General features: G+C 37.4%; 43 protein-coding genes and 1 other annotated feature. Of the genes, 11 read left to right on the top strand and 32 right to left on the bottom strand.

The window, feature by feature from the left end; genetic code table 11:
- The first annotated feature begins 677 nt into the window (after positions 1-677).
- Together ACHUFV_RS25460 and ACHUFV_RS25455 are read left to right on the top strand one after the other, a co-directional pair.
- Positions 678-1,025, top strand: a complete 348-nt coding sequence (locus ACHUFV_RS25460; RefSeq protein WP_394239163.1) for an Asp23/Gls24 family envelope stress response protein — start codon at positions 678-680, stop codon at positions 1,023-1,025.
- A gap of 271 nt (positions 1,026-1,296) precedes the next feature.
- Entirely contained in the window at positions 1,297-1,521 is a 225-nt protein-coding gene (locus tag ACHUFV_RS25455; protein ID WP_394239161.1) for a hypothetical protein, read from the top strand.
- Between the two features lie 94 nt (positions 1,522-1,615).
- On the opposite strand, the gene ACHUFV_RS25450 is transcribed toward ACHUFV_RS25455, so the two are convergent.
- Both ACHUFV_RS25450 and ACHUFV_RS25445 read right to left on the bottom strand, forming a co-directional pair.
- Positions 1,616-2,095, bottom strand: a complete 480-nt coding sequence (locus ACHUFV_RS25450) for a KdsC family phosphatase (RefSeq protein WP_394239159.1) — start codon at positions 2,093-2,095, stop codon at positions 1,616-1,618.
- A gap of 43 nt (positions 2,096-2,138) precedes the next feature.
- Complete coding sequence (locus ACHUFV_RS25445) at positions 2,139-3,161, bottom strand: hypothetical protein (RefSeq protein ID WP_394239157.1); 1,023 nt, start codon at positions 3,159-3,161, stop codon at positions 2,139-2,141.
- Between the two features lie 133 nt (positions 3,162-3,294).
- Between ACHUFV_RS25445 and ACHUFV_RS25440 the strand changes: the two genes are divergently transcribed.
- On the top strand, positions 3,295-3,492 hold the full coding sequence (locus ACHUFV_RS25440; protein ID WP_394239155.1) for a hypothetical protein: 198 nt from the start codon (positions 3,295-3,297) through the stop codon (positions 3,490-3,492).
- Between the two features lie 255 nt (positions 3,493-3,747).
- Here ACHUFV_RS25440 and ACHUFV_RS25435 read toward each other — a convergent pair whose 3' ends face one another.
- Genes ACHUFV_RS25435 through ACHUFV_RS25420 form a run of 4 tightly spaced genes read right to left on the bottom strand, consistent with a single transcriptional unit; the run spans position 3,748 to position 11,797 of the window.
- Complete coding sequence (locus ACHUFV_RS25435) at positions 3,748-5,031, bottom strand: TIGR02679 family protein (protein WP_394239153.1); 1,284 nt, start codon at positions 5,029-5,031, stop codon at positions 3,748-3,750.
- Positions 5,021-9,136, bottom strand: a complete 4,116-nt coding sequence (locus tag ACHUFV_RS25430) for a TIGR02680 family protein (protein WP_394239151.1) — start codon at positions 9,134-9,136, stop codon at positions 5,021-5,023. The genes ACHUFV_RS25435 and ACHUFV_RS25430 overlap by 11 nt, the downstream gene beginning before the upstream one ends.
- Positions 9,126-10,298 carry a TIGR02678 family protein gene (locus ACHUFV_RS25425; RefSeq protein WP_394239149.1) on the bottom strand — a complete coding sequence of 391 codons (1,173 nt, stop codon included), beginning with the start codon at positions 10,296-10,298 and terminating at the stop codon, positions 9,126-9,128. Before ACHUFV_RS25425 ends, ACHUFV_RS25430 begins: the two co-directional genes overlap by 11 nt.
- On the bottom strand, positions 10,295-11,797 hold the full coding sequence (locus ACHUFV_RS25420) for a TIGR02677 family protein (RefSeq protein ID WP_394239147.1): 1,503 nt from the start codon (positions 11,795-11,797) through the stop codon (positions 10,295-10,297). Before ACHUFV_RS25420 ends, ACHUFV_RS25425 begins: the two co-directional genes overlap by 4 nt.
- Positions 11,798-12,014: 217 nt before the next feature.
- On the opposite strand from ACHUFV_RS25420, the gene ACHUFV_RS25415 reads away from it, so the two are divergent.
- Positions 12,015-12,326 carry a hypothetical protein gene (locus tag ACHUFV_RS25415; protein ID WP_394239145.1) on the top strand — a complete coding sequence of 104 codons (312 nt, stop codon included), beginning with the start codon at positions 12,015-12,017 and terminating at the stop codon, positions 12,324-12,326.
- Positions 12,327-12,624: 298 nt separating this feature from the next.
- On the opposite strand, the gene ACHUFV_RS25410 is transcribed toward ACHUFV_RS25415, so the two are convergent.
- From ACHUFV_RS25410 to ACHUFV_RS25395, 4 genes are all read right to left on the bottom strand, one after another.
- A complete protein-coding gene (locus ACHUFV_RS25410; protein WP_394239143.1) occupies positions 12,625-13,533 on the bottom strand; it encodes an acyl-ACP desaturase in 909 nt (302 codons plus the stop codon).
- Positions 13,534-13,817: 284 nt separating this feature from the next.
- Positions 13,818-14,486 carry a CAP domain-containing protein gene (locus ACHUFV_RS25405; RefSeq protein WP_394239141.1) on the bottom strand — a complete coding sequence of 223 codons (669 nt, stop codon included), beginning with the start codon at positions 14,484-14,486 and terminating at the stop codon, positions 13,818-13,820.
- Between the two features lie 342 nt (positions 14,487-14,828).
- A complete protein-coding gene (locus ACHUFV_RS25400) occupies positions 14,829-15,695 on the bottom strand; it encodes a Cof-type HAD-IIB family hydrolase (RefSeq protein WP_394239138.1) in 867 nt (288 codons plus the stop codon).
- Positions 15,688-16,464 carry a DeoR/GlpR family DNA-binding transcription regulator gene (locus ACHUFV_RS25395; RefSeq protein ID WP_394239136.1) on the bottom strand — a complete coding sequence of 259 codons (777 nt, stop codon included), beginning with the start codon at positions 16,462-16,464 and terminating at the stop codon, positions 15,688-15,690. Before ACHUFV_RS25395 ends, ACHUFV_RS25400 begins: the two co-directional genes overlap by 8 nt.
- Positions 16,465-16,795: 331 nt before the next feature.
- Here ACHUFV_RS25395 and ACHUFV_RS25390 point away from each other — a divergent pair, with 331 nt between their 5' ends.
- Complete coding sequence (locus ACHUFV_RS25390) at positions 16,796-17,038, top strand: hypothetical protein (protein WP_394239135.1); 243 nt, start codon at positions 16,796-16,798, stop codon at positions 17,036-17,038.
- A gap of 288 nt (positions 17,039-17,326) precedes the next feature.
- Here ACHUFV_RS25390 and galE (ACHUFV_RS25385) read toward each other — a convergent pair whose 3' ends face one another.
- The gene (galE, locus tag ACHUFV_RS25385; protein WP_394239133.1) at positions 17,327-18,319 is read right to left on the bottom strand and encodes a UDP-glucose 4-epimerase GalE; all 993 of its coding nucleotides are present in this window, start codon (positions 18,317-18,319) and stop codon (positions 17,327-17,329) included.
- 207 nt (positions 18,320-18,526) lie between these two features.
- Complete coding sequence (locus ACHUFV_RS25380) at positions 18,527-18,793, bottom strand: DUF5658 family protein (protein ID WP_394239204.1); 267 nt, start codon at positions 18,791-18,793, stop codon at positions 18,527-18,529.
- A 604-nt stretch (positions 18,794-19,397) separates the two neighbouring features.
- Here ACHUFV_RS25380 and ACHUFV_RS25375 point away from each other — a divergent pair.
- The 3 genes from ACHUFV_RS25375 (at position 19,398) to ACHUFV_RS25365 (ending at position 23,102) form a co-directional block, all read left to right on the top strand.
- Positions 19,398-20,930: a glycosyltransferase family 2 protein gene (locus ACHUFV_RS25375; RefSeq protein ID WP_394239131.1), complete on the top strand. Its 1,533-nt coding sequence runs from the start codon at positions 19,398-19,400 to the stop codon at positions 20,928-20,930.
- Positions 20,931-20,981: 51 nt separating this feature from the next.
- Positions 20,982-21,872, top strand: a complete 891-nt coding sequence (gene galU, locus ACHUFV_RS25370) for a UTP--glucose-1-phosphate uridylyltransferase GalU (RefSeq protein ID WP_394239129.1) — start codon at positions 20,982-20,984, stop codon at positions 21,870-21,872.
- A 351-nt stretch (positions 21,873-22,223) separates the two neighbouring features.
- Positions 22,224-23,102 (top strand): hypothetical protein, encoded by an 879-nt coding sequence (locus tag ACHUFV_RS25365; protein WP_394239128.1) that lies wholly within the window; start codon positions 22,224-22,226, stop codon positions 23,100-23,102.
- A 169-nt stretch (positions 23,103-23,271) separates the two neighbouring features.
- Here ACHUFV_RS25365 and ACHUFV_RS25360 read toward each other — a convergent pair whose 3' ends face one another.
- The 9 genes from ACHUFV_RS25360 to ACHUFV_RS25320 all read right to left on the bottom strand — a co-directional run bounded on the left by ACHUFV_RS25360 (position 23,272) and on the right by ACHUFV_RS25320 (position 32,803).
- Positions 23,272-24,039, bottom strand: a complete 768-nt coding sequence (locus tag ACHUFV_RS25360) for a glycosyltransferase family 2 protein (RefSeq protein ID WP_394239126.1) — start codon at positions 24,037-24,039, stop codon at positions 23,272-23,274.
- Positions 24,040-24,122: 83 nt separating this feature from the next.
- On the bottom strand, positions 24,123-25,238 hold the full coding sequence (locus ACHUFV_RS25355; RefSeq protein ID WP_394239124.1) for a glycosyltransferase family 4 protein: 1,116 nt from the start codon (positions 25,236-25,238) through the stop codon (positions 24,123-24,125).
- Complete coding sequence (locus tag ACHUFV_RS25350) at positions 25,213-26,490, bottom strand: O-antigen ligase family protein (RefSeq protein WP_394239122.1); 1,278 nt, start codon at positions 26,488-26,490, stop codon at positions 25,213-25,215. The genes ACHUFV_RS25355 and ACHUFV_RS25350 overlap by 26 nt, the downstream gene beginning before the upstream one ends.
- Entirely contained in the window at positions 26,490-27,950 is a 1,461-nt protein-coding gene (locus ACHUFV_RS25345; RefSeq protein WP_394239120.1) for an oligosaccharide flippase family protein, read from the bottom strand. The genes ACHUFV_RS25350 and ACHUFV_RS25345 overlap by 1 nt, the downstream gene beginning before the upstream one ends.
- 153 nt (positions 27,951-28,103) lie before the next feature.
- Positions 28,104-28,757 carry a YveK family protein gene (locus ACHUFV_RS25340; protein ID WP_394239118.1) on the bottom strand — a complete coding sequence of 218 codons (654 nt, stop codon included), beginning with the start codon at positions 28,755-28,757 and terminating at the stop codon, positions 28,104-28,106.
- Between the two features lie 62 nt (positions 28,758-28,819).
- Positions 28,820-29,809, bottom strand: coding sequence for a pectate lyase family protein (locus ACHUFV_RS25335; RefSeq protein ID WP_394239116.1), 990 nt, complete (start codon positions 29,807-29,809; stop codon positions 28,820-28,822).
- 182 nt (positions 29,810-29,991) lie between these two features.
- Positions 29,992-31,038 (bottom strand): UDP-glucose 4-epimerase GalE, encoded by a 1,047-nt coding sequence (gene galE / locus ACHUFV_RS25330; protein WP_394239114.1) that lies wholly within the window; start codon positions 31,036-31,038, stop codon positions 29,992-29,994.
- Positions 31,039-31,244: 206 nt separating this feature from the next.
- Positions 31,245-31,910: a sugar transferase gene (locus tag ACHUFV_RS25325; RefSeq protein ID WP_394239112.1), complete on the bottom strand. Its 666-nt coding sequence runs from the start codon at positions 31,908-31,910 to the stop codon at positions 31,245-31,247.
- Between the two features lie 644 nt (positions 31,911-32,554).
- Complete coding sequence (locus tag ACHUFV_RS25320) at positions 32,555-32,803, bottom strand: hypothetical protein (RefSeq protein WP_394239110.1); 249 nt, start codon at positions 32,801-32,803, stop codon at positions 32,555-32,557.
- A gap of 283 nt (positions 32,804-33,086) precedes the next feature.
- Here ACHUFV_RS25320 and ACHUFV_RS25315 point away from each other — a divergent pair, with 283 nt between their 5' ends.
- Positions 33,087-33,671 carry a hypothetical protein gene (locus ACHUFV_RS25315; protein WP_394239108.1) on the top strand — a complete coding sequence of 195 codons (585 nt, stop codon included), beginning with the start codon at positions 33,087-33,089 and terminating at the stop codon, positions 33,669-33,671.
- A gap of 43 nt (positions 33,672-33,714) precedes the next feature.
- Here ACHUFV_RS25315 and ACHUFV_RS25310 read toward each other — a convergent pair whose 3' ends face one another.
- From ACHUFV_RS25310 to ACHUFV_RS25270, 9 genes are all read right to left on the bottom strand, one after another.
- A complete protein-coding gene (locus ACHUFV_RS25310) occupies positions 33,715-33,987 on the bottom strand; it encodes a glycine zipper 2TM domain-containing protein (RefSeq protein WP_394239107.1) in 273 nt (90 codons plus the stop codon).
- A gap of 295 nt (positions 33,988-34,282) precedes the next feature.
- Positions 34,283-36,400, bottom strand: coding sequence for an ATP-dependent Clp protease ATP-binding subunit (locus tag ACHUFV_RS25305; protein WP_394239105.1), 2,118 nt, complete (start codon positions 36,398-36,400; stop codon positions 34,283-34,285).
- A gap of 244 nt (positions 36,401-36,644) precedes the next feature.
- Positions 36,645-36,998, bottom strand: a complete 354-nt coding sequence (locus ACHUFV_RS25300; protein WP_394239103.1) for a YerC/YecD family TrpR-related protein — start codon at positions 36,996-36,998, stop codon at positions 36,645-36,647.
- Between the two features lie 282 nt (positions 36,999-37,280).
- Positions 37,281-38,669, bottom strand: a complete 1,389-nt coding sequence (gene nhaC / locus ACHUFV_RS25295) for a Na+/H+ antiporter NhaC (protein ID WP_394239101.1) — start codon at positions 38,667-38,669, stop codon at positions 37,281-37,283.
- A gap of 418 nt (positions 38,670-39,087) precedes the next feature.
- Positions 39,088-40,986, bottom strand: a complete 1,899-nt coding sequence (gene tdc / locus ACHUFV_RS25290) for a tyrosine decarboxylase (protein ID WP_394239099.1) — start codon at positions 40,984-40,986, stop codon at positions 39,088-39,090.
- Positions 40,987-41,031: 45 nt separating this feature from the next.
- Positions 41,032-42,474: a tyrosine-tyramine antiporter gene (gene tyrP, locus ACHUFV_RS25285; RefSeq protein WP_394239097.1), complete on the bottom strand. Its 1,443-nt coding sequence runs from the start codon at positions 42,472-42,474 to the stop codon at positions 41,032-41,034.
- Positions 42,475-43,135: 661 nt separating this feature from the next.
- Positions 43,136-43,816 carry a protein rep gene (locus tag ACHUFV_RS25280; RefSeq protein ID WP_394239095.1) on the bottom strand — a complete coding sequence of 227 codons (681 nt, stop codon included), beginning with the start codon at positions 43,814-43,816 and terminating at the stop codon, positions 43,136-43,138.
- Between the two features lie 41 nt (positions 43,817-43,857).
- Positions 43,858-45,123: a tyrosine--tRNA ligase gene (gene tyrS, locus ACHUFV_RS25275; protein WP_394239093.1), complete on the bottom strand. Its 1,266-nt coding sequence runs from the start codon at positions 45,121-45,123 to the stop codon at positions 43,858-43,860.
- 66 nt (positions 45,124-45,189) lie between these two features.
- Positions 45,190-45,406, bottom strand: a binding site (T-box leader).
- 449 nt (positions 45,407-45,855) lie between these two features.
- Positions 45,856-46,077, bottom strand: coding sequence for a hypothetical protein (locus ACHUFV_RS25270; RefSeq protein ID WP_394239091.1), 222 nt, complete (start codon positions 46,075-46,077; stop codon positions 45,856-45,858).
- 303 nt (positions 46,078-46,380) lie between these two features.
- Between ACHUFV_RS25270 and ACHUFV_RS25265 the strand changes: the two genes are divergently transcribed.
- Positions 46,381-46,608 (top strand): hypothetical protein, encoded by a 228-nt coding sequence (locus tag ACHUFV_RS25265; RefSeq protein WP_394239090.1) that lies wholly within the window; start codon positions 46,381-46,383, stop codon positions 46,606-46,608.
- 66 nt (positions 46,609-46,674) lie between these two features.
- Here the strand turns inward: ACHUFV_RS25265 and ACHUFV_RS25260 are convergent, their stop codons facing one another.
- Positions 46,675-47,172 carry a DoxX family protein gene (locus tag ACHUFV_RS25260; protein ID WP_394239203.1) on the bottom strand — a complete coding sequence of 166 codons (498 nt, stop codon included), beginning with the start codon at positions 47,170-47,172 and terminating at the stop codon, positions 46,675-46,677.
- A gap of 269 nt (positions 47,173-47,441) precedes the next feature.
- On the opposite strand from ACHUFV_RS25260, the gene ACHUFV_RS25255 reads away from it, so the two are divergent.
- The gene (locus tag ACHUFV_RS25255; RefSeq protein WP_394239089.1) at positions 47,442-47,708 is read left to right on the top strand and encodes a hypothetical protein; all 267 of its coding nucleotides are present in this window, start codon (positions 47,442-47,444) and stop codon (positions 47,706-47,708) included.
- A 190-nt stretch (positions 47,709-47,898) separates the two neighbouring features.
- On the opposite strand, the gene ACHUFV_RS25250 is transcribed toward ACHUFV_RS25255, so the two are convergent.
- Positions 47,899-48,027, bottom strand: a complete 129-nt coding sequence (locus tag ACHUFV_RS25250; protein ID WP_394239087.1) for a hypothetical protein — start codon at positions 48,025-48,027, stop codon at positions 47,899-47,901.
- Positions 48,028-48,151: the final 124 nt, after the last annotated feature.

Raw genomic sequence — 48,151 nt, 5'->3', positions numbered from 1 at the left:
ATGGGCCGCTTGATTCCCTTTTGCCTTTTGAATTCAGCTCCACGGGCATCAGATGGGCCGCTTGATTTCCTTTTGCCTTTTGAATACAGCTCCACGGGCATCAGATGGGCGGATTGATTCCCTTTTGCCTTTTGAATTCGGCTCCACGGGCATCAGATGGGCCGCTTGATTCCCTTTTGCCTTTTGAATTCAGCTCCATGGGCATCAGATGGGCCGCTTGATCTCCTTTTGCCTTTTGAATACAGCTCCACGGGCATCAGATAGGCGGCTTGATTCCCTTTTGCCTTTTGAATTCAGCTCCACGGGCATAAGATAGGCGCCAGGCGGGTCCTTGGTCCAGAATAACGATGAGTAGAGGTTAGCCAAGACACTCCCGAAGTGAGAACCGTCTCTGCTGAGCATTAATAAAGAAGCAATAGTTGAAGCACCGGAGCCGATGCTTTGTCATCACAAAAAGGAAGTTGAGAATCCCACTGTTTTCCGATCCAGGGAACCCTTCACTGCGGCCCATTGATGAAAAAGAAACCAGAATTGAAATGGATAGGCAAAACTGCGGTTATTAAACAATAAATAGTACTACTGAACTTTCAGAAATCTTTCCCTTTAGTAGCAGAATCGCCAGTTTTATTTTGATATAATAAATGACAATGATGTTGCACAGGAGTTGGAGTTGAGGGATGAGAAATATTGCAGCAATGATCTTATTTATTTCGGTTATTGGATCTGTTATTCTGTTTTTTGTTTCAATCTGTAATTATTTAATAGCCTTTAAAGCCTCAGGAGCGCACCTTATGGATGCCTACATAAACAATCCCTATGTCGGTTACTGGATAAACCTGTTGGCTATTTTCATTATTTTAGCTGTTATCTGTTTTCTTTTCCTTTTATTCACAAGGCGAAAAGTAGTAAATGACGGTATGTATGTTTATGAAAATCATGCACCTCGAGGAAATGGTAATAATGCGGTAGTGGACGAATATGTAACAGTACGGATTAAAAAGGATGAATTGTCCAGGTTACAATAAGTATGTGGGAATTGTGGGGATGGTCCGAACTACTGAGAATAGTAAAATGAATCTAAATTGCGTAGGATATAACCTGAATCCAATTGGTACGACAAGCCCTATTATGTATCTCAAGATATTTGTCAGAACATGCCATCCCGCTTTTCTTTTTTCTAAATTCCCTAAGGTCACAGCAGTCGCACCATAACAAAAGCACAGAATGTTCCCGTCTACAGAAAAGTCTGTTATTATTACTATAAGTATACGTATTCCAATATATGGAGGGGCTGTTATGACGGGAACGATTGCTGTTATTATGGTATTTGGAATTCCAATCACCGCTATTATTACCACCCATTTACAAAAGCAGATGAAAATAAAAGCTGGTATGGTAAAGGATCAAGTAGAATTGGAAAAACTTAAACATGAAAACTATCTCATTGAAACGGAGAAAATGAAGCTTGAGTTAGAGAAAATGATGTTGAATAGTCCAAAGGATGAGGAAAAATTCATGTAACTAGGACTCGATTTAGGTGAAATGCGGGACGTTCTACTATCTAACAATGAATAGCCTCAACAGATAATCCGTCCCCGCTTTTCCTTAAATTTTTTCACTTACCTTTTTTATTATTTTCAAGTAACAAATACTCTATGAATTCCCTTACTGCGCCCTCTCCACCGTTTCTTTTACAGACAAAATCCGCCATTTCAATAACAGAATCTGCTGCATCTGCTGGGCACCCTACCAATCCACATAGCTTCATGGATTCGATATCATTCTCATCATCTCCAATATAGGCGAGCTCTTGAAGGCCATATTTATACCTATCAGCTATTTGTCTTAGTACCGGAACCTTATCTTTTATCCCTTGATGGACCTCTGTTATTCCTAGCTCCTTTGCTCTTTGTTCAACTATTCCTGATTCACGACCCGTAATAATCACCGGAACAATATATTGAGTCTGAGCTTTAACAATTCCTAACCCATCTTTTACGTTAAAAGCTTTCATCAATTCCCCTTGTGAACCGATATAGATTTTACCATCCGTAAGTGTTCCATCGACATCTAAAATAAGCATTTTTATATTCATAGCATATCCCCATATTTATAATTTCACTGAACCTTTAAGCACTCTACTGCTTCCTAATTTTTTTCACAATAAACATAATCAATAAAACTAGCAATGACACGCCAAAGGAAAGAATAGAAATGCCTGCCCATAACTCAGAAAATGGGTATTTCTGTTTTCCTATCAGTTTTCCAATGACCTGATAAATAGTCAAAAGGATAAAAGAACCAGCGAACGAAATGACCCAAACTTTTACGGATCTCTTTCTCCATAAAGACCTAAGAGACAGTGGTTGTTTTATAGACTGTTTTTTCTTTTTTGATGAAGCTCTGGGTTCGATAATAAAAGATGTGAATCGTATTTTACAGTACAATAGCAAGAAAAACTCAGGGTAGGCTAATCCAATCCCCAATTGTATGATAATGCATAATATCAGGAAAAAAAGTACAGAAAACACTCCTGTAGAGTGCCTTGCGATAGCGCCGCTAATCATGGTGATGCCAAAAACAAGCGATGTTCTAAAATACAGCTTAGAATTTTGAAAATCATATAGCAGTTTTCCACCTTTTCGAAACTGGCCTTCTCTTGCTCTTTTAACCCCTCGAATCGTTGATATAAACGTAAACAATAGTCCAAATACAATAATCCCAACCAAAGTAGTTGTAAAAGTTTCCGGAAGCACACGGTCCACGGAGATTAAATAAATGACTGCATAGAAATCAACAGATACCTTCAATACCCAAAAATTTAAGATAAACACTTGTATTCTTTGAAATTTGTAAGCTACTTTAGGAATCAAAAATAACAGAGAAAATAGCAACTGAAACCAAAAGGATGTACGTAAAATCGGCAGCAGATTGTTTAGTCCATCATGAAATTGCAGGAACATATCAGTTGAAGCGATTTGATACATCAGTAAAGGAATCCCTGCCATCGCTAATGTCGTAATTAACATCCACAATGAGATCGCCATCGGCTCTAATCGACCGTAAGCAATCCATTTGAGTTCAATAAAATCTGATTCATTACAGTTTTTTAGCATATTCAACACACTACCTTCTAGAAGACCTGCTGCACTTAAAGCCATTCTTATCTTACTACAATCATTGTTATATTTGTACTATTCGAAATATCTCTATTGTTTTGGCGAAAATAACTGAAAAACTCCGTAGTTATCGCAATATTGTATAATAAATTTATTATTTTAAGGAGCACTAATGATGAGAAAAAAGAAAAAGAAAAAGGTTGATTACGGCTCTATGGGATTTCATTGCAAGCATTGTAATTATTCATTTGAAGTTGATTGGGAAACGCTCTGGGACATCCAAGAATGTACACATGGATATGTAGGATTCAATTTAAACGACACCTTTATTAGTTGTCCGAGATGCGGTGAAATATGCGAATATGAAGAATAGGGCTGAACCACGTGTACTGGTTCCTCGGCCCAAAAGAACAACAGGTATTGCATCCGTGCCCGTAATGTACGAGTTGGATTGGACGAGAATTCTCTTCAGAAAAAATAAGGAAAGCCCTGTGAGAGATTAGATTCTCCACGGGACTTTCCTTATTTGTTTTTATTAAAATCTTCACTTTTTTCAATTAGAAACCGAGCCACGGACCCCGTCCCCCTGGATCTTCTCCTTTAAATCAAAGAAGCCCCTCTCCCAAGTTTATTCAAGTTCTCTCCTAATATCGCTGATTAAGCTTGAAATTAGCGCTTCCTGATAGCCTGCTTTTTTTGTTTTTTTCATAAGCTTGATTAGCGCGGTCCATTCAGGAGTTGAAATACGGTCCAATTTTCCTAACCTGTCCGATATATCCATATTCGATAGGCTTGTTTCATATGCCTCTATGTCCATTCTCCATAGAATGGTGTGATTCTTATATCTTCTCTGCATACGGTCAGCTATTAAGACTCCTTCTGGATCGATATCACCAGAGTAGAAAAGTGTACAGTTCGAATGTACAAGTCTATCTAACAGTTCCCAGCTAGCGGCTCGCAGCTGGCCATGCGTACAAATAAGAGGTGCTTCAGGAATAGCATCCATGATAGTTGAACAAACACTGGAATTCTCTACAATCCATACTTTCTCCCCGATAGCTGGCCAAATTCGATCCACTTTTGCCAACTCCTTTATCGGCACATTGAGAACCGTTTTTGTTTCAACAGCAGACTGCCAAACCGGGTGCTCCTCATTCCCTTTCGAGGCCAGTAATCCTTGGCAGGTGACGAAGTTCCAAAGATCATCACGCAAGAGGCCATACTCATTCAGCAGTTCATTTAATTCCTCCATTGATTTCGGTATCGCAGCTTCTGTGTTCCCTTTTCGAACCTGGTCCACATACATACAATGAAGCAGTAATTTTTCCGTTGCTTCATTGTGGTCAAAATAATGCGGATTTCCCGTTATACGCTGCGCAAAGAAAGGAAGCCGTTCAAATTCCCCTTCATTCGGGAGCGAATGAAAAGCCTTTAAGGTTACTGTCACTTTTTCAAAAAGATCCCACTTATTTTCCTGATAATAAGTCCAGAACCACCTTGTATCGGCGCTTTTCTTCCGGATCCAATCCAGCCACCATTCACCGTCTGGAATAGCCTGAAGAAGAGATTCAATGAAGGAATCCTCTTCTGTTTGCCTCCGTCCGACCTCTTCTTTTTTTGACAAAATAGTTTCCCCAAGCACTTCTTCTAACAATTGAAAAAGTGAGTAATCAGAAAAGCCTGTATGTGTTAATTCCTTTTCAAATTCAAGTAAGGAAATACTTCCCTTTTGCAACAGTTTGTCTGAATGCTGACCGAGGAACCCGGCAATCGACTCTACTTCTATCTGGCTAAAAGATTTCAAGCTGACAGTCCCGCCAATCCTCCCAAGTGAACGGTACTTTTCCTTAAACTGGGTAAACAACTTAAGAAATCCAGGCTCTGTTCTAAACAATTGTATCTTAGGATTCATTTAACACCAGTTCCTCCTGTTGTTCCCAATCATCCAGGACTAGCGATTTTTGCCTGCCATCCCACTCGTAGCTAATTACGGTAACAAAATCAGCATTCTTTGGACGGACTAATTCCGCAATAGAAAGACTAGAAACGGTATCGTAATCACCCCAAAGAGCTTGTGAATTCATAATATAATTGAAGCCAAGCTGTTCGACGACCTCAAACATGTCACGAATATTATTTTCATCAACTCCAGCAAAGGCCTCATCAAGAGATATAATGAACGGTGCCATTTCTCCAGCTTCTTTATAACGCGAATAGGCCGCAGTAAATAGAGGAATGTACATGGCCATCGCCTTTTCTCCACCACTGAACTTAAAGAAAGCATTATTCGTTAATTCCCGTTTTGGCTCATTGACCCTGCTGAAGGAAAGGACAAAACTAAACCATTTTCGATAATCGAGTACTTCCCTTAGCACCTGGTGAAGGGTGTTCCCTTCATTTCGTAATTGAATTAGTTCTTTTGCTTTGGCTATCCTGGATTGGAAATGCTTCGTAATGCGTTCTAAATTCTCGTCACTTAAAAATTTACTGTTGCGCTGCAGCAGGTGAACAAGTTCATTTGTATCAAGCTCCTGTTCCGATTCCGCTGTCAAAGGCTTCCATGCAATCGAGAAAATTAAGCCTGACGAGTTATCACGTTCAGCCATGATTTTATCCATTTCCTTGACCCAGCTCTGTGCCCGCTGAATGCGATTTCGAAGTATATTTCCAACTGTATTGAGAATAATATCTTCATAAAGCTGACGATCCTGTTCATCGAGCCAGCCTTTTTGCTCCTCCAGTTCTTTTTGTAAGCAAGAGGATACATAATAAGGACTTACTCTTTGCCCTTGATATTCCATTTGAATCAAGCGTCTTCCCTTCAATTGCTGCCACTCATTAATAAACGGAACATAATGATCGCCGATTACGTCTCGAAACCATTCAGGTGTATCGATATCTTCCGTAAATTCAAACAAGCGGTATTCAGTTAAATACATTTGCTCATTGTAAAAGGCTTTAGTTAATTGCTCCAATAGCTTGGAACGATCATATTTGGTCAAGACATCCTCATATTGTGCTACTATAGCTGACGCTTCTTGTCCATCCACTTGACAGAAACCGCGATGTATTTCCTTCTCCACCATGTGAGCCCATTCATTTCTCATATTTCCCCAGAAGACAAGTTCATTCTTGTAGTCGGCAAGTCTTTCTGAACATCGATTTTGTTCAGCTGCTTTTTCTGGTAGAGTCTCTTTAATCTTATCTAATTGCTCATCGGCTTCTTTCAGTTGCCGTTGTACTTCTTGAATACGGTCTCTTATTTCATCGATTCCTTTTAACTGAAGCTGCTTTTGAATCGATTCAATTTCTGCCTTGATTTGTGTCAATCGAGTGTTTTTACTATTCTGTTCGCCCTTTAGGCTATCCAATTCTTCTTCACTTTCGTCAATCCTTAGTCCAATCAGCTTTAATTGCTTCCTATTAGAATAGACATAAACGGAAACAGTCTTAAACTCATGCAGAAAATCTACATAGCTTCCGGCAGAAGTTAATGCTTTATCAATTTCATCTTTTGATAAAACGATATTCAACTGTTTTCCTTGCTCACGAAGATCTCTTTTGATCCCATTTAATATGTCATATGCCTGCTTCCATTCTTCATCAATCCTTCGCAGCAATTCTTGTTCGCTTCTTAACGTCTGTATTTTCATTATGATTTGTTCATGCAACTCAAATAAATCACGATCATCGGGAAGTTCATTTTTCCATGTGTCAATTTGATGAAGTTCGTCTTCTAAGGTTTTTAATGATGTATTGATTCCTTCCAGCTCGGTTTGCAGATTGATAAGCTTTTCTGTCCAAAGCTGAACCTGCTCACGTTGATGCCGTTTTCGTGAGGTACGGCCAATGAATTTAGCACTCCCCTCCATCGGTGCATGACCCTTTAGACAGCCTATCGAATACGTACCGTCCACATCCACATAAAACCCGCTAGCATCACTTTCTAGCGGAATACTGCGCAGCACTTCATCGACTAATCCATTCGAAATTGGACTGTCATCGTCCAAATCGGGGACTAAATAGTCTGCTAACGTAAACCCGAGAAGTTGTGGCTCCGTTCTTATTACGGCATCTTGTTCCGGCGAAATATCCTTATCCATGATCAAACTGTCTAGGATTCCTGTTTTTTTCAGCGCTGATTCGATCCGTTCTTTTTGCTCATCTGTTACATGCTCCCTAAACTCTATCGCTGCATAAAACGGCAGGTATGCCTGACCGTCTTCCGTCAGCTTGGAACGAAATCCTACGGTTCCTTCCGCCCTGTCAGGTTCAATCATCTTTTGCGTTTTGAGTCGATTAAGCTCCGCTTCTGTTTCCTGAATTTCTGCAAGCTTTCTATTCCGATGGTCTTTCGTACCGACGACCTTTGTTTTAACTTCCGCCTCATAGGCATGTATGGCGGTAAACAGCTTATCACGCACTTCTTCAAATCGGCTCCGATTATAAAGTCCCTGCAGCGTTCGGGCAATGACCTGACGTACATCACCGGAATAGTTCAGTTTTGGATGCTGTTCCATCCATTGAAAAACGAGACTTTCGAGCTCCTGATGCTGTTCGTCAAACCACTGTTGAAGATGGTCTAATTCCTTTTGATGCACATCAACGATTCTCCTCTTATCAGAAGACAGTCGCTGCAGACGATGATAATCCTGTTCTACCCGTTCCGCCTCATATGCAAGCTTTTGTAGCGAGCCCAGTACTATTTGATGATCCTTGGCCTCCTTTAACCAAACGGTAAAATCAAATGAACCGGTTTGCGACCTTTCGTAATCCTCAACATTTACATCATGCTGATGAAATGCAGCCTCATCGGCATCGATGGCTAATTCTTCAAGCAGCTCTATTGCCTTTTTTTCATAGCGCGATAACTCTGATTCCGCATCCTCTTTTTCCTTCCATAAGGTGTACAGCTTTTTATTTTTATCTTCCCACTTGTTTTCAAGTTGGTATATTTCATTCTTAAGTGAGGAAGCCTGTTCCAGTTTTTCCGTTTTATTTTTTTCTAATGACCAAACTTCGTGGCCTTGTAAAGAATCCTTCTCACGCTCAGCTAAATGTTTTTGGCTTTGATACTTTTCTTTCGCCATTGATAGTTGTTCAATGTCTTGGGTATATTGTTCGAACTGATTTGTAAACTCTTCGACCTTTTTTTCAGCCTTGTTTCTTTTATCCTCTGCTAGTTTCCACTGGTGTGCCCGTTCTGCTAAAATGAATCGATTATAGCTGTCGTAAACGGCTTCAAGCCTTTGGATAGACTCATACTCTCTTTCCAATTGCTCCAACTGCTGCTGAGTCTGATCCAAGTTTTCAATTGTTTCGGAAAGATGACGCAGTTCATCATCCGTTAACGGCGGCAGTGCCGATTCTAAAATTTCATAGATAACAGTTGGTTTAAAGTCCTTCGAAAGTTTCGGGCTTCTCAATTGGATTAATAGTTTAATCAAGTCCTCATAAGCTTCAATGGATTGAAAACCAAACACATACTTATTGACTAAATCCATGTATTCGCGCTGCGAATGAACGAGGTAACCACCACCTGCAATTCTGTTTTCAAGTTCTTTTGCAGAAAACGGGACTTTGTCTTCCCCATACATTTGAGAAAGATGAAAGTCAATGCCGATTCGGCGATTATCTGTTATGAGAAAGTACCACGTTTTAATGCTCTTATGGCGCTTCGCCTGCATACCGATTCCTGTTGTGATGTACTGCTCTGTACCCTCTTTTTTATATTCAATAAATAAATAGCCGGTACGCTCATCGCGGTCGACTACTTCCTTTTCTCCCAGCAAGTAATCTTCCATTCTTCTTGCTTTGGAACCAAAAGGATCAAGGCGGTCAGGAGACTTTTTTCCATCGAGTAACACAGGAAGAAAACTCTGCATGGTGACCGATTTTCCAGAACCATTCGATCCGCGGAGCAGTAGCTTCCCCTCTCGAAAATGGAAGATTTCTTCGTCATAATACCAAAAGTTTAGCAGACCGGCCCTGTTCATGACCCACCTGTTATTCTTCATTTGCTTTTCCTCCTTCAAAATCAGCTGGAAACTGTCCGGCCAATACCCCTAATAGAGGTTTTATCTTGATCAATGAACTCTCTTCATCCACTTCTGCCATCATCCAGTCTTTCATCACATCAATTAGTTCCTCTCTAACAGCATTTGTTGATTTTTCACGAAAATATTTGGACCAGCCTTTCTCAAAGTTTTGGCGAAGATCTTCCATAACATCATTCATTTCTCCTTCCGTCATGATGATCTCGCCACTTTCCTTTGGGTGAAAACAATCAAGATGGTCATGCAAATACTTTGAGAATTGAAGCATAATATCCGTTGCTGCTTTAGAATTAGGGTATACTTGCTGGTACTGTTTAGGATTATCCACTGATAAGAAGGCAGTATTTTTATAGAGATGCAATTTATAATCACTGTGATTTTCGATATCCTCTGACAAACGGTTACGGAAGTTCCGGATATACAAGAAATCTGGATCTTGGCTGTCTATCCGATGTAAACCAGGTGAAAAGAACAATTTTCGATAGACTCTTTTACGGCGTTCATCCTCTTGATTCAGTTTCCAATCCTCTTTGAGCAGTTCACTCCAATGCTGAAAGCTGGAAAAATCATCGGGAAAGGAGCGCATGAAATAGCGGCTGTATACCGTTGCCTCATACAATACTTCCTGTTCTTCATTATGATCAAAACGACCGATGTCTCCATCAATAACTCGGATTAATTGAAAATCCATAAGGAGCTTTACAGCACGGATAAGGGATTTACGATGGATATAAAGGGTCCAATCAAGCGGGTATACTCCCGGGTAAAAGGCTTGTATCTCCTGGCTCATTTCGGATAGCAGAAACTGTTCATCAACAGATTTCCCTTCTAAAAAGGAGAGAGCACAGCAAAAAATGGCATAATCCATCGGTTCCTGAAATTCCTTAATCCCCATCCACCGCTCCGGTTCTACGGGTATTTTTTCAAGCTTAATAAAATGCTGATGGAAAATCAGCCTCAGACCAAATTTTTCTGTAATATAGCGGCGAAGAACCTTCTCTCGTTCCCGTATCAACTGATACCATTCAGGATGCTCCGTCCTTAGAATCCAATAATGATTAAATAATAGGTCAAGCCCTTGGATTGCCTTTTCATCAAACGGAAGATTTTGCTCTATCTTCATTGTTGTCCTTCACCTGCCTCATCAAATTCAAACCAAACATCCGGCATTTTTAAGAGTCCATCATCAGATTCAAGCAAAATCATTTTCTCAGGCTTGATGGTAACTTTTACAATCATGCCATAATCCGTTTTAACTTTATTCTCTTTGCTAGCCATTGATTTTCCAATCCAGCTTAACAACACCTTACGAATAAAAGGCTCAACTTTTCCAACAGTTGACAGCTTGATATTTCCTTCTGTCATATATTGAACGATAAGGGCCCTCTCCCTTCTAAGTTCTTCTAAATATTGTTCTCTTTGCCTTTGTTTCCTTTCCTTATTCGAAGTCATAGCCCCCGGTTTTGTTTTTTCCCGATAGCGATTCGTTCTTGGCTTCAACGTAAGTAATATAGGGTCCTCTTCCCATGTATCAGCATGTAAAATATCGGTCGTACCCTCTTCTAATTGCAGATGTTGAATGTTCATGGCTCCAAACACAACAGAAGAAAGCTTATGTGATTCTTCGATAGTGGAACATTCCGTAAACCAATTGGCTAAATGAAGATAATCATTTTTTCGACTGCGAAAATGCTGCTGCCTCTCTCCAATTCGCTGTACATACCTTGTCATTCTGCGGATCATTTCGTTTGTCTGCCATTGCAGCATATCCAATTCACTTTGCTGAGCACCTGAGCCTAAAAACCACTGTCTTAGAGAAGCCCAGTATTCCTCATAATCTATTTTCCATTCATTCACAGATGAACTGACGTCCTCTAATCTTGGAATGGATTGACGATGTTCAATTAACTTTTGTATAAATAACCCAAGCTTCTCCGATGTCATGTCCTGCAAGTGCTCGCGGATTTGCAGCGATGTCTTTTGCAGCGAGACAATAAAATCTCGTAAATACGCTGTGAATTGATTTTTATAGACTAGAAATGCTTCCGTTTGCATCCGCTGATCTGTCTTCTCACTATTAATATAGGCAATATAGTCAGCCGTGCTCGTCCGGATGGTTTGAAAGTAGAGAAAGACATCTTCCCATATTCGCATATATTCTTCCGGTTTTTTCGGTAAGTGATTCTCTATTTCTTTCTGTAATATAGTCAAGGCCTGTAACAAGCGATCAAATTGTGACCGTTCTAATGAACCTTGAAAGGTGTCACCGACTTTTTTCTCTAATACAACTAGCATTCTTTCAATTTCAATTGTATAGGGTGTAGATTGATAGCGAAAACGCTTTTTCTTATACTCTTCTATCGTTTTAGCATTTGTCATATCCTGGCGGGCAATTAAATTATTCCATTTCACTAGCTGCGCTAGTTGTTGATGCAACTGTTCTTCCTGATAATCTGAAAAGGTCGGAATAGATTGCATGTATTCCAATATTTCCTCAGGTCCAATAAAATCTCTCATTCTTTCATGCTGGTGATAAAAATACCTTAATATCGTCCTATACTGCGCTGCCGAGTCAGCGGTTAAATAACTTGCTTCAACCACTTTTTTCATGGTAACATCCACTGTCATCATCCTTGCCGTAATCTTTATATTATTATTGTATAGAAAACGGTTTAAAAGGGGAATTGTTACAATTTGGGAGTACGACGCTTTTGATGGACAAGTGCAACAATCATATATGTCATCGAATCTTACATTAAATTTTATGTAAGATTTAATGTATAATTTTACTAATAAGAATTATAATATATGGAAGGGGTGGAAAAAGGTGGTGGTTATAATGGATAAACCAGCTTTTACTATCGATCAAATGATTAAATCCTCTGACCTAGTAAGAAATTTTAGTGAAATCCGGAAAAAGGCAAAGGATAAGCCTTACTTTATTACTGAAAATGGGAGCCTTGAAACTGTTTTATTGAGCTATGATAAATACGAAGAATTATATCAAACATTTCTGCTTATTAAACAAATGGAAGAGCGCATCGAAGAATTAGAAAAGCAAGTAACAGATTACCGAATGGAGAGATCTGAAAAAAGTCCAGATCAGTTAATAGACTGGCGCACTATCCGGAGTACTGCTAGTAAAGACTGATGAAGCTGCTTTGCGAAGATAGAAAGAACCACGGGGACGGGTAGCGCGGTCCGGCCCGTAATGATCATGCTCGTTTAGACGAGAGTTCCATATAGAAAAAATAAAGGAAAGCCCTGCGAGAAGTTAGAATCTCAACAGGGCTTTCCTTATGAGTTATTATAACGCTGGGACGGTTCTATGTTTAATCGTGAAACGCAATATCCATTCTCATTCACAGGGTTCACTGGTGTCACGATTCAAATAATTATGAAGCGTGAGCACCTTCCTCCCACCTGGGCTTTTATATTTTTAGCATTTGTTATTCAACTGGGATCTTTTTCATATTTTTAGCTAAGCGGTCCCTTACTTTTTTCAATCGATCACGATAAGATAGTATATCTACTCGAGCCTTTTCAGCTTCAGGGGCAATTGGCCTTAAATTTTCCAACTCCCAGTACTCAACGATAACATCTAATACTTGGTCAAAATACTCAAGGGGACCATAATTCGCTTCTTTTGCAATCGTATTCATTCTGTCTTCAAAGTCAGGCATTACGGTTCCAGGCATTTGAAAGTTTTTAATCACATGACCCAGGTAATAGCAATAATTTGGTTCTAGTTGCAAATGGAATTTTACTACGTCTCGATAGAATGCATAGTGTAAAATTTCATCTTTAGCAAGCCTTCTTAATAGATCAGATAAATCCTTGTCATGTGAACCAGCCACTTTGGCTACGTTGTTATAAAATACCATTGTCGCCAGTTCTTGAAGTGTTGTATAGACCATTGTTTCAAATGGGATATGAAAATCAGGTGACCACCCACCCTCAACCGTTTGTTTGTGAAGTTCGTGTAATCGTTTAGGGTCTACGTTCCGGGTAATAAGCAAATAATTTTCAAGTAGATTAGAATGTTGATCCTCTTCTGCTGTCCAAGTATGAACAAAGTCAGTGATGACGGATAAACTCCCTTTAAATGTTTGTTCCAAGTGAGACGTAAACCAAGGCAAATTAACTTCAGTAAGCAAAGCTGTTTCAACAGCGGTAATGATGCCGCTTGGGAGAGTGACTTGACTCTTATCCCAGGGTAATCTTCTAAAATCTTGAGCTTTATCCCATGGCAAGAACTCGTAATAACCCCAATCTATTTTTGCAGAGCGAACTTTGTGCTCTTCATATAATTCTTTCATTTTAGCTTCTAATCGAAAATCCAAGTGGTTAGTTAGCAAATTTATATCTCCTTTATTCTGAATATATTCTTTATTATATCTATTTTATATTGAAAACGCTCTAATCTCTTTCTATACAAAATTTCCCACAACCCACAGGGACAGGTACTGCGGTCCGGCCCATAATAAAAGAGTTGGGTTGGACGAGAGTTCCCCTTACAGAAAAAAGGAAAGCTCTGTGAGATGTTGCATCTCAACAGGGCCTTCCTTTCAAATTTTTTATATTGATCTATCATTATATTTTTCCATTGGAATCTAGACCATGGGACCCCCGTCCCTCTGGTTTACTTCCCAATAAACATTTGTGTCCAGTAGTTTCCTTGCTCGGAGTAGCCGACACCGATGTGAGTAAAGTTTGCACTTAAGATGTTTTTACGGTGCCCTTCACTATTCATCCATGCGGTTACGACCTCTTCTGGTGTCCGTTGACCCATCGCAATATTTTCACCTGCAGATTTATAGGTGATGCCAAAGGTTTTCATCATATCAAAAGGTGATCCATAGGTTGGGCTTGTATGGCTAAAATAGCCTTTGCTAGACATATCTAGTGATTTTTCACGAGCTACTTTACTTAACTCTGTATCTATCGTTAATGGTGCTAAACCAGACTTGGCACGCTCTTGGTTTGTCAAATCAACCACCTTTTGCTCAAATGCACTTAGAGTCGTTGTTTGTTGCTCAGCTGGTGGTTGATTTGTTACAGGCTGCTCAACCGTTGACGTTTGCCCAGCTGATGGCTGAGCTGTCGTATTGGTTGTAGTCTTATAACCTAAACTAGCAAAATACTTTTGTAAATAACTATTCAATTCTTCGAAATTGGAACTCTGATAAACGTATACCTTCTTTTGTACAGTTGTTGTGTTTTCAGCAGCACTTGCCTTCTGAACCATTGGACCCGCTGCAGCAATAGCTGCCGCAGCGGCTACTGTTAGCATTACTTTTTTCTTGAACATTCTTTCTACCTCCTAAAATAGAACTCAAGGTTTATGACGGGTTAATCGTAACATACGATTTTTGTCATATTTCAGGAAGGATTTAACAGGTGTTATCCTACAACTCCGCGACAACTTCCCTTCTACTTGAAAAACTCGTTGGGATATACGGCTTTCTTTCTATTGGGATTTATATTTTTCTTTTCTGTTATTTTGTAAAAACTTTAAAGAATTTCCAATAATTATAGAATAAAAAGGAGTTGACAAGTTTTAAATAAAAGAGTTTATTTAACAATTATTTCAGCTTCATTTCTGAAGTTACCAAATCTATGCATGGAACCACGGGACCCGTCCCCGTGGCACTTACTTCAGTAAAGAGTAAATAAAATGAGCCACTCCGTCATCGATATTGGTTAGGGTTACACCTTGGCATGAGTTCTTGATTTCCTGTGGTGCATTGCCCATTGCAGCACTTCTTCCGGCAATTCGGAGCATGGATAAATCATTAAAGCTATCACCAACGGCAGCCGTATCCGCTAGTTTTATCTCAAGCTTTTTGGCTAGTATTTCTAAGGCAATTCCTTTGGATGCCATTTTGTGTTCTAATTCGAAGTTATGTTTGGCAGATGTAACCAATGTGACATCCTTCATATCCTTAAATTGCTCTTTCCCTTTTTGAAGCTTTTCTTTTTCAAAAGAAAAGGCAAGGATATTATACACATCAACGTCGTTGCCAATCAGTTCTTTACAAGAGGATATAAAAGAAAATCCGCTTTGACTGTATTGCTTTTCAGCAGCTTCTCTGAGCTGTTCCATACTTACTTCTGGATTTGCGCTTTTGACTCTGTCCATTTCGATCGCTAAAAGCTCCCGACCGTTCTGTGGCGAAAAAATGGATTGATTGCTGAAAATTTCATAGTAATATTCTTCTTGCTCTAACCAGTTCAAAATGTGGAATGCATCCTGTTGATTGATCGCTACTGAATGAAACAGTTCACCATTTGGTTGATGAATGGTTGCCCCATTGGCCCCGATAATCCAGGGGTTTAATCCAGTTTCTTTAAAAATGGTTTGGACGTCAAAATGGGCCCTCCCAGTCGCAATAACGACCTCAACCCCATTAGCTTGAGCAAATTCGATTGCCTCCAAATTTTTCTTACTTATTCTGTTTTCTTCATTTAGTAACGTACCATCTAAATCGACAGCGATTAATTTTACCAAATTACTCATCTCCCTCTTCTATATCAGCTGTTAAAAGCTCAACATTGTATTTACGTAGCAGCTCTCTAAACTCTTTTTCAGGTGTATGGTCTGTAATCAAAAGATCAATATCCCGCAAATCAGCGTAACGGAAAAATTCTGTGCGCCCTAATTTTGTATGATCGGCTAACACAATCACTTGTTTTGCCTGCTGGATCATTTTTCGTTTAACAAGACCGTCCTCTTCATGAGCAATCGTTAGGCCATTTTCCGATATTCCTACCACTCCGATAAATACTTTATCAACATGGTAATCCGATAGTTTTTCAATAACAGTGGAGCCGTAAAGAAAACGGTGCTCTTTTTGAAGCGTGCCTCCGAGGAGCTGGATATCAATCTTCGGCTTGGAGGACAGTACTTCCGCTTGATTAATCGAATTGGTAATGATGGTACATTCCATGTTTTCTATCTGTTCCGCACATGCTTGAACGGTTGTCGAAGCATCCAAGATGACTCTATCACCCGGAAAAATTAAGGATGCAGCCAAATTTCCAATCACCTTTTTTTCTTCCGTTACAGTATTTAAGCGATTGGTATAGTTTTTAATTTCATGATGAACGGAGGGCAGGATCGCTCCCCCACGTGTTCTCACAATACTTTTTTCTTCTTCCAGCCGGACAAGATCCCTTCTAGCAGTATCTCTGGATACATCAAAAAGGGAGCAGATTTGTTCGACAGAAATGCGATTATGCTTTTTGAGAAAATCCATAATTAACACTAATCTTTCTTCTTGAAACAAGGAGTTCACCCGCTCGGTAAGTATTTGTAAGTAATTATACGTTATTTAAGTAAAAACGCAAATATTTATAAGTGATTGTAAGTGTTTTTTTGCATACTAACCAAAAGAGTCTTTTTCCCTATACGAATAAAAGGTCAATACAAAAAGAATGCCACAGGGGCAGACCACTAATGAACGCAGTCCCCATGGCTTATATGCCTTATTAGTAAAGCGCGTAGTTGAATAAAGATTTCAGAAAAAGTGAAGATATATTGGAAATGCCACATTTGGTGTTATAATAAAAGCCAAAACCAAAAGTGCTACAAATTTCATTATTTAGGAGGTAATAGGAATGGACATGGACAAGCAAGGACAAGAAATGTTTTTAAGTTTTATTTTAGAAAGGGTTCAAGAGGGCAAGGAGGAAGAAGCAAAAGAAATCCTAACGGAGAACTTCAAGAAACTTACTGAAGGAACTTTTTCACCGGAGGATATTCAAGTATTTCTTCCTAAGATGGTAAGTCTATTAAAACCAGAAAAACTAGAGGAAGTTGCAGGAGTTGTGAAGCAATTTGCGGGACAATTTGGATTTTAATTGAGGGTATTTTTCTTATATGCTGTACAGTTAGCTATATATAAGCATTTACATATTCTATCTATCAACCTTATTGTGATCAAATTCCCATAAAAAAATAGTGCTGTCAGAATGGAGGCTTTCCATTCTGACAGATATTCTATGGAATCGATTCAAACTGTCAAAAGAGTGACCTCTTTCTGACAGAGTTCCTTCCTATTCCATTCTGGTTGTCCAAAGAATGGCTTTCTTCCGACAGAGTTCCTTCCTATTCCATTCAGGTTGTCCAAAGAGGGGCTTTTCGGGCAGTCACAGTAACAAATTCATTTGATGATTATGTTTAAGGAGCCATTCCCATGTATCCTCACACATCTCTTCGATTCCCTTCTCAGCAACCCAGCCGAGCTCCATCATTGATTTTGTCGGGTTTAGGCAGCACAATTCAAAATAACCAAATTTATTATCCTGACATTGATAGGGAATTCTTGTTCCTGCCACTTTTTCGAATGCAGCAGCAAACTCTACTTCGCTATAACCTTTACCCCTGCCCAAATTAAAGGCTTCTACACCCATTTTATTCAAGACCCATTTAAGTGCCTTCACATGCCCGTTTGCAAGATCAACGACATGAATAGAGTCCCATAGACAAACGGCATCTAGGGTCGAACTAGCTAGACTTGTTCCTTCAACTGCCATTCTTGAAAGCCTCGAAAGCATACGGTTACGTCTTCCAGTAAGTTCTCTCCCGATTTGCCCGCTTTTATGTGCTCCTACAGGATCGAAATAACGTAAAAGAGCAACACTCCATTTTTGGTCGGTCAGATAGAGATCACGTAACAACTCCTCATTTATCTGTCTTGTCCTTCCATATGAATTTGCTTCTCCCAATACATAATTTTCTTTTAAGGGTTCGGTATCAGGTATCCCATAAACAGCTGCAGTGGAACTATATACCATATTTTTCACCTGAAACCTCTGCATAACTTCTAGGAGACTCACTGTACCAAAAAGATCCTTATGATAATACCATAGCGACTCAGTAACGGCATCGTTTAATCCTGCTAAATGGATAACGGCTTCTATTTCATTAGTGGAGAAAATGGAGACCAATGCCTCCTGATCCAACAAATCAACTTGATAAAAGGCAAAATCCTTCCCTGTTATCTCTCGAATTTGGTCCAGTACTTCTAGTTTACTTTTCATGCAATAATCTACAACAATAATTTCATATCCTGCATTCAATAGCTCCACACAGGTATGGGACCCAATGTATCCTGCCCCTCCTGTTACCAATATAGCCATGATTGTTCTCCTTCTATAAATATGTACTCCAGAACAGTCCCCATCCTTTGTACTTCTCTTTAATTAAACTTCTAGATTTCGATTTGTATGTCTGTACCATAGGAACGGGTCCATTGGCTCTACCTTTGCTTAAATGAAATAGGCTCAGGGACAGTCCCTTGTCCAGAATCACAGCATAAACCGAACCGCGGAACCCGTCCCCCTGGCTCACATCCAACTCAGCCAAACACAATGAAGCGCAAACACCGAGGTATACGAAACTACCGTTAATACCGTGATCCCCTTAAACCAATGGGACTGCGGCACCTTTTTCAGAAATAGAAACAAATACAGCGAGAGGGATAACGCTGCCTTCAACAAAATAAACAGCATTGGATTGATTTCATACAATTGGTTCATCAATGGATTCAACTCGGAAATGTATGAATGCTTTAATCCCCAAAATGTGACGACTCCATCTACTAGATTTAGTATAGAGAGATAATGGAATAAGAATTTCGCAGGAATACACCTCCACTATAGATTCTTTATTAAGAACATAATAGCAAGTGAATCTTACCATATCGCTATTTGCAGAGCCCTGGGGACAGTCCATTGGTTTGCTTTAAGGCACAATAACCGACACCATGTCTCCATTAGATCCTTCTATCGAAACGCTTGCTTTCTATCTCCCAATATTAAATAATTTTGCTTCAGGAATCCTAGCTACCTATTCCCATATCTGTTGAATCTTTTTTCCTATCAGCCCCCACCCCTTTCGTTGGATATATCATCACATTAGTTCATTATACAGAACAAAAAATTCTTTATAAAATTTAATAAACAAAGAAAACGAGAGTAATAACGAGAAAATAGCCAATATAGTGTTATTTATTAGTGTAAATATTAAAATTTTCAGACTTTTATATTTCATACTTTTGTCATATACTCTATTTACTAGTTCGATAAAACGAACAAATAAAACAACTATCATAGTTCAATAATCATAAACAAAAAGGGAGGTTAACTAAATTTCCAAAGGGTATCTCTTTATTTTAAAGGATACAAATAAACTTCTAGTATTTTCGGAGGGTAAGATATGGAGAATGTAATAAGGCTATCAAATGATTATAACGGATTAACTGAATCGTCTATCTCAGGTGTTAGGAACACGTATATGAAGCCAAGAATTGCTGTATTTATACCAGCACATAACGAAGAGAAATCAATTCGTGACTGCCTCGCAGGCTTAGGAGACCAAACCTTACCTAAGGATGTAGAACTTGATGTTATTGTGATTGCTGATAATTGTACTGATCGAACGGAAGAGGTAGCTTTAGAGGCTGGAGAAGAATTTAAACTGAGATTAAAGGTTCTTACAACACAAAATAATAAACAGCGTAAGGTTGGAGCATTGAACGCAGCATGGAAAAGTATTTACGGAGACCCGTTAGACTTATATGATAAAAAATTAACTAGGTACCAGGAATACTACAAACATTCCGTTAAAGCGATTCTTGGGATGGATGCTGATAGCCGTCTTGCACCAGATGCATTGTCTCAATTGTGGGAGGGTCTAATGAGCTCTCGGAATATTGGTGGAGTCATGGCTAAGTACACAATGAGGATGCCCAAGAAGAAAAGTCTTATCTCTAAAGACGATGTTCATTATGAGGAAAAGATTGCAACCGGAGAGTATGGGGGACCCATTGCAAGATGGTGGACACATCAACAAAAACAAGATATGGCGAGCTGGTTGTTAGACCTTCAGTATAGAGGTGGAAGTACTTATGTACTAGGCGGACAAGCAACCTTATTCCGACCAGAGGCCTTGCAGGATATTGTAGACGAAAACAAATTAGATGGGCCTTGGCAAGATGAAAGTGATGTTGAGGACATGCTCTTAACATGGCAAATTCAAAAAAGATGGAAAACACTCATTAGTCCTACTGCTCGCTGTTTTGTTGATTCCATGAGATCTTACCATACGTTTCGTCAGCAACGAAATAAATGGCAATCAGGAACCGTTGAATTACTAACTAATAGTGATATTGGAGCAAAATCAAAACATAAATGGAAGATTTGGCGCTCTCAATTCAAATCAATAACCGATCTTACAGTGCGCCTATTATTCGTTTCATTATTAACAGTAGCATTGGCAACAGATCAGTTTTTTTGGTCATGGATTTGGCTGATACCTGTCGGCTTAGCATCCGTTCTAAATACAATACTGGCATTAAAAACTCCCATGCATAGAGGAATTGATGTCGTATTAGCAGCCTTGTTGATTAGTCCTGAAATATATTTATGGGTAAACTTAATAACCTTTGCAAATGTATGGTTAGGTAAATTATCAGCTAATAAGAAAGACGGATGGGCCACTCAGTACAACGCAGAAAATGGTAAAACAAGAAGTAAACTTACTGAAGGGATCATAGCTATTATTCTATTTATTGCGTTGGTGGTTTACATCTGCATCGATCAAAGAGCCTATTTAACGAGCGAACCAGTACAATTGGCGCTTCAACCATATCTACAAACAGGGTGGATAACCTTAACGTATTTAACCATTTTCTCCTCCATTGCAATGCTATATCAAATTTGGACACTAAGAACTAGGCATACAGCTTAATCATTTAGAAAATAGGAAACAACAAAAATACTAACTATGGAGTAGATATCTATGAAAATTAAAAAAGCAATTATTCCTGCAGCTGGATTTGGAACAAGGTTCTTACCAGCAACAAAAGCACAGCCAAAAGAAATGCTACCTATAGTTGATAAGCCAACGATCCAATATATAGTTGAAGAAGCCATTGCGTCCGGTATTGAAGAAATAATTATTGTTACAGGAAAAGGAAAGCGTTCCATTGAGGATCATTTTGATCGTTCCCCTGAACTAGAGCAAAACCTATTAGAGAATGGAAAAACAGACTTACTCAACAAGGTTCGTTATTCTTCTAACCTAGCTGATATTCATTATATTCGACAAAAGGAACAAAAAGGACTCGGACATGCTGTTTGGTGCGCACGAAATTTTATTGGCAATGAACCATTTGCTGTACTACTAGGTGATGATATTGTTCAAAGCGAAACACCATGCTTAAGACAACTAATGAATATCTATGAAGAAACACATTCAGCTGTTATCGGAGTTCAATCAGTTCCAGATAACGAAACACATCGCTACGGAATTATTGATCCTTCTTCACACGTTGGAAGAAGATATGAGGTGCAAAGCTTTATTGAAAAACCTGCTCCGGGAAATGCTCCATCTAATCTTGCCATAATGGGACGCTATATTCTAACACCTGAGATTTTCATGTTTTTAGATCAGCACGAAATCGGCGCTGGAGGTGAAATTCAGTTAACTGATGCGATTCAAAAATTAAACCAAATTCAGAGGGTGTTTGCCTACCATTTTGATGGGAAAAGATATGATGTTGGAGAAAAAATAGGGTTTGTTAAAACAAATATTGAGTTTTCCCTTCAACGCGAAGATCTTCGAGATGAATTGATTAGATACTTAAAAGAATTGGTGATCACCAACGAATATTCCTTAAGCACCAATTGATGGGCGGAAGGACTATAGGTCCTTCCAAAAAGTAGGGTAATGAATATCGCAGAAAAAAATGAACAAATAAGCATGTGCTCATACAGTCACAATAATGTTAGCTTAGACATAAAATATTGTTATAAAAATTCTGATCTTTTTTGTTGAAATAAAAAAACTGTTTTTTCATTAATAAACTAGTTAAATCAGGGATGCTGAAAATGTATCAGTCTATTTTAAATAAACCAGTCAGAGATTACCGGAAAATAAAAACCCAATATCAAATTCTTCTATGAAATCACATCACATTATAGTTCCTGCATCATAAGGTATAACTAATACGCCCGGATTAACAAACGAAAGGGGATAAAAGTGGATAGTTATACTAGTGGCCAAGGCCATTCACCAGAAAATGTTGTATTGGTTGATAATTTTACCGGAACTGCAGCAGAAAAGATTCAAGCAGCAATCGATTTTGCCGCAAACAATAACAAGAAAACCGTTCTAGCATCTGATCATGACTACTACATTACGTCTACTATTATTGTAAGGAAGGGAGTTTTACTTCAAGGTGGTCAACAAACAAGCTACACAATTGGAGCTAATCTAAGAGGATTCGAGATTCAGCAGGACGCTTCGTTAGTAGGAGCATCCATTAATGTAGACCCGATAGCCTATAACAAAGAGGCAGTTTACCTAGACGGAAGTCAAAAATTTTACAATACATGGAATCGAACGATACTAAGAGACCTTGTGATACTTAATTGGTCTGGGGGGCATACAGGAACAGGTTTGAAATTGTTTTCCGGAACACCAGAAGCAGAAATTTCCTTCGTTGACTTTGAAAACATTAAAATTGTTGGTTTCGACAAAGGCATTCATTTACAGGCACGGAAAATCACATCAGGAAGGACCTGGATTAATGCCAACCGCTTCACTAACCTCTCTCTTGATGATTGCGTGGATATGATTACTATCGACAGCGGGGTAACGGTTCCAAATGAATGTTCCGGAAATTCATTCTCCAATCTTCAAATTCAGCCGTCCTCTTATACCAAAAATATTCTACAAGTTTCCGGAATGTACAACCGTTTTGACGGAATGCTCTGGGATATTTCTGAAATTAAGCATTCAAACCCGATTGTAACAATGACCAAAAATAGTAGTTACAACATTGTTGATATCCCCTCTCTCCCTTCTAACCGATATGTCAATAACGGGAGTCCCAATAACAAGCTTACATCTATATAGACTACCATTATGGTACAAACATATTGCCCCAACCCGGCCTGCTAAGAAACGAATCCAATACAAAATTGAGATTCGTTTCATCTCATTTATTTTTTTAAAAAAGTAGTCAACTACATTATTCTAATCTTCGTTACTATTATATTGAGAAGTAGTGCCGCAATAGATAATACTAGACTTTTGAATGCTTTTTATATCCGTTTACTGAATAATGGACGAAATACCATATGGATAGAAGTATGTTTATTTTGCCTACCTTTCGATATGTGTTCCATGTTTTTTGTGCAGATTTCAATTTGTTGCTTGAAAGTGAATTTTCACATTTTCTGTAGATTGCTAATTCCTCATCTAGTCCATAAGCTCCGATTCCTTTCGAAAGAATGTTAAGCCAAAGTCCATAGTCCTCTGAACAATCTCGATGTAACGGCATCTGCACTTCACCTATTTTCCTCTTATCCAGTATCACAGTCAGGGTCCCAATACTTGTGTTTTTTAACAGATCCTTATATTCAACCAATGGTGGGCACTTAAAAATCACATCTGTTTTTCCCCCATCTTCATTCATAATTCTATAGTCAGTAAAAGAAAATGCAGCATCCTTCTCTTTCATGAACATAAGTTGTTTCTCTAATTTTTGAGGCAACCAAAGATCATCACTATCTAGAAAGGCCAAATAATCGCCCTTTGCCCTTATGATGGCTGTATTTCGGGCAACAGCTGGACCTGAATTACTTGTAAGTTCAACCAAACTAATACGTGGATCTTCCTTCATTTCTTGTTTAACATTCTCTACTGTATTATCGGTTGAACAATCATCTACAATAATCATTTCCCAGTTTAGATAAGTTTGTTCTCTAACAGATTGGATGGTTTCCATAATATATCTCGCAGCATTATAAGTTGGAGTGATAATCGAAACTAACTCACCATGGTTAGACATTATTATTTTTCACCTTCCTTTTCCCCATAGATTACACAAATGGTATTTTACTAATTTCACATTCTATCCTTAGAAAAAAACATTCATTGGATAGATTCATCAAAAACATCCCTATCCTTTGCTTCTATCGGTAATCCGCTTGGTTCATTAGGTGCCGACCAATACACTTTTATAGTCTGATCGACCATTTGCTCTAAAGAAAACTCCGATTCAACCTTTCTGCGGGCATTCTCTATCATTTGATGTCTCATATCTTCTTCTGATTGAATTTGCAAGATTTTCTCAATAATATCTTCTACCGAATGTTCCGCGATGAGATAACCCGTTTGTTTGTCTATAATTGCCTCTCCAATTCCCCCTATATTAATAGAGATAATCGGAGTCCCAACAGCCATTGCCTCCAAAATAACCATAGGAAATACTTCCCTTAAGGAAGTCAGCAAAATTAAATCCATATCTCTCAAGAAGTCTTCTGGCTGACTTACAGCTCCTACCATCTTGATCTTGTGAGCTAGATTGTATGATTGAATCCTATTTTGAATAGCCTGCCGTTCCGGTCCGTCCCCTGCAATATAAAACATTAGGCTTGAAACATCCCTCAGCTTATTGACAATCTCAACAAACAGTGCATGATTCTTTTCTGCCGAAAGCCTCCCTAGTATCCCAATCTTAAAACCTTCCCTTTTTTCCTTTTTTTGAAAAATGAACTGCTTTAAATCAACACCATTATAAACTGTCGTAATTTTGTCCAGTTTTACACCAATTTTAAGCAAACTCATTTTTTCAAAATCACAAACTGTAATGATTCGTTCAACATATCTATTTAATAAAAATCGAAAAACAACCGGAATTTTTTTCTCAAGAATTGTCACATTATGCTTTGTATAAACAATCTTAACCTTGGTTTTCGTTAGCTTCTTCAGAAGGATGCTGTATAAAACCATTCTCAAACTATTTGCATGAATCATATCAATCTGTTTTTCAATGATGATTTCTCTAAGCTTTTTAATATTTTGAGCGTGCTTTGTTCTGCTTAACTCACTAAACTGATCCTTATGTTTGATGCTCTTCTGCATTTCTCCTGAAGCTGCACTATAATAGAAGTTACTATTTGGGTGTTGCAATTGGTTCTCTAATTTGCAGAAATAAGTTTCTGCTCCACCAGTTATTAACTTATCCGTTATGAGTAGAATATTCATTTTTGTCCACACCTCCACTACCATTTAAATCATTTCGTTTTTTATCTTGCAGAATAACGGAAGAACTATTAGTCTCATAACGTATATAAGCAGCCAGAATCGCTAAATACACTAAATACATATCGTTAATAATGACTGACAAAAAGGCCATTTGTATGATAAATCCTAAAAAGGCAAATAACAGGTACGGATGCGATTTATGTAAACCGCTTTGAAAGATTTGCACCAATACTAAAATAATAAACAAAGTAAAAAAGGTAATCCCTAGTAAACCAGATTCAGTTATTATTGTTAAAAAGGTATTATGGACTTCTGTATCGTCATTAAAATGATGCTGGTTATAATCAGTAAAATTAGAAGCCCCTATTCCGACCCACATATGCGATGAAAAAAAACCCCATGCCCGGCCCCACAATTCTAACCTTCCACTTCCTCCATCCTCAAAAAAATCTGCAAATCTTGATTTCAATATTTCATATATATCAAAGTTCAAATAAACAGCTGCAATATACATACTTACAGCCAACAAACTGCCGAATCCCAATACCAATTTCACTTGTTTGAGTAGATTATTCTGCAGGATATACAGTAAGAGTATAAATGCCATCACGATTAATCCACCACGTGAAAAGGTTAATACATTGGCAATCGCGCTTAACAGAAGCCCCAACTTATTCTTCCGGGTATTCAAATGACAAAGATAATAAGTGAAAAAAAGTGTGTTGTAAAATATATAGTAATTCGGATCCGTTACAACACCAATTAATCGTGGGTAGTCCCGATCAAGCATCAAACCAAATTTATATATTCGGTCACCTTCGAAAATAAACCCTAAGCTAGCTAAGCCTATTCCATAGAGTATAAGACTAATTGTATTAAAGAGAATACCTGCATCCGATATTGCCTTCTCAATCATTATGCGCCCTGCATCGGCAATCACCGATTTCATCATAAAATAACAAGCAAGGTAAACCATAATCCCTAAAATGATTCTTACACTTGAAGCTGGGTATAAGGAAAATACACCCGAAAAACTGTACATGATGTAGAATAACAGCAGTGCTATTTCGAATAATTGAAGCCTTGGGAAATAAAGCGAAGAGAAATTGAAGATGGCATATAAACCTAAAAAGACCATAAAAGGCTTTACTGCAAACCCTACATAAATGAAGTAATTTGCGAGCGTTACAAGAAAAAAAAGTAAAAAAATGGAGACATTATATTTAGTTATTTTTTCTGCGGGATAAATCATCATTTCATCCCCCTTGATACACCTTGATTTCTCATTTTTCCTCCTGTAACCCTCTTGATATAATTCATCATCTTTTGCCTCACTTCTCTATCGACCAGAAGAATGAGCCCTAATAATAGAAGATGAACGCTAGCTGCTAGTAGCGACAGGGTACCTAACAATCTATCGATACTAAATAAACAGATACTAAAATAGGATAAGTAAGGAATGATGGCTTTGTTGGCTATAATCCAGCGATTTGGGTTGAATAGCCAAAATCCCAGCAGAGCAATGGCTTCAATCAAGACACCAGCTAGAGCCGCTCCAGTGACTCCGTATGATTGACTGAAGAATAAATAAAGCAACATGCCCGAAAGAACAGAGATCGCTTGCACAAGCGTACGATAATTCTGTAAGCCTCTTGTGGTTAGCCCATCTGCCAGAGCAATATTGACTGCCTGTAAAATAAGAATGACTGATAAAATTTTCATAGGTAAAGCTGCTGCTGCCCATTTTTCACCAAATAATATTTCAATAACCCAATCGGCCATATAGTAAATGGGAATCGTCATCATCATTCCCGCGAGTGCCATCATTTTGATCATGGATAGACTGTATCGCAAATGGTCACTCAAACGATGATCATGAAAAGCCCTGAATAAGACAGGTGAAAATGCTCCTGCTATAATCATTGGAATTTGCTGTAATGCCTGCGGAATTCGATACGCTACTGCAAATAATCCTACTTCATTAAGGGAGATCGCCTTTTCCAACACAATTGGTCCTAATTGAGGCAGAAGAACAAAGAGTAATCCACTTAGCGTAAAGGATACAAAATTTTGTAGGATTCCCTTATGAAATTTACTATTCAAGCGAATTTTACTATTTTTATGAACTAGATATAGGGCAAATACGCCTGCAGCAAGATAGGAAGAACCATATAATAGATAGATTGAAAATGGACTTAAATTGAAAAGGAATCCAATACATATACCAGCAACGAGAAAAACAGAAGAAGTAACTTTAATTAGCCCATAATATTGCATTCTCTCTGTTAGTTGAAAATAAGTTGTTCCAATAGACTGTAAGGCAACTCCTGTGACCATTGGAAGGATAAAAATATAGGCTGCTTCAATCATTTCTTGATGATTCTGATTTGAAACATGGATTACGGCAAAACCAATAACAAAAGTTGCAAAAAGTAAACCCATTCTCATTTTTATGTAAGAAGATACCAAAATGGATAGGTTGGTCTCCTTCTTTGAACCTTCCCTCAAAACGATGCTGCTTAGTCCTGCATCCGTGAAATAACCCATGATCATGGCGAATGCCAGGATAACACTAAACATTCCATAATAATAGGATTGTAAATAAGTAGCTAATACAATCAGTACGATTGCATTTAAGGCACTCGCTAAAGATGTACTGAAAAATAGATGAATAATATTCTTTAATATTGAATTTCTTTTCAATTTTTCCATTGAAGCTTCCACCTTATTTTGACATCAGAATAAAAGTGTCCACCCTCCTATTCATCTGTTCGATTAACAGCAACTAAATTACATTAATTTGTTCTTTCAAACGAACGCATCATCGAAATACGTCCGATTAGAGTTTAATTTGGCCGTCTTTGCTTATACACTTATATTCCTGCGATTTTTTCTACTTCCTATTCGATTCGTTGAATTATGCCCATTAATTCCAGGCTCATCCCAATACTCTCTAATCATCGCCAATATAACTCCCAGAAATAAAGATACTACCAAGGAAATAGCTAAATTTAAAGGTAAACTCCCCACTTTCTCCACCTGAGTTTGACCAGCCTCACCTAATAGCCCTATATCTGAAACACCAAATACCTCATTCATTTTTTTCACTAAAATTAACCCAGTCGTATAGGCAACATCCTTGGTATACTTCTTATCATGGTCTCTTACGACTATGCTGATTATTTGTGAATCCTTATTGTTTTGTACGGCAATCTTTTCGTCCAATTCATCGTCCTTTATATCCAGTTCTTTCTGAACAGCGTTGAGGACAACAGGATTTTTAATAAAATCGATTGTTGAAGCAAGCAGCATATTCGTATCTTGTGCCGTCAAATACGTATCTGGACTCTTGGAAAGCTTCCCAATTAAAATACTTTCCGATGCCTCATAAGTCGGCTTATAGAAATAAAAGGAGTATATACTCATTAACACCGATGCACATAATACTGTCACAATGATCGTGAAGATTCTTTTTTTCACAATTCGCAGAAAGGTCTTTAAATCAATCTTATCGTCCATAATATCCTCCTAAATTAATAAATTTTCTTATTACAAAGATTGAGGTTTTTCATAGAAAGAAATTATTGATTTGCTTTATTTTCGGGTGAAGAATAGTAGTTCTGGGTCCCTTTGTCTAAAATATATTCAGCCTCTAGATTTGAATAAAAGTCATTCCTTGCCGACTCTTTTCCGAATTCTATTATTTCATTTCCCCGTTTCAGCAATTGAACATCCCATATCATTCCTTCAAATCTATTATCAGAGCCATTGACTGTCAGTACCTTCTCTGTTGATGGGGAAATCTGAATCTGTAACCCGGAGAAAATATTACCGGAACTCTCATTAGGCGGACCTACAGCGCTGTCGATATCAATTCCTCTTACAAGGTCATCCAGTGTTAGGTTGATAAAACGATTGCCATTGATAAAGTTTTTTGAGCGATTACTTTGTGGTTTTTCCGCTTCTAATTTAACTCCCGTATGAAAACCCGCAATATTTATGTTCGTAAAATTAACAAAACATATATAGTCGTCTAATTCTGCTGCATAAAGATGTAACCCTATACCTCTGTGTGAATTACTCGAGTTTATGATTGTTACATTTTGAATTTGCGTTCTTTCCCATGACCAGAACCTTTGTTTTCCATCTAAATAAATTACATCGGAATCAAAGTCTTTATCAACTATCTCTATAATTCCATTTGAAATAGATGCATTCTTTTCTACCTCAATCACACGGAAATTACCTTCTACCATTAAGCGTGTATTTTGGCCAAATTCTAGTTCTACTCCCTCTTCTATTACGATTCCTTTCTGGATAATATAATTCTTATTACCAACTAGTTTTACTTTTCCAATGTTTGATTTTTTGCTAAAGTTTATAGCCTTTTGTATTGCTCGAGAATCATCTTTTGAATCTTCCCCATTCGCTCCAAAATCTTCAACATACACATTTTCTGCTTGCGAGTGATCCATTTTGGTCACTGAACCTCTATTCTTGTTATAAAACCAAAATAAAACTAAAAGCAATATAGCTACCCAAATAACAATCATATATTTTTTTCTCTTCATAGTTTTTACGTTATACTCCTATACATTTTCCATGTTAATTTAACGCAACATTAACTCATGGAATGATTTTTCCTACACTCGAGCAAATCGTAAAATATGGAACTACTTTAGTTCCCATAAAGTATTAATCTTCGTTCCTTATAGAGAACGATTCAACCAAAAAGTATTTGGATTTAATAAAATTAAAACACGAAAGAAGTATTTCTATCCTGCAAAACATCCTCATAACCACTTGGATTCTTCTCTTGCCATCCCCAAGCATCCCTGCACATGTCTTCAATTCCTTTTTCAGCGAGCCAGCCCAGTTCTTTTCTTGCCTTCGTTGGATCTGCGTAACAGCTTGCTACATCACCTTGCCTCCGTTTAACAATTTTATACGGAATCTTGGTTCCGGTTGTTTTTTCGAAGGCCGCTACGATTTGCAATACACTATACCCTTTCCCAGTACCCAGGTTATAAGCTTCTACCCCTTTAGATGTTAGGATCTTTTCAAGTGCCTTCAAGTGGCCTTTTGCTAAATCTACCACATGAATATAATCTCTTACTCCTGTACCATCTACTGTTGGATAGTCGTTTCCAAACACGTACAGTTCTTCTAATTTCCCTACGGCCGTTTGCGTTATATAAGGCATTAGATTATTAGGTATACTTTTTGGATCTTCCCCAATTCTCCCACTTTCATGGGCACCAATTGGGTTAAAGTAACGGAGCAGTGAAATACTCCAATCGTGATCTGAATGATATAGATCGCGGAGCATTTCTTCAATCATCAGTTTCGTTCGGCCATATGGATTCATCGCACGGAGAGGGAAATCTTCTGAAATTGGAACATATTCCGGTACTCCATAGACTGTCGCAGATGAACTAAACACCATCTTCTTAACATTGTATTTTTTCATGAGTTCACAAAGAACAAGTGTACCTGTAATATTATTATGGTAATAATGGAGCGGCATTTGAACTGATTCCCCTACAGATTTCAGTCCCGCTAAATGAATCACAGCCTCTATTGAATTCTCAACAAATATGGATTCTAAAGCCTCTCTATCGAGGATATCCGTTTTGTAAAATTTAAAATCCTTACCTGTGATTTCCTTTATACGAACCATGGAATTTAGCTTACTATTGGATAAATCGTCTACCACGATTAGTTTATAACCTGCATTTAATAACTCGACACATGTATGACTTCCAATATAACCGGCTCCCCCTGTTAATAATATAGCCAATGACCTTTTCCCCCTTTTTGTATAGACTTAAAATTTTTCCAAGATTCGTTACCTATACCGATTACTGCATATATAATGTCTCTAATAAAAAGGCCATATTGGGAATACTACTGGAAAGTTTTCAAAGTACGAACTTAACTTTCTATTATTCTTCTTAATATCTAGCAGGCTAGTCATTTGATTATCGAATCGGCAACCTACTCTAATTATCTAGCCCCACTACCTGTAAAACAGATTACGACAGTTCTTAACAAAATTTTTAAATCTAAGAATAAACTTAAATTATTTATGTAATAGAGATCTAAGTTCAGTTTTTCCTGAGGTGTGACATCGTATCCGCCATTAATTTGTGCCCAACCTGTTAAACCGGGTTTTACTCTTAAACGCTCCACAAAACCTGGAATCTGTTCATTAAATTGGGCTGTAAACATCGGCCTCTCTGGTCTAGGGCCAATCAAACTCATATCTCCAACTAAAATATTCCATAATTGAGGTAGCTCATCTATCCTTGTTTTCCTGATAAATAAACCAACTCTTGTTACTCTAGGATCCTCTTTATCAGCCCATTTAGCACCATCTTTTTCTGCATCTAACCCCATCGATCGAAGCTTAATCACCTTGAAATACTTACCATTTAACCCCACCCTCTCCTGTAAAAAAAAAGCAGGTCCAGGTGTTTCAAGTTTGATCAAAATGGCAAATAGTAAAATAATAAGCGAAGCAGGAATCAAACCAACGAGTGAAAAAAAGATTTCATATATTCTTTTAAAGAATAAATAATTTGTACTTTCAATTCTGGTAAAATATCTATGTTCTTCAGATACGCTAGCAGAATACTCTTGAAAAAAATCTAAATCAACCTTTCTCCCCAAAGTTGAGTCCTCCTAAATCATCGCTTATCTTATTTTAAAAAATATAGAACAGATTCAACTATATGTGATTTTTCAAGATAACAACCAAAGTTGCAATACCAAAGGACTATTTCCATAATATATAAATAAGCATCTTGTTAACCTGTTGATAACGTTTCACCTTTATCCAAATTGGGATAAACGCAAAAACAAATGTTCTGTATTTAGTTATTTTATATTCTATATAAAGAACAGTTTATGAAAAAAAATATACAATTTGGATCATCTTGCAAATAATAATGACCTCGCTGAAGCAATATATAGAACTTAAATTATAAATAAATCTATTAATCAAGTCTTCTCAATCCTTCGACTGCGTGCTATCGAATTAGCTTTGTATAATTAAATTTTTAAATATTCATAATCTATACTAAAATAAAACAGAGATTTTGGCAAGATTTACTAGATTGTATTCGTTCAAGCTTCTTTAACTTTTTCATGAATTCACTAGATGAAGTCTACGATTTAAAATTTGCTAGAAGATGGAAAAGAACTCAGACCTAGTCAGGACTAAGTTCTTCCGATAAATCCAGATTTGCATTATCTACTTTTGAGATCGCAAGGCACAGTAACGTCTTAACATGAATAAAAAACCCTTAGCATCATTAATTAAATTCACCAGCACTATATCTGTTCAACAATCTATCTCGAACAAAATCCCTGCATTCCGGTGATAAGGAAGACCTTTCAGGATGAATTAAATCTCCAAATGGCCTACCACCTACAAATTTAACTTCACCCTCAAACGCTTTTCCAAAACTAGCATCATACCCAGACAGTTTCACAAAGGTCGTATTGTGTTGAGTTGTTATGAAATCAATTATAGTTAAAACGTGATTGTGTTTTTCATGCATCCCAATTCCCCCCTTATTTCAGTGATAGTTACATCGGAAACTGTTAAAAAAGAAATATCAAACCTTAAAACTGCTAGGTAAATAACCCCACTTAAGAAAGAAGCAAAAGAACCGTCCCCGTGCATTATAAATTGCTTCATTATTTATTTTACCAATATATAAAACCTCTAGCACAATATCCCATTGACGGTATAATTATTGGAAATATATGATAGAGTAAGCGAGTGGACGGTTTTGATAGGTGGAAGCAAGAGAACCGTCCCCATGATCGGGGGAGTTTTAATTGAAAATCAAAGGGATTATTATTGCAATCGTAAGCGTTGTGTTACTAGCTGTTGTTGCTTTTCTAGCAATTGATTATAACGATAAGGTAGAAGAGAAGACTTCTATTGCTAAAAGTGAGTTGAAAAAGAAAGAGGCAAAGGAATCCAAAGAGGAGACTGATGGAGGTTCTGCTACGGATAGTGGAACTTCACCGGAGGCTGGTCATCAAGCGGGAGCGGCAGTAAACGATGGAGCGACAACGTCCGCAGAAGAAAATCTTAAACAGGGTGAGACCGCAAGCACAGAAGCTGCAGGAACAGTAGCGGGATCACCTGCATCAGGAAATACAGCAGGAAATTCCTCAACAAATCAAGCTGCAAATGTTACTCCAAGTCAACCCACTACAGGCGGATTACATTTTGCAACAAGAGAAGAAGCCGTAGCATTCGGTTTCAGCCGATTTACGGCAGAGGAAATTGAGCTCTACAATCGTGCATCTGCAAATGGGCTAACACCTGAGCAGGAGGAAATGGCCATTCAAATCGCCTACTCACGTTTTTCTTCAGAAGAGATTGCTGCTATCGAAGAGGCTTTGAATAGATAAATATTTCATAAGCAATTGAAAGGTGAGCCATAGGGATCCGTCCCTATGGCTCGTTTCGATTTTCGGAAGCTGTATTGTTATCTTCTTCAGCCGCTTCCTCTATCTGGTTACCAATAGCACCGCCTGTAATCCCTCCTATAACAGTACCAATTAGTCCAAATTGAGCACCTATCATAGCACCCGTAACGGCTCCATTTAAAGTTCCTTCTACTTCACTATAGTCAGTGATATCTTGAGTAGAATTACTTCCCGCTTGAATATTGCTGCTTTCATCTGTATTACCGCCAAGGTCCTTGTGTTCGTTGCCCCGATTCATATATTCACTCCCTTATTTCTAAATAGGAATATGTTAATTATGAAAGCACACCATCCCAAATATATGCTACCCATTTGATGTAGTTTTACTCCACTATATGCTGAGTGGTAGATTTCTAATTTCTCTTACTAGGTTGTACCTATACCGGACTGTTATTGGAAAGAATAGGTTTACGATCAATCCTTTAAAATATAACATTACATAAATCCCCAACCATAATGAATAAGAGAAACCCCACTCATTTGAAAAGTGGGGTTTCTCAACTAGGTGAAATGATTTATGAAGACCTCTATCCTTATGCTACAAGAATGTTATTGTCTTCTACTGATACAGTGATTTCAGTTAGGTTTTCTCTATTAATGATTAAAGAAGTGATTTTATCTTCAATTTGTTCTTGGATGACGCGTCGAAGTGGTCGAGCACCAAATACGCTGCTATAACCTAGTTCCGCAATCTTTTCTTTTGCTTCCTGATCCATTTCAATGGAAATCCCTTGTTCTTCTAATGTCTCTTTAAGCTCTACAATCATAATATCGATAATTTTCACAAGGTTCACTTTTTGTAGATGATTAAACTCAATAATCGAATCGATACGGTTTAAGAATTCGGGCTTAAAGGAATTTCCGATTTTGTCGATCATAGTTGATTCTATTTCTTTCTGTTCGTTGCCTCCAAAACCAATTGGCCCTAATTGTTTGCTGTCAACACCCGCATTGGAAGTCATGATAATAATCGTTTCAGTAAAGCTCACGACTCTTCCTTGACTATCCGTTAACCTGCCATCTTCCATGATTTGAAGAAACATATTTTGGACATCTGGGTGTGCTTTTTCTATTTCATCAAGCAGAATAATGGAATAGGGATTTCTACGAACTTGTTCCGTTAACTGACCCGCTTCCTCATGTCCAACATAGCCAGGAGGTGAACCAATGAGCTTAGACACCGAATGCTTTTCCATATATTCACTCATATCTAAGCGAATCATCGCCTCTTTACTGCCGAATAATTCTGCTGCAAGAGTTTTCGTTAACTCCGTTTTACCTGTACCCGTTGGACCTAAGAATAAGAATGAAGCGGTCGGACGTGTTTTAGATTTTAATCCTACGCTTGCCCTTAAGATGGCATTAGAAACTTTTTCAATTGCTTTATCCTGACCAATAATTTTACTTGATAGTCTCTCTTTCAAGTCTTTCATTTTTTGCTGTTCTGCTTTTTGTAGCTTTTGTACAGGGATTCCAGTACTTTTTTCAACAATCTCTTGAATCATTTCTACGGTAATATCCTTCGTTATGTCCTCTGAGTAATCAGATAATATCTCTTTTATATCTCTCTCCTCATCGCGAAGAATCGCCGCTTTTTCGAAATGCTCTAATTTCGCTGCTTGTTGCTTTTCTTCAGCAATTTCTTTTAAGCGCTGTTTTAAATAGTTAACATCCAGCCCACCGTGAGCAAGGTTTAGCATGGCACCAGCCTCATCCATTAAATCAATGGCCTTATCTGGTAAAAAACGATCTTGAATATATCGTTTTGCTAGTGTGACACATGCTTTTAAGACATCATCTGAATACGTCACATCGTGATACTTTTCATAGGCTGGACGAATTCCTTTTAAAATATCAATCGCTTCATCAACAGTCGGCTCTTTCACAATCACCGATTGGAAGCGGCGCTCAAGTGCTGGATCTTTTTCAATCATGCGATATTCCTTCATCGTTGTTGCTCCAACGACTTGGATATCACCGCGCGCTAACGCTGGCTTCAATATATTCCCTGCATCCATTGAACCGTTAGACGTACCTCCAGCACCGACCAGCATGTGCAATTCATCAATGAACAGAATGACATTCTCACGTTCTTGTAATTCCTCTACAAGATCCAACATGTTTTCTTCAAATTGTCCTCTGTAAGCTGTATCTGCTACAAGTGAACTAATGTCTAGCAAATAGACTTCTTTCTTTCTGAGTTTAGCAGGTACTTTGCCTTGGACGATTTGAAGGGCAAGGCCTTCAATAATCGCGGTTTTCCCTACACCTGCTTCACCAATTAAGACCGGATTATTTTTTGAACGACGGTTTAGGATCTGAAGGACACGTTCAATTTCTTTATCCCTGCCGATAACGCTATCAATTCGCCCTTCTCTTGCTTCATTCGTCAAGTTCCGTCCATGTTGATCAAGAAAGCCGTCTGTTTCACGATATTTTGGCTGGTTTACATGGACATATTGCTCGGACTGACTGCCATCGGTGTCCATTTGGTTGAACATTTGGTTATCAAAATCAACGGAACCATTTTGGAATTTTTGTATAGCAATTTCATAGCATTCTTCACACAAATTAACTTGGCTTTGACTCTGATCAAATGATATTTTCAACTTATAACTCGCCTGCGTTGTTTGACAGTTTTCACAGATCATCTTTCAATCCTCCCTTTGACCTTGACTAATTTTAACTATAAATATATGAAAAAGAGCCACTTCTTCTAGTAGGCCCGGTGAATACTTTATTAAGTTTTTATCTATTATATTGCACTTTTTATGGCATTTCTACAGGGAATGGTTGGGTGTGTATCCAGCCTAGGAAACATTCCTCCGCCATACTTTCGGAAAATGATTCGTTAGCTCGGATGGTCACAGTGACGTAAAAAAATCTCTCCAAATATTAATTTGAAGAGATTGCCTCATACACATGTTCAAAGGTGGTTTCACTTTGTGATTCCTGTTTCGCTGCTTGCATTCTATCAAAAACAACATCATACATGTTGTTTCCATGATATAAAGATCGTTTTACTCTGGAAATGGTTGCTGCACTTGCGCCAATGCCTTCCTCGATTTCCTGATAGGTTTTGTTATAATATAAAGCCTTTGCTACTTTAAATCTTTGAAACATTGTATTCATTTCTTTCACCGTACATAAATCATCAAAGAATTTATAGCATTCTTCTACTGTTTTCAATATTAAAAGAGATTCAAAGAACTCATCCAAGTCTTCTCCACGAATTTGATCGATTAGCATACGCTACCCCCACTTTTATAGAGTACTGCTGAGAAATATATTTCTGTCATTTATAACCGTCTCCTATAGAAAGTATTTCCAAACATCATGGAAGAATTACATAGATTAAATACAATAAAACCGAGAATAATCGTTTGGTCATCTTATAAAAAGAACATACTAATTATAGCGCTATATCAATATAACAAAACTATACAATATTATACAATTTATGACATGTTCTCCTTAAAAGCAATAGTCGCTGAGCATTAACCTATAAAGGAAACTAACGCAACTGCATCATTAACCGGCCTTTCTGTATTCTTTTAGTTCCTGTTCCTTTCTCTTACCCATATAACCTAAGAATATATGAATAATAGGCACAGACAATGAAAAGATTGTAAATGGTAGATAATGTAGAGTCGATACACCTAGTGTACCCGCAATAAATACGCCGCTTACCCCCCATGGAACCAACGGATTCACAGCAGCTCCGGCATTTGCTAAGATTCCGGAAAGATTTTTCGTATCTAAATTGATGGCTTCGTATTGTGACTTGAAGGCTTTACCTGGAAGAATAATCGATAAATATTGCTCTCCTAAGAGGATATTTACGCCGATAGAGCTCAATCCAGTCATAAAAATCAAATTACCTTTCGCACTTACCATATTGGAGATTTTCGCAATAAGCTTCTCAATAATCTTAAGCTCTACTAATAATCCACCCAAAGCCAATGCTAATAGAATAAGAGATACAGACCACATCATACTTTGCATACCACCACGAGTCAATAATTCATCTACTGTTGGCACACCTGTGTTTGAAATGTAACCATCCTGCATGTAGGTGGCAATCTGAGCAAAGCTTGTAGACGGTTGATAGAAATAAATAACCCCAATGGTAACAGTAACACTGAGCAATAAGGTTGGAATCGCAGGTACTTTCTTTGCTGCACATAGAAATAAAACCAAAACTGGAATTAATGTTAACGCTGAAACATTGAAGGACGAATGAAGCGTTTGTATCAATTCATCGATTTCACTTCCGGCCGCCCCTGTCTCTCCAAATCCGATCATCGCAAAAAAGATAAGTGAAATAATAAATGCTGGAATAATTGTTTTCATCATGCTTCGAATATGCTCAAACAAATCCACCTCGGCAATAGCAGAAGCCAAGTTGGCAGTATCTGACAATGGGGATATATTGTTTCCTAAATATGCACCTGAAACAATTGCCCCAGTCGTTAATGCCGCATCAAACCCCATCATCTGGCCCATGCCCAATAAGGCAATCCCTACTGTTGAAATCGTAGTAAAAGAGCTTCCTACGGTTATTCCTACTAATGCACAAATGACAAAAACAGATGGTAAGAAGAATTTTATTGATAACACTTTAAATCCATAAATCATGATTGTTGGAATGGTTCCCGCGGCAATCCAGACACTTACAAGAATACCGATTAACATAAATATTAGAATTGGAATCAATCCTGGTATAATTCCATTTGAGATGCCATCATGTATAGTATCCCAAGAAAAGCCCTTTACCTTTGCAAATACAACCACAATTCCAATAGCGATTAATATAGGGATTTGAGGAGGTAAACCTAAGCCAATAATGCATGCTCCGATAATGGCTAATAATACGACCAATAGAAAGATGCTTTCCTTTAAGCTTACATCTTTTTTCATTGTTGTATGCTCCTTATGAATGAATATGTAAAGATTCTTTTTCTATCATTATGATTAATCGATAAGTATCTACTTTACTAAGAAATGAATAACCCATAGCAAGTTTCCGATATACGGAAATGCCTAAATCATACTAGGGCATAGCCCTACTCCAGGATTTGGTTCCGATAAGAATGTTATGCCCTACTATATGTAAGTTAAAAAAGAGGTACGATTGTATTTCGAATTGACTAAGTTAGGGAAAAGTCAATTCAATCTATAAAACTACCTTTCTTTCAGCATCAAAACAGATCAGTAACCTTTCACTTTGTACCAATATTTGCTTGCCACTCCGGGGAAAGAGTGGCAAACACTTTAAAATCTGGACCAGACTTTGAATCTGACTCTCTATCTTTATTTACGTAAATATGTTATAATTTTACATGACTAATGCGGCAACTTTTTCTTCTACTTCTGCTTCCATTTCGCTATAAATGGCTTCTAATTTTGCTTGAATGGCCTTTTCGATTGCATGTGCATAATCTTCAAATACATTTTTGTCATGTGCGTAAGGGGAAAGCGCACATGCGCGTAATACTGTAATTTTGCCTGCATAATACCATTCACGTTCGCTAAATCCGAGTCCCTTTACAAATGGAAGTGGACTGTTGCCGTAATCTGGGATTGCAAAATCTGTATGTGAAGTAATGAATTCATTGCTATACAGTCCACCCTTCACATATGAAGCTTGTTCGAAAAAGCTATGGTTTAATTTGTTCATTTTCTCTAAATTTGTATTTCCAACTTCATTAAAGACATAATCAACCATATTAAAATCTGGTCTTGTTAACGGGTGAATACGTACGGTTTTTTCGCCTACTTTAAATTCCTTATTATATAAGAAATGGTAGAAGCGATACGCACCTTCAATACTTGCACCGATTAATTTACCATAACCTGTTACATTAAGTGGTAATACTCTATGGGCAGTCCAAACTGCTGCTGCTGTAGCACCCGCTTTAGAACCCTCTAACATATATGCCCCTAATAATGCCGGAATATTTGCACCTTTTTCAAATACATATGTTGCAAAGTAAGAGATCGCATCACGCATTCTAATGTCCTTAATCACAATACCGCCTGCAGCATAGGGAATATATCCCATTTTATGAGGGTCAATTGTAATGGATTCCGCTTGGTTCATGGCTTTAAATGAATCATAAATTTCTTTTGTTAACCATTCGCAAGGCTCACTAAAGATATTGTATTTTGCGTATACGTCCTCTATTTCTTCCCAAGGAATAAATTCATTATTTTCATCCAAGAAAATGGAGCGAGCATAACCACCATAAGCAGCATCAACGTGAATATAGAAATAGATGCCCTCGTTCGAAAGTTTTTCACGAAGTTCAACTATTTGATCAATCCTGTCAACTTGACCTTCCTCTGTTGTTCCTACTACCCCTACTACACCAAGAACAGGAATTTCTTGTGCTGCAAGTTCACGAATCTTTGCTTCTAGTTTATTAATATCCATACGATAGTTGTCATCAACATCGATTTGTTCTACACAATCAAGACCAACACCGATAATATCAGCAGCTTTTGGCCAAGAATAGTGCTTTGTTTGTGGTATTAACCATTTTCCTAATTTATGTAGGTTTTTTCCGCTTCGTGCTGAATGTGCTTTGATTTCATCCATTTTATCAGGTATTTGATCAAGAATATCTAAGATTTCTTTTGTTGGCATATTCAATAGTTCCCACTCTGATTTACCAGCAACACAATAAGGAGCTACTTCTTTAATGGCAAGTGGTAATGATTTAATATTACGCGCATACCATAATCCCTCTATATTTGCTATTGAACCATCTGCGCAAATATGTCCCCAGCTTCTGCCTTTTTCATAGCTCATAAGTTGAGCAAATTCATGACCAACCTCTTCTTCCATTTGTGAAGTACCTGGTGAGGATTCGTATGCTACGTTGTTTCCATTCCATAACATGGCTGCTGTATAAGCAATGATGGACGGCATTAAGGTTTCTGAATTCATGTGGCCCCAAAAACGACCTGCTGAATGCCATGGTAAGGAGTTTGCCCGTAATTTAGAAGATAATAAATCAAACACATGGCGCATATGATCAGCTGTTTCTTGATATGTCTTTTTACTTTTATCTTTCGGTGTAATTACAGGTAAATCTTGTGGCATATAATTTTGTCTCCAGCCAACATGCTCATCTACCATTTTTAATAATAGCTCTTTAAAAAGCGCTGTGTTTTCCCCTTTAGTTCCCAGGAATAACGCCTTTAAGTCAACATCAGGCATTTCGTATTTCATGATCCATTCCTCCATTACTTTATTATTCTATTAATTAATTTAAAATTAATTAGCCTGCTTTAAATACTCAAATTCTTGTTCTTCTTCTTTCTTCCACTCTGGTTTCTTCAATTTATTTATGATAAGAGCTATCCCAATCATAACTATTGTTGCAATCACTTGGAATGCAATGTAACCAAAGGATTGACTAGGTTTTAGAATAGATGGAGGAATTAAACTTACTCCGATCGTCAGCACGATACTAGCCATGGAAAACATAGAGACAAACCACATTAATCCATTTCCCTTTTGACCCAATCTAAATGGTCTTTTTAGTTTAGGCGCTGTATATCTTAATCGGATAGCTGAAATGGCAATTAAAGCATAGACAACACAGTATAAGATGGTGGTTGTGATAGTAATAATTAAGAATGCACTATTAATATCTGGAACTACTACATATAAGAAGGAAACTAATGAAATAACAATCGCTTGAATCATGACAAAGGTAATCGGAATATCCTTTTTCGTTCTTTTTTGAAAGAACCTTGGTAGGTTACCTTCATCTGCTACTTTAATCATTGATTTACTTGGTCCAAGTACCCATGCACTTAGCTGTACAAGCACACCAATTAGGATCATGGCAGAAATGATGTTAACAAAGATCGTTGGAATCCCTAAGTTTTCACAGAAAATTAGGTAAGGCTGAGTAATATTAGCTAACTCAATCTTTCCAACCGGTACTGCATTTGACACGGTTAGACCAGCGATTGTATTAAAAATAACGAGTAGAACAACAGATGCGATAACAGCGATAGGATAATTACGCTTTGGATTACTAATATTATTTGCATGCACAGATGAAATCTCTACACCGGCAAAAATAAAGATGATTCCAGATAAATAAGTTATACTTCCTAAATCTTTAAAATTTGGTACCAAATCACTTGCTTTAAAATGGCCTAAGTAGCTATTGGGTTGGATTCCATTTTTAATCATATAAATGACACCAAAAATGACTAGGAGGAAAAATGGAATATAGACTCCAATCACAGCTCCCCAGTTACCAGCGACTTTTACCATATCAAACTTAAGATTTAGTAATGTTACACCCCAGTATGCTATTAAAATAGCAGCAAATATAAACAGGTTGTTTGAAGATAATTCTGGTTTATTAATTACGTATCCGAAGAGGACACCAACAGTTGAAGCAACCATTACCATTCCGAAGAACATTTGGACCCATAATAACCAAGAGGTAACGAATCCCCATTTTTCTCCAAGGGCATGTTTAACCCAAACCTGTGGGCCGCCTTCTTCCGGAAATCCTGTTGAGAGCTCTGCTGACATTAATGCAATCGGTAATGCAAATGCTACTGCCGCAATCAGCATATAAAAAATTTGCGTCCACCCTGTAATAGCTAATGTCGGTACACTTCTAACCGTACCAAAGAACGCCATTGTAATACCAATTAACCCAAAGAGAGTTAATTTGTTTGTCTTAGCCATTCAGATTTTCCCTTCTTCCCGTATAATTTTCAACATTTAACCATAATCCTTTCTTGATTCAATTAAGCGTTTACCAAATTGCAGATTCTAACTTTCTCCTTTCCTAAGAAATATTAATTATCTTATAAGAATAAATCCTTCTATTCTGAATCGAATTAGACTGAAAATATTCATAAAATAATCATTTAACGCTTTCAAATCCCTCAATTGAAACAGTGGATTATTTTGTAAAATATTGATTTACGGGCTTAGTTTACTCTCGATATTTTGTTTTGTCAACATCTCCAAAAACATTGGTTTATTAATGTTTTTGACGAAAATATGAAAACTTATTATTCAACACTTTGAACGTTTTACCCTTTTACCGATTGAAGCATCAAACAATTTATCTCCAAAAGATGGATTTATTTTTATTCATAGTTATAAATAAAAATTCACCAAATTTTCGATTCTGCAATATCAAATTCTCAATTATATCCTGATTTGTATAAATCCTCTGAATAATTTAATTACGATAGACTTTCATTAGATCATCATCTCAAATGCATACAAGGGCAAACTATGTTGATTTTGTTTTGGGATTTTCATCTGTCATCAATTTTAATGAACAATTAAAAAAGAAGAATGAATTTTTCACTCTTCTTTTTTAAATAATATAATCCTATTTATAATGTGTGGATTCATCTTCTCGTAGGCCAAGATGCCAGTCTAACATATGGAAAAACGCCTCATTTGCGATTGGATCCTTTATGCATGATTTATCCAATTTTTGATTATAACTATTATCGTTTATCAATTGATCTGAGATACTTTTGAGGATTTTGCTATACCCGATTAATCTCCTAGGCGTAATGATTCGGTTATTTTGGTTAACATATGCTTCCTCTTGTTCACGGAAATTTAACAATTTCTCTGAGATATCTTCTCGTTTATGCTCTTTTCCATGTAATACTTTAACTTTTACAATCAAACCACTCTCTATTCCAACTGCTCTTTGCCATAATAAAAGCCATTTCTCATGCTTGATATAGTATTTCCCTTGAAAATAACTTTTTATTGTCGGCAGCAATATACGAATAATTGGATGATATAGCTTTCCCTTTTTCATAATATCTAACATTCTAAAATACCCAAGACCAACCTGCTGAAGTGCTTTATACTTAAACAAACGATTTAAGCCGATCAACATCCTGTCTAAGATCTGATTTAATTCTCCTTCAGGTACATTTTCAATGCCAAGGTCGATCAATAACCAATTTACTTCATGTTGTTTATTTACTACACTAATGACTTGATGATTAAAATAGGCAAGCTCTAAAGATCTTTCCCTTAGTTGAAACATCCTTTATACTCTCTCTTTCGCTTGTATTGAGCTATAGAGCGTTAATCTTCCAATTTCACAAGGCTGTAATTCTTTTTACCTTTACGAATGATGATAAATTTTCCATCAAATGAATTTTCAATTGATACAACTTCATTGACATCCGTTACCTTTTCACCATTCATTGATATAGCTCCATTAGTAATATCTTCTCGTGCTTGTCGTTTAGAAGGTTCAATTCCTAGCTCTACAAGCCAATCAACAATATTTTTTGTATCCTTTGAAGCTAGAAATGTTGGCATATGCTTAAATCCATCCTCAATTTCATCAGCAGTTAAACCTCTAACATCTCCACTAAATAAGGCTTCTGTAATTTTTAATGCTTGCTTTAGTGCCTGTTCACCATGAACAAATTTCGTCATCTCTTCAGCAAGCGTTCTTTGTGCTTCTCGTTTATGTGGCTCTGTTTGAACCTTCACTTCTAATTCATCTATTCGATCTTTTGTTAGGAAGGTAAAGAATTTCAGGTACCTAATAACATCACGATCATCTGTGTTCATCCAGAATTGGAAAAATTCAAATGGCGTTGTTTTCTTTCCATCTAACCAGATAGCACCACCAGCTGTTTTACCAAATTTTGTACCATCTGATTTTAAAAGCAATGGAATAGTTAAACCAAAGACCTTCGCTTCAGGCCCTTCCTTTCGCCGAATGAGGTCAATACCACTTGTGATATTTCCCCATTGGTCGCTGCCGCCAATTTGAAGTCGAACTCCCTCATTTTTGAACAAGTGATGGAAGTCCAATGATTGTAGAATCTGGTATGAAAATTCTGTAAATGAAATCCCTGAATCAAGTCTGCTAGAGACGATATCCTTCGCCAGCATATTATTAATGCTGAAGTGTTTCCCGTAATCTCGTAAAAACTCTACAATGTTTATTTTATGTATCCAATCGTGGTTATTCACCATTTTGACATTATTACTTCCAGCAGCGAAGCCAAAAAGCTTTTGCATTTGTGCTGTTAACGCATCGACATTTTGCTGCACTTGCTCCATTGTTTGCAATTGTCTCTCTGTTTGTCTTCCACTCGGGTCACCTATTGTTCCTGTCGCCCCGCCTATTAATATGACTGGGTGATGTCCCGCTAGTTGGAATCTTTTCATCATCATAAATGGGATCAAATGTCCAATATGCATACTATCACCGGTTGGATCAACACCACAGTATAAGGAGATTTCCTCTTCTTCTACTAGCTTCCGTAACCCTTCTGCATCTGTTTGTTGATTGATTGCCCCACGCCATTCTAATTCATCAATGATATTCATTCTTCTCAGCTCCTTTTAATATTTTTATATAAATAAAAAAATCGCCCCTATATCTAAATTTATAGATATAGGGACGATTTTACATCGCGGTACCACCCATTTTGCATAAATAGAACAAACCTATTCATACCACTTTTAGCAATAGTATCGATTGCCAATCCGCTTAGCATTACCTAAGATACTCCAAAGTGTAATTCACAGGTTGTTTGTGCTGGGTTCCAGCAACCCCCAACTTTCTTGGAAACAGTGACAAACTGCTACTAATCTCTTTCATCGTAATCCATATTTGATTGAAATTAATTATATTGAAATAAAAAATAACTGTCAATGGGAATTGGAAAAATTTTTAAATATTTTCTATTTATTACCTTAAATATTTTTAAAATTTATCAGACCATATTAGTAAACTTTATGGTGAATGTGTGGTTTGTCTTTACTTGTTTGCCAGAATAGCATGATAAATAATATATTTGTTATATCTGAGATATAGCATCTTTAATGCTTATGAGGGTTTTAACTTAAATAAAGGTATTATGTACATAGGAGTACGGGAGGGTCCAATCATTATATCTTGAAAATAGAAGCTGGGATAGGGAATTTTTTGAGTATAATAGTATATTACTTTTACAGAGATACGACCATCACTATCGGCCTTTACCCTTCATTGCTGTAGCAATTATATAAATTGTGGAACATTTTGTGAAACAAGATTATGCGCGGTATTTAGGGACGTCACGAATAATGCACACGTCCAATTTCTTTATCCCTGCCGATGACGCGCCCTTCTCTTACTTCATTCGTCAAGTTCCGTCCATATTGATCTAGAAAGCAATCAGCCTCACGATACTTTGGCTGGTTAACATTGACGTTTTGCTCGAACTGGCTGCCATCTGAGTCCAATTGATTGAACATTTGGTTATCAAAATTCACAGAAAAGTTATTTTCCAATTCCATTTCATAGCATTCTATACACAAACTAATTTTGACTATAAAGATATGAAAAAGGCCCGGTGAATACTCTATTAAGTTTTTATCTATTATATTGCACTTTTTATGGCGTTTCTACAGGGAATGGTTAGGTGTGTATCCAGCCTTGTATGAAATACCTCCATGGGCTCCTTTACTTGGCTCAATCTTCACTTAATACAAACTAGACCGCGGGACCTGTCCCCTGCCTCGCCTTTTTTTTGTTCTAAAATGTAATTTCATAGAAAAATAATGATTCTTACTATATATTATAGTAAAAGGGGGGATAAGATGGTTCGTATGACAGTTGCTGGTATCGGGGGGTTTTTCCTTGTTTTTATTGAGGCATATATTGTCTTAATGGTAACAGGCTACCACTCCATCGATTTTGATGGTATCCGCCCATTTGTTTCTATTTGGTCCATGAACTTTTTCCTTCTGTTTTCCATTTTCACTAGTATGAAACCTTGGATTGCTGAAAGAATGTTAAAAAATCAGGAAACTTCGCAAATAAAATAGACCGATTTTGATTTGTGCCAAAAAGCCTTAGTCCTTTGTTGAAAGGAATAAGGCTTTTATTTAAGTTTATCTTTTTGAAGGTACTGCAACATCATTCCCTTTCTTGTTCATGATTTGACGTACAGAAGGTAGAACCCAACGATCCAATCCATATTTCCCTGCATTGGCACCAGCTACAAGTATGAATACGATGATTAACGCCATTAAGGCATTAGGATTTGCTACTCCTGAAAAAAGGAAAGAAAAGTTCATCACTACTCCAAAAAAGGCGGCTGCTGTTGTTAAGCATCCCAAGATTAATCCAAGGCCAACTAACACTTCACCCCATGGAACTAGTATATTAAAAAGATCGATATTAGGAAGTGCAACACCTTCTAGGAAAGAAGCCCACCAGCCCTCTACTCCTGGATTCTTAATCGCACCTTGAAGGAAACCAGAAGCATCAAATCCACCACCGCTAACCTTTTCCCATCCATGACTTAAAAAGGTATAACCTACATATAATCTAAGTAAAACAAGTATGATAGCCGATACATTGCTTTCTCTTAACCATTTAACCATAATTTCCACTCCCTCATTACTATTTACTTTACAATTAGATTGTACTACTTTATCCTTAATTAAAAATATTTTAACTAAATATTTAACTGTTTCGAAATACCTTTTTGACAATTTTATTAAATATAGATTTTGTCTATTGATTTCTTGATTATCAAATTAATTTTATTGGTATTTTTCAAATGAATATACAATAAACTCTCAATAGAACAGCTAGACGGACAAGTTAGTCTTATATAAGATATAGAAAATTTGAATGAATAGGAGGAGACTGGTTGAGCAAAGGCGATAAAATAATTAGAAATACAATCAAAAGAGCAGAAAAGGATTTAGCCAATGCGCGGAAACAGCAAACGTATGTTTTTTGGATATGCGTCATTTTGACGATTTATTTAGTGTTTAGCTTGATTGCATACCATCACATCCTTTATTTGATCCTAATCCCGGTTGCCTGGACAGCGTATTTTCTAAAGGTCGGATCAGACAAATGGTATCGTAGAATCATTGAAGAGAGAAAAAACAAGTTCAAAGATCATTTGTAACCATTGTGCAGCTGAAATGCAGCACCAATGAACAGGATACGTGGGGACGATTCTCACTTTTTTTAAATAAATGGTATACAAGGATTATTTGTTGAAATGCCGGGACGTCTCTGTTGTATAACTCTCGAAACGCGGGGAATCCTCCCCATATTTCCTGTTCAGCCGCTCGGTTTCGTCCGTTAGAATCATTTTATAAAACATTTCCTCTGCCCAGCTGCTTTGTTTCGTCCTTTAGAAGCTTTAACGAACGTGCGTCTGTTAACACCTCAATCACAGGTAATAACCAAACTAAGGAATCCGTCCCCCTAGCCCATTCCACTATACAACATTCCGAGGAACATCCTGTGAAACAAGATTTTTCGGGGAGTGCCAGCGTATAATGGCAAATAAGTCAAACACCATTTTTTAGGTAAAAGAGACCGACCTTAAGCATAGCCCTTCCA

The organism is Niallia oryzisoli, from assembly GCF_043641075.1.
In the GTDB taxonomy this organism is placed as follows: Bacteria; Bacillota; Bacilli; order Bacillales; family Cytobacillaceae; genus Bacillus_BD; species Bacillus_BD oryzisoli_A.
The sequence above is the reverse complement of the archived record's forward strand: the minus strand, read 5'-3'. Positions and strand labels throughout refer to the sequence as shown.

Bases quoted from the DNA above. Each gene is read 5' to 3' on its own strand.
- ACHUFV_RS25375 (WP_394239131.1), top strand. From the start codon at position 19,398: ATGGAGAATGTAATAAGGCTATCAAATGATTATAACGGATTAACTGAA.
- ACHUFV_RS25390 (WP_394239135.1), top strand. From the start codon at position 16,796: ATGGACATGGACAAGCAAGGACAAGAAATGTTTTTAAGTTTTATTTTA.
- ACHUFV_RS25350 (WP_394239122.1), bottom strand. From the start codon at position 26,490: ATGATTTATCCCGCAGAAAAAATAACTAAATATAATGTCTCCATTTTT.
- galU (WP_394239129.1), top strand. From the start codon at position 20,982: ATGAAAATTAAAAAAGCAATTATTCCTGCAGCTGGATTTGGAACAAGG.
- ACHUFV_RS25440 (WP_394239155.1), top strand. From the start codon at position 3,295: ATGAGAAAAAAGAAAAAGAAAAAGGTTGATTACGGCTCTATGGGATTT.
- ACHUFV_RS25280 (WP_394239095.1), bottom strand. From the start codon at position 43,816: ATGTTTCAACTAAGGGAAAGATCTTTAGAGCTTGCCTATTTTAATCAT.
- ACHUFV_RS25435 (WP_394239153.1), bottom strand. From the start codon at position 5,031: ATGAATCCTAAGATACAATTGTTTAGAACAGAGCCTGGATTTCTTAAG.
- ACHUFV_RS25345 (WP_394239120.1), bottom strand. From the start codon at position 27,950: ATGGAAAAATTGAAAAGAAATTCAATATTAAAGAATATTATTCATCTA.
- ACHUFV_RS25335 (WP_394239116.1), bottom strand. From the start codon at position 29,809: ATGAAGAGAAAAAAATATATGATTGTTATTTGGGTAGCTATATTGCTT.
- ACHUFV_RS25430 (WP_394239151.1), bottom strand. From the start codon at position 9,136: ATGAAGAATAACAGGTGGGTCATGAACAGGGCCGGTCTGCTAAACTTT.
- ACHUFV_RS25355 (WP_394239124.1), bottom strand. From the start codon at position 25,238: ATGAATATTCTACTCATAACGGATAAGTTAATAACTGGTGGAGCAGAA.
- ACHUFV_RS25455 (WP_394239161.1), top strand. From the start codon at position 1,297: ATGACGGGAACGATTGCTGTTATTATGGTATTTGGAATTCCAATCACC.
- ACHUFV_RS25320 (WP_394239110.1), bottom strand. From the start codon at position 32,803: ATGCATGAAAAACACAATCACGTTTTAACTATAATTGATTTCATAACA.
- nhaC (WP_394239101.1), bottom strand. From the start codon at position 38,669: ATGAAAAAAGATGTAAGCTTAAAGGAAAGCATCTTTCTATTGGTCGTA.
- tyrP (WP_394239097.1), bottom strand. From the start codon at position 42,474: ATGGCTAAGACAAACAAATTAACTCTCTTTGGGTTAATTGGTATTACA.
- ACHUFV_RS25310 (WP_394239107.1), bottom strand. From the start codon at position 33,987: ATGAATCGGGGCAACGAACACAAGGACCTTGGCGGTAATACAGATGAA.
- ACHUFV_RS25460 (WP_394239163.1), top strand. From the start codon at position 678: ATGAGAAATATTGCAGCAATGATCTTATTTATTTCGGTTATTGGATCT.
- ACHUFV_RS25405 (WP_394239141.1), bottom strand. From the start codon at position 14,486: ATGTTCAAGAAAAAAGTAATGCTAACAGTAGCCGCTGCGGCAGCTATT.
- ACHUFV_RS25305 (WP_394239105.1), bottom strand. From the start codon at position 36,400: ATGATCTGTGAAAACTGTCAAACAACGCAGGCGAGTTATAAGTTGAAA.
- ACHUFV_RS25400 (WP_394239138.1), bottom strand. From the start codon at position 15,695: ATGAGTAATTTGGTAAAATTAATCGCTGTCGATTTAGATGGTACGTTA.
- ACHUFV_RS25425 (WP_394239149.1), bottom strand. From the start codon at position 10,298: ATGAAGATAGAGCAAAATCTTCCGTTTGATGAAAAGGCAATCCAAGGG.
- ACHUFV_RS25340 (WP_394239118.1), bottom strand. From the start codon at position 28,757: ATGGACGATAAGATTGATTTAAAGACCTTTCTGCGAATTGTGAAAAAA.
- ACHUFV_RS25360 (WP_394239126.1), bottom strand. From the start codon at position 24,039: ATGTCTAACCATGGTGAGTTAGTTTCGATTATCACTCCAACTTATAAT.
- tdc (WP_394239099.1), bottom strand. From the start codon at position 40,986: ATGAAATACGAAATGCCTGATGTTGACTTAAAGGCGTTATTCCTGGGA.
- ACHUFV_RS25300 (WP_394239103.1), bottom strand. From the start codon at position 36,998: ATGCTAATCGATCAAATTCGTGGAGAAGACTTGGATGAGTTCTTTGAA.
- ACHUFV_RS25265 (WP_394239090.1), top strand. From the start codon at position 46,381: ATGGTTCGTATGACAGTTGCTGGTATCGGGGGGTTTTTCCTTGTTTTT.
- galE (WP_394239133.1), bottom strand. From the start codon at position 18,319: ATGGCTATATTGGTAACAGGAGGGGCAGGATACATTGGGTCCCATACC.
- tyrS (WP_394239093.1), bottom strand. From the start codon at position 45,123: ATGAATATCATTGATGAATTAGAATGGCGTGGGGCAATCAATCAACAA.
- ACHUFV_RS25450 (WP_394239159.1), bottom strand. From the start codon at position 2,095: ATGAATATAAAAATGCTTATTTTAGATGTCGATGGAACACTTACGGAT.
- ACHUFV_RS25270 (WP_394239091.1), bottom strand. From the start codon at position 46,077: ATGGAATTGGAAAATAACTTTTCTGTGAATTTTGATAACCAAATGTTC.
- ACHUFV_RS25445 (WP_394239157.1), bottom strand. From the start codon at position 3,161: ATGGCTTTAAGTGCAGCAGGTCTTCTAGAAGGTAGTGTGTTGAATATG.
- ACHUFV_RS25415 (WP_394239145.1), top strand. From the start codon at position 12,015: ATGGATAAACCAGCTTTTACTATCGATCAAATGATTAAATCCTCTGAC.